Origin of the sequence: Embleya sp. NPDC020630 (assembly GCF_044334985.1) — a bacterium.
Lineage (GTDB): Bacteria > Actinomycetota > Actinomycetes > Streptomycetales > Streptomycetaceae > Embleya.
Genome location: NZ_JBIRUB010000002.1, coordinates 727,283 through 784,953 on the forward strand (window position 1 = coordinate 727,283; position 57,671 = coordinate 784,953).

At 71.4% G+C, this 57,671-nt stretch carries 48 protein-coding genes, 3 tRNA genes and 2 pseudogenes (1 of these 53 cut by a window edge); 39 read left to right on the forward strand and 14 right to left on the reverse strand.

Going from position 1 to position 57,671, the window contains the following annotated elements:
- Positions 1-586 precede the first annotated feature (586 nt).
- Both ACH4XV_RS09365 and ACH4XV_RS09370 read right to left on the reverse strand, forming a co-directional pair.
- Positions 587-2,425, reverse strand: a complete 1,839-nt coding sequence (locus ACH4XV_RS09365; RefSeq protein ID WP_395787978.1) for a hypothetical protein — start codon at positions 2,423-2,425, stop codon at positions 587-589.
- A gap of 73 nt (positions 2,426-2,498) precedes the next feature.
- Positions 2,499-3,653, reverse strand: a complete 1,155-nt coding sequence (locus ACH4XV_RS09370) for a PQQ-dependent sugar dehydrogenase (protein WP_395787980.1) — start codon at positions 3,651-3,653, stop codon at positions 2,499-2,501.
- Positions 3,654-3,746: 93 nt separating this feature from the next.
- Here ACH4XV_RS09370 and ACH4XV_RS09375 point away from each other — a divergent pair, with 93 nt between their 5' ends.
- The 17 genes and pseudogenes from ACH4XV_RS09375 (at position 3,747) to cimA (ending at position 28,399) form a co-directional block, all read left to right on the forward strand.
- A complete protein-coding gene (locus ACH4XV_RS09375; protein ID WP_395787982.1) occupies positions 3,747-4,724 on the forward strand; it encodes a 2-hydroxyacid dehydrogenase in 978 nt (325 codons plus the stop codon).
- A gap of 89 nt (positions 4,725-4,813) precedes the next feature.
- Positions 4,814-6,382, forward strand: a complete 1,569-nt coding sequence (locus tag ACH4XV_RS09380) for a DUF2079 domain-containing protein (protein WP_395787984.1) — start codon at positions 4,814-4,816, stop codon at positions 6,380-6,382.
- 584 nt (positions 6,383-6,966) lie between these two features.
- A complete protein-coding gene (locus ACH4XV_RS09385) occupies positions 6,967-9,720 on the forward strand; it encodes a putative bifunctional diguanylate cyclase/phosphodiesterase (RefSeq protein WP_395787986.1) in 2,754 nt (917 codons plus the stop codon).
- A 487-nt stretch (positions 9,721-10,207) separates the two neighbouring features.
- Positions 10,208-11,980: pseudogene (locus ACH4XV_RS09390) on the forward strand (acetolactate synthase large subunit); the annotation flags it as partial.
- 43 nt (positions 11,981-12,023) lie between these two features.
- A complete protein-coding gene (gene ilvN / locus ACH4XV_RS09395) occupies positions 12,024-12,551 on the forward strand; it encodes an acetolactate synthase small subunit (RefSeq protein ID WP_020556335.1) in 528 nt (175 codons plus the stop codon).
- A gap of 141 nt (positions 12,552-12,692) precedes the next feature.
- Entirely contained in the window at positions 12,693-13,691 is a 999-nt protein-coding gene (gene ilvC, locus ACH4XV_RS09400) for a ketol-acid reductoisomerase (protein ID WP_126642865.1), read from the forward strand.
- A gap of 149 nt (positions 13,692-13,840) precedes the next feature.
- Entirely contained in the window at positions 13,841-14,221 is a 381-nt protein-coding gene (locus tag ACH4XV_RS09405) for a WXG100 family type VII secretion target (protein ID WP_395787988.1), read from the forward strand.
- 2 nt (positions 14,222-14,223) lie between these two features.
- Positions 14,224-16,380, forward strand: a complete 2,157-nt coding sequence (locus ACH4XV_RS09410) for a hypothetical protein (RefSeq protein ID WP_395787990.1) — start codon at positions 14,224-14,226, stop codon at positions 16,378-16,380.
- Positions 16,381-16,863: 483 nt separating this feature from the next.
- Complete coding sequence (locus tag ACH4XV_RS09415) at positions 16,864-17,379, forward strand: SigE family RNA polymerase sigma factor (RefSeq protein ID WP_395787992.1); 516 nt, start codon at positions 16,864-16,866, stop codon at positions 17,377-17,379.
- A gap of 261 nt (positions 17,380-17,640) precedes the next feature.
- On the forward strand, positions 17,641-19,356 hold the full coding sequence (locus ACH4XV_RS09420; protein WP_395787994.1) for a protein phosphatase 2C domain-containing protein: 1,716 nt from the start codon (positions 17,641-17,643) through the stop codon (positions 19,354-19,356).
- A gap of 55 nt (positions 19,357-19,411) precedes the next feature.
- Entirely contained in the window at positions 19,412-20,242 is an 831-nt protein-coding gene (locus ACH4XV_RS09425; protein ID WP_078975295.1) for a hypothetical protein, read from the forward strand.
- Positions 20,243-20,273: 31 nt separating this feature from the next.
- Complete coding sequence (locus ACH4XV_RS09430; RefSeq protein WP_395787996.1) at positions 20,274-21,098, forward strand: hypothetical protein; 825 nt, start codon at positions 20,274-20,276, stop codon at positions 21,096-21,098.
- An 80-nt stretch (positions 21,099-21,178) separates the two neighbouring features.
- Positions 21,179-21,571: a hypothetical protein gene (locus ACH4XV_RS09435; RefSeq protein ID WP_078979204.1), complete on the forward strand. Its 393-nt coding sequence runs from the start codon at positions 21,179-21,181 to the stop codon at positions 21,569-21,571.
- 207 nt (positions 21,572-21,778) lie between these two features.
- Positions 21,779-23,368 (forward strand): phosphoglycerate dehydrogenase, encoded by a 1,590-nt coding sequence (serA, locus tag ACH4XV_RS09440; RefSeq protein WP_379995192.1) that lies wholly within the window; start codon positions 21,779-21,781, stop codon positions 23,366-23,368.
- A gap of 495 nt (positions 23,369-23,863) precedes the next feature.
- Positions 23,864-24,907 carry a 3-isopropylmalate dehydrogenase gene (locus ACH4XV_RS09445; protein WP_395787998.1) on the forward strand — a complete coding sequence of 348 codons (1,044 nt, stop codon included), beginning with the start codon at positions 23,864-23,866 and terminating at the stop codon, positions 24,905-24,907.
- Positions 24,908-25,151: 244 nt separating this feature from the next.
- Entirely contained in the window at positions 25,152-26,279 is a 1,128-nt protein-coding gene (locus ACH4XV_RS09450) for a branched-chain amino acid aminotransferase (RefSeq protein ID WP_395788000.1), read from the forward strand.
- Positions 26,280-26,770: 491 nt separating this feature from the next.
- Positions 26,771-28,399 carry a citramalate synthase gene (gene cimA / locus ACH4XV_RS09455; protein ID WP_395788002.1) on the forward strand — a complete coding sequence of 543 codons (1,629 nt, stop codon included), beginning with the start codon at positions 26,771-26,773 and terminating at the stop codon, positions 28,397-28,399.
- Between the two features lie 19 nt (positions 28,400-28,418).
- On the opposite strand, the gene ACH4XV_RS09460 is transcribed toward cimA, so the two are convergent.
- The 5 genes and pseudogenes from ACH4XV_RS09460 to ACH4XV_RS09480 form a co-directional block, all read right to left on the reverse strand.
- Entirely contained in the window at positions 28,419-28,907 is a 489-nt protein-coding gene (locus ACH4XV_RS09460; protein ID WP_395788004.1) for a hypothetical protein, read from the reverse strand.
- Positions 28,908-29,196: 289 nt separating this feature from the next.
- A complete protein-coding gene (locus ACH4XV_RS09465; RefSeq protein WP_078975288.1) occupies positions 29,197-29,787 on the reverse strand; it encodes an ATP/GTP-binding protein in 591 nt (196 codons plus the stop codon).
- Positions 29,768-30,100, reverse strand: a pseudogene (locus ACH4XV_RS09470) (DUF742 domain-containing protein); the annotation flags it as partial. The gene ACH4XV_RS09465 and the pseudogene ACH4XV_RS09470, both read right to left, overlap by 20 nt.
- Positions 30,101-30,138: 38 nt before the next feature.
- Positions 30,139-30,567, reverse strand: coding sequence for a roadblock/LC7 domain-containing protein (locus tag ACH4XV_RS09475; RefSeq protein WP_020553297.1), 429 nt, complete (start codon positions 30,565-30,567; stop codon positions 30,139-30,141).
- On the reverse strand, positions 30,564-34,625 hold the full coding sequence (locus ACH4XV_RS09480; RefSeq protein ID WP_395788006.1) for a nitrate- and nitrite sensing domain-containing protein: 4,062 nt from the start codon (positions 34,623-34,625) through the stop codon (positions 30,564-30,566). The genes ACH4XV_RS09475 and ACH4XV_RS09480 overlap by 4 nt, the downstream gene beginning before the upstream one ends.
- Before the next feature lie 528 nt (positions 34,626-35,153).
- Here ACH4XV_RS09480 and ACH4XV_RS09485 point away from each other — a divergent pair.
- The 5 genes from ACH4XV_RS09485 (at position 35,154) to ACH4XV_RS09505 (ending at position 36,813) form a co-directional block, all read left to right on the forward strand.
- Positions 35,154-35,336 carry a hypothetical protein gene (locus tag ACH4XV_RS09485; RefSeq protein ID WP_395788008.1) on the forward strand — a complete coding sequence of 61 codons (183 nt, stop codon included), beginning with the start codon at positions 35,154-35,156 and terminating at the stop codon, positions 35,334-35,336.
- Positions 35,337-35,506: 170 nt separating this feature from the next.
- Positions 35,507-36,307, forward strand: a complete 801-nt coding sequence (locus ACH4XV_RS09490; protein WP_395788010.1) for a fumarylacetoacetate hydrolase family protein — start codon at positions 35,507-35,509, stop codon at positions 36,305-36,307.
- Between the two features lie 183 nt (positions 36,308-36,490).
- Positions 36,491-36,562: transfer RNA gene (locus tag ACH4XV_RS09495), tRNA-Gln, on the forward strand.
- A 50-nt stretch (positions 36,563-36,612) separates the two neighbouring features.
- Positions 36,613-36,688 (forward strand) — tRNA-Glu (locus ACH4XV_RS09500).
- A gap of 52 nt (positions 36,689-36,740) precedes the next feature.
- A tRNA-Glu gene (locus tag ACH4XV_RS09505) sits at positions 36,741-36,813 on the forward strand.
- Between the two features lie 161 nt (positions 36,814-36,974).
- Here the strand turns inward: ACH4XV_RS09505 and ACH4XV_RS09510 are convergent.
- Positions 36,975-37,700, reverse strand: coding sequence for an IclR family transcriptional regulator (locus ACH4XV_RS09510; protein ID WP_026218813.1), 726 nt, complete (start codon positions 37,698-37,700; stop codon positions 36,975-36,977).
- 219 nt (positions 37,701-37,919) lie between these two features.
- Between ACH4XV_RS09510 and leuC the strand changes: the two genes are divergently transcribed.
- The 4 genes from leuC to ACH4XV_RS09530 all read left to right on the forward strand — a co-directional run bounded on the left by leuC (position 37,920) and on the right by ACH4XV_RS09530 (position 41,237).
- Positions 37,920-39,332 carry a 3-isopropylmalate dehydratase large subunit gene (gene leuC, locus ACH4XV_RS09515; protein WP_395788012.1) on the forward strand — a complete coding sequence of 471 codons (1,413 nt, stop codon included), beginning with the start codon at positions 37,920-37,922 and terminating at the stop codon, positions 39,330-39,332.
- 3 nt (positions 39,333-39,335) lie between these two features.
- Entirely contained in the window at positions 39,336-39,932 is a 597-nt protein-coding gene (gene leuD, locus ACH4XV_RS09520) for a 3-isopropylmalate dehydratase small subunit (RefSeq protein ID WP_379995210.1), read from the forward strand.
- 142 nt (positions 39,933-40,074) lie between these two features.
- On the forward strand, positions 40,075-40,335 hold the full coding sequence (locus ACH4XV_RS09525) for a hypothetical protein (RefSeq protein ID WP_371863149.1): 261 nt from the start codon (positions 40,075-40,077) through the stop codon (positions 40,333-40,335).
- A gap of 116 nt (positions 40,336-40,451) precedes the next feature.
- Complete coding sequence (locus ACH4XV_RS09530) at positions 40,452-41,237, forward strand: HU family DNA-binding protein (RefSeq protein WP_395788014.1); 786 nt, start codon at positions 40,452-40,454, stop codon at positions 41,235-41,237.
- Between the two features lie 140 nt (positions 41,238-41,377).
- Here the strand turns inward: ACH4XV_RS09530 and ACH4XV_RS09535 are convergent, their stop codons facing one another.
- Both ACH4XV_RS09535 and cofC read right to left on the reverse strand, forming a co-directional pair.
- Positions 41,378-41,590, reverse strand: a complete 213-nt coding sequence (locus ACH4XV_RS09535) for a hypothetical protein (protein WP_395788016.1) — start codon at positions 41,588-41,590, stop codon at positions 41,378-41,380.
- Between the two features lie 47 nt (positions 41,591-41,637).
- Entirely contained in the window at positions 41,638-42,357 is a 720-nt protein-coding gene (cofC, locus tag ACH4XV_RS09540; RefSeq protein WP_395788018.1) for a 2-phospho-L-lactate guanylyltransferase, read from the reverse strand.
- A gap of 254 nt (positions 42,358-42,611) precedes the next feature.
- On the opposite strand from cofC, the gene ACH4XV_RS09545 reads away from it, so the two are divergent.
- The 3 genes from ACH4XV_RS09545 (at position 42,612) to ACH4XV_RS09555 (ending at position 45,707) form a co-directional block, all read left to right on the forward strand.
- On the forward strand, positions 42,612-43,457 hold the full coding sequence (locus ACH4XV_RS09545; protein WP_395788020.1) for a lysophospholipid acyltransferase family protein: 846 nt from the start codon (positions 42,612-42,614) through the stop codon (positions 43,455-43,457).
- The gene (locus tag ACH4XV_RS09550) at positions 43,454-44,458 is read left to right on the forward strand and encodes an NAD(P)H-dependent glycerol-3-phosphate dehydrogenase (RefSeq protein WP_379995220.1); all 1,005 of its coding nucleotides are present in this window, start codon (positions 43,454-43,456) and stop codon (positions 44,456-44,458) included. Before ACH4XV_RS09545 ends, ACH4XV_RS09550 begins: the two co-directional genes overlap by 4 nt.
- A 106-nt stretch (positions 44,459-44,564) precedes the next feature.
- Positions 44,565-45,707 (forward strand): D-alanine--D-alanine ligase family protein, encoded by a 1,143-nt coding sequence (locus tag ACH4XV_RS09555; protein ID WP_395788022.1) that lies wholly within the window; start codon positions 44,565-44,567, stop codon positions 45,705-45,707.
- Between the two features lie 37 nt (positions 45,708-45,744).
- On the opposite strand, the gene ACH4XV_RS09560 is transcribed toward ACH4XV_RS09555, so the two are convergent.
- Together ACH4XV_RS09560 and ACH4XV_RS09565 are read right to left on the reverse strand one after the other, a co-directional pair.
- The gene (locus ACH4XV_RS09560) at positions 45,745-46,251 is read right to left on the reverse strand and encodes a DUF3515 domain-containing protein (RefSeq protein WP_395788024.1); all 507 of its coding nucleotides are present in this window, start codon (positions 46,249-46,251) and stop codon (positions 45,745-45,747) included.
- Positions 46,252-46,296: 45 nt separating this feature from the next.
- Complete coding sequence (locus tag ACH4XV_RS09565; protein WP_126642809.1) at positions 46,297-46,533, reverse strand: Lrp/AsnC ligand binding domain-containing protein; 237 nt, start codon at positions 46,531-46,533, stop codon at positions 46,297-46,299.
- Between the two features lie 218 nt (positions 46,534-46,751).
- Here ACH4XV_RS09565 and ACH4XV_RS09570 point away from each other — a divergent pair, with 218 nt between their 5' ends.
- Positions 46,752-47,702 (forward strand): thiamine-phosphate kinase, encoded by a 951-nt coding sequence (locus ACH4XV_RS09570; protein ID WP_395788026.1) that lies wholly within the window; start codon positions 46,752-46,754, stop codon positions 47,700-47,702.
- A 68-nt stretch (positions 47,703-47,770) separates the two neighbouring features.
- The gene (gene thiD, locus ACH4XV_RS09575) at positions 47,771-48,571 is read left to right on the forward strand and encodes a bifunctional hydroxymethylpyrimidine kinase/phosphomethylpyrimidine kinase (protein ID WP_395788028.1); all 801 of its coding nucleotides are present in this window, start codon (positions 47,771-47,773) and stop codon (positions 48,569-48,571) included.
- Between the two features lie 126 nt (positions 48,572-48,697).
- On the opposite strand, the gene rpmB is transcribed toward thiD, so the two are convergent.
- Positions 48,698-48,883, reverse strand: coding sequence for a 50S ribosomal protein L28 (gene rpmB / locus ACH4XV_RS09580; protein ID WP_078975273.1), 186 nt, complete (start codon positions 48,881-48,883; stop codon positions 48,698-48,700).
- Positions 48,884-49,126: 243 nt separating this feature from the next.
- On the opposite strand from rpmB, the gene ACH4XV_RS09585 reads away from it, so the two are divergent.
- From ACH4XV_RS09585 to ACH4XV_RS09600, 4 genes are all read left to right on the forward strand, one after another.
- Complete coding sequence (locus ACH4XV_RS09585) at positions 49,127-50,794, forward strand: DAK2 domain-containing protein (protein ID WP_395788030.1); 1,668 nt, start codon at positions 49,127-49,129, stop codon at positions 50,792-50,794.
- A 59-nt stretch (positions 50,795-50,853) separates the two neighbouring features.
- Positions 50,854-53,127, forward strand: coding sequence for an ATP-dependent DNA helicase RecG (recG, locus tag ACH4XV_RS09590; RefSeq protein WP_395788032.1), 2,274 nt, complete (start codon positions 50,854-50,856; stop codon positions 53,125-53,127).
- An 85-nt stretch (positions 53,128-53,212) separates the two neighbouring features.
- Positions 53,213-53,758 carry an RNA polymerase sigma factor gene (locus tag ACH4XV_RS09595; RefSeq protein ID WP_395788034.1) on the forward strand — a complete coding sequence of 182 codons (546 nt, stop codon included), beginning with the start codon at positions 53,213-53,215 and terminating at the stop codon, positions 53,756-53,758.
- Positions 53,755-54,333, forward strand: a complete 579-nt coding sequence (locus ACH4XV_RS09600; RefSeq protein WP_395788036.1) for a hypothetical protein — start codon at positions 53,755-53,757, stop codon at positions 54,331-54,333. The genes ACH4XV_RS09595 and ACH4XV_RS09600 overlap by 4 nt, the downstream gene beginning before the upstream one ends.
- A gap of 85 nt (positions 54,334-54,418) precedes the next feature.
- Here the strand turns inward: ACH4XV_RS09600 and ACH4XV_RS09605 are convergent, their stop codons facing one another.
- Positions 54,419-54,790, reverse strand: coding sequence for a hypothetical protein (locus ACH4XV_RS09605; RefSeq protein WP_395788038.1), 372 nt, complete (start codon positions 54,788-54,790; stop codon positions 54,419-54,421).
- A gap of 278 nt (positions 54,791-55,068) precedes the next feature.
- On the opposite strand from ACH4XV_RS09605, the gene rsmD reads away from it, so the two are divergent.
- From rsmD to ACH4XV_RS09625, 4 genes are all read left to right on the forward strand, one after another.
- Positions 55,069-55,638, forward strand: coding sequence for a 16S rRNA (guanine(966)-N(2))-methyltransferase RsmD (gene rsmD, locus ACH4XV_RS09610; protein ID WP_395788040.1), 570 nt, complete (start codon positions 55,069-55,071; stop codon positions 55,636-55,638).
- A 60-nt stretch (positions 55,639-55,698) separates the two neighbouring features.
- A complete protein-coding gene (gene coaD / locus ACH4XV_RS09615) occupies positions 55,699-56,181 on the forward strand; it encodes a pantetheine-phosphate adenylyltransferase (protein ID WP_078975266.1) in 483 nt (160 codons plus the stop codon).
- A 108-nt stretch (positions 56,182-56,289) separates the two neighbouring features.
- Entirely contained in the window at positions 56,290-57,246 is a 957-nt protein-coding gene (locus tag ACH4XV_RS09620; RefSeq protein WP_395788042.1) for a cell division initiation protein, read from the forward strand.
- Positions 57,247-57,509: 263 nt separating this feature from the next.
- On the forward strand, positions 57,510-57,671 hold the beginning of the coding sequence (locus tag ACH4XV_RS09625; protein ID WP_246127283.1) for a DUF177 domain-containing protein. It continues 354 nt past the right edge of the window; the window shows 162 of its 516 coding nt (coding positions 1-162); its start codon is at positions 57,510-57,512; the stop codon falls past the right edge of the window.

The following is a 57,671-nucleotide window of genomic DNA, read 5'->3' on the forward strand; positions in this document are numbered from 1 at the left end:
CTGACCGGCCCCGCAACGGTCACCCGCAACCCAAGGCGCAACGCCCGCCGGAAACACCCGGCCCACTCGGGAGGGCTCCTCGCCGGACTCAACCCGAACGCCCTCCTGCCCGCTGCTGCCGGCCGGTTTTCGGTGAGCAACGCGCCCGTCTCGTCGGGAGCCCCCGGTCCCGGAGCCCCGCACGCTGGCGGCGGCCCATCACCGACTCTGACCGGCCCCGCACCAGCTACCCGCAACCCAAAGCGCAACGCGCGCCGAAAACGCCCGGCCCACTCGAGAACGCACGCCCGGCGAACCCAACCCGAGCACCCTCCCCGCCCGCCGCTGCCGGCCGCTTTTTCGCCGACCAACACGCCCGTCTCGTCGGAACCCCTCCGTCTCGGAACCCCTCCGTCTCGGAACCCCTCCGTCTCGGTGCCCCGCACGCCGGCGGCGGCCGACCCACCGACTCTGACCGGCCCCGCACCGGCCACCCGCAGCCCAACGCGCAGCCCCCGCCGCAAACACTCGACCCACTCGGCAAGGCTGCGCACGCACCGGAGCCCCGTTCCCCTTCGGACACCGGGGCTTCGGCGCGCGCTGTGGCCTACCCCGCCGCCGCTGCGCAGACGTCGGCGAGTTCGGTCAGGGTGCCCTCGAAGTCGGGGGTCAGGGTCGCCAACACGACCCACGCCTCCGGGTTGGGGCCGATTCGTTTCGCGAGGCGCGCGAGTGCCGGGCGGGGGTTTGCCTTGGACCAGTGGTTGGTGTCCACGGAGACCAGGGCTTCGAGGGCGAAGCGGACCGGGCGGGCGTGCTGGACGATCTCCTCGCAGTCGACGTCGCCGTCCGAGGCCGCCGTGACGAGCCAGGAGTGCCACTGTTCGAGGGGGCTGTCCCGCAGTCGCTCGCCCGGTGGCCGGCGGTATTCCGGGACGGGCGGTTCGGTGCGTGGGCCTCGGTCCCACTTGGCGCGCAACTCCCGCAGGGGCGTGGGGTCTTCGGCGGCCAGGGCCGTCTCGGCCGTGGTTCGGATCCGGTCCGGGAAGAGGTCGCGGTGGCGGGTGAGGACATCGCGCGTGACCAGGGGGTCGGCGCGCTCCCACAGATTCAGCACCACGTCGATCCAGTCGATGCGCCGCAGCTTGCGGGCCTCGCAGCGCGGCAGCGCGAAGTCCACCACGGCCGGATCGCCGGACCGGGCCATCGCCTCGTACTCGGCGCTGTAGGCCGGGGTCTCCATGAGCCGCATGCGCAGGTCCGGGTGCATCGGGGCGACGGGCCGCCCGGGTCGCCGGCCGGTGTAGATCTCCCGGCGCAGCTCGGCGGTGACCCCCGAGTCGTTGTTCACCAGCAGCAGGTCGAGGCCGTCGTCACCGAGGTCGCGAAGGCGGCTCGCGTACTGCCGTCCCACATGCTGGTGTTCGGCCAACGCGGCCAACAGCGCGGGGTGGCCGCACCGCAGCGCCGCCTCGGCGACGTGGGCCAGCGGCGGGATGTTGCCCGGGAGCAGCGCGACGGCCGTCGCATCGTCCAAGTGCGGTATGACGGCGGTGAGTTCATCCTCATTCAGGCGGCGAAGCAGGAAGCCCACCGAGGGGCGTACGGCGGCCGGCACCCGGATCGCGGCCTCGCCGGTGTGTACCGCCGACTCGGCGAACAGCTCGGGCAGCGTGCCCGTGCACCGCCCGAGCGCCCGGGCCAGATGTGCCCACGCGGCCGAACTCGTGCCCAGGGTCTCCACGATCGCGGGCCGCAGCAAGTCGTGCACGGCCATCTCGCCGGTGACATAGGCGTGTTCGCGCGAGACCACCGCGAGCACCTGGGCCGCGACCCGGGCCGGCCGCATCCGGAGCAGGATCTCGCGCGGCGCCAACACCCCCGCCCGCAAAGCCGATCCGGCCTGGTCCAGGGCCTCGGTACGGGTCACCGGTGCGTCGGGCGAGTGCAACAGGCGTACGCTGCCGGCCTGGCGCGCGGTGTGCGCGAGGACGGGATGGGCGCGCAACAACTCGACGGCCCGCTCGGCGGATGTGCCGGGCCGCCGCAGCTCCGCCCGCGCCCGATCGAGCACGTCCGCAGAACCGTCGCCCACGGAGCCCTCGCCGCCCGAACCGACCGACGCCCCACCCCTCGACGCCCCACTCCCCGGCGACTCGACATCCGCCGACTCGACGTCCGGCGGAAAGACCCCCGCCACCACCGCCTCGCCCCCCGCCTCGATCAGCCGGCACAGCTGACTCGCCGTCAAGCGTGGGTTGGCGGCGGCCCGTACCAGCTCCGCGCCGCTGCCGATCCGGGCGACATCGGCCACCAGCGCGTCCGACAGACACACCTCGTTCGGCATCATCGCGTCGATCCCGCGCAGTCCCGCCAAGCGCGGGAAGACTCCCGCCGCGTCGGCTTCGGAAAGCTCGCGCAGCACCAACACCAGGCCCCGGTCCATGTATGTCCTCCCTCGGGCGCACACGCTAACGCCCGCCTCGGACGCCGACCCGAGGTGCCCCACGGGCCGATCCTCAGCTCAGCACCAGCCGCAGGATCCGGTCGTCGCCCTTCCGGGGCGTGCCCCGGCCGTCCGTCATATTGGTGACCAACCACAACTCGCCGCCCACGGCGACCACTGTGCGCAACCGGCCGTATTTGCCCTGGAAATACGCCTTCGGCTCGCCCACGGTGGAGCCCAGGATCGGGGCCTGCCACAACCGCTCGCCCTTGAGGCCGGCCAGGTAGACCACGTCGCCCAGGATGGCGATGCCGCTGGGCGAGGCGTCGTCGGTGGCCCACTGGGCGACCGGGTTCATGTACTCGGGCCGATCGCCCGCGCCCTCCACCTCCGGCCAGCCGTAGTTGGCCCCGGAACGGATCAGGTTGAGCTCGTCCCAGGTGTCCTGGCCGAACTCGCTCGCCCACAGCCGCCCGGTGGAGTCCCAGGCGAGGCCCTGCACGTTGCGGTGTCCCAGGCTCCACACCGGCGAGTTCGGGAACGGGTTGCCGGGCGCCGGCTTGCCGTCGGGGGTCAGCCGCAGGATCTTGCCGCCGAGCGACGACTTGTCCTGCGCCGCCTCCTTGTGCCCGGCCTCGCCCGTGCCCGCGTACAACATGCCGTCCGGGCCGAACGCGATCCGGCCGCCGTTGTGGTTCGAGCCGGCCGGGATCGCGTCGAGCAACACCTCGGGCTGCCCCAGCGGTTGCCCCGGCACGTAGGTCATCCGCACGATCCGGTTGTCCCGATCCGTGGTGAGGTACGCGTAGAGGAAATGATCGGTCGCGAACTTCGGCGACACCGCGATCCCGAGCAGACCCCCCTCCCCACGATGCACGAAGCCCGGCACGCTCCCGACCGGCACCGGCGGTACCGTGCCCGGCCCGAACCGGGTGATCGTCCCGGTGTCGCGCGAGGACACCAGCGCGTCCCGATCCGGCAGCACCGCCACACCCCACGGCGTGTTCAGGTCCCGGGCCAACTCCCCGGCGACGACCGGCTCGGGCGGCTTGGCCGCGGTCGGCCCGGCCGGCACGTTCGGCGCCCCGGTCCCGGGCGTGGCCGAACGCACAGGCGTGGCTCGGTGATCGGCCGACTCGCCGCCACCCCCACACGAGGCGAGCCCGGTCGCCAGCGCGACGACGAGCACGAGGGAGGACCAACCGGCCCTCGGACGCCTACCGCGCACCGCAAACACCACCCACCATCTCGGAACTCCTCGACCCTAATGCGCCCCGCCCCCCGGCGGATGGATCGCCGCCCCACATCTACAGTTCCTGCCATGGTCAGCGACGGCAGGATCTGGGTCCCCTACAGCCTCGAACAACTCGCCCCCATCCCCGCCGCGCTGAGCGGCGAAGGCGGCGAAGGCGGCGCGGGCGGCGCAGACGGCACCGGCTCCCGCATCGACGTCTACGACGGCGCCGACGGCCCGATCCCCGACACCGCCGCCCAGGTCGAGCTGTACGTGCTGCCCTACACCTTCGCCCCGCACACGCTGGAGCGGATCGCGGACATGCCCCGCCTCCGGATGATCCAGACGCTCACCGCCGGCTACGAGCACGTGCTGCCGTACCTGCCGCCCGGCGTAATGCTGTGCAACGGCCGAGGCATCCACGAGACCAGCACCGCCGAACTCGCCCTCGCCCTGACCCTCGCCGCGCTGCGCGACATCCCGGGCTTCGTCCGCGGCCAGGACGCGGGGGAGTGGCGCGCCGGGTTCTACCCCGCGCTGGCGGACAAGCGGGTGCTGATCCTCGGGTACGGCGCGATCGGCGAGGCCGTCGACCGCCGGCTCCAGGGTTTCGAGGTGGATGTGGTCCGGGTCGCGCGCACCCCGCGCGACGGCGTACACGGACCGGTCCGGGCGATGAGCGAACTGCCCGACCTGCTGCCGCACACCGACGTGGTCATCCTCACCGTCCCGCTCACCGAGGACACCCGCGGCCTGGTCGACGCCGAGTTCCTGGCCCGACTGCCCGACGGCGCGCTGGTGGTCAACGTCGCGCGCGGCCCCGTCGTGGACACCACGGCGCTGCTCGCCGAGGTGCGGAGCCGGCGGCTCCGGGCCGCCCTCGATGTCACGGACCCCGAGCCGCTGCCCGCCGACCACCCGCTGCGCTTCGCCCCCGGAGTCTTGATCAGCCCGCACGTCGGCGGCAGCTCGTCCGCCTTCCTGCCACGCGCCCTGCGATTGATCCGCGGGCAGCTCGAACGCTGGTCCGAAGGGGTGACTCCGGTCAACATCGTGCGTCGTTGAGCAACCAAAACCGTCCGGTCGCGCTCTGCTGGGGCGTGGGGCCGGCACCGATACGGTGTGCCCCGCGCACGCGACCGGGACGGAGAGACATGGACGACAGGGGGATGGCGCACGGCGCTGTTCACGAGCGGTTCGAGGCATCGGGACCGGCCGCGCCGGGCGATGCGCCAACCGCCCCGGCGGTCGCGGAGGGGGCGATCATCGCCCCCCGATCGAGTGAAGACGATCTCCGCCTGCGCACCGTGGTCGAGCGCGCCCGGGACCGGATCGGGCCCGGCGGCCTCCCGTATCTGCTCGCCGCGCTCTTCTTCGTGATCTACACGGCCCACTCGCTGCTGCGCCACCGCCGGATGGAGACGCACGCGTACGACCTGGGCCTGTTCGAGCAGGTGGTCCGGTCCTACGCGCACTTCGAGGCGCCGGTGTCGGATATCCGCGCGCCCGGGTTCAACGTGCTCGGCGAACACTTCCACCCGATCCTGGCGCTGCTCGGCCCGATCTACCGGATCTTCCCCGGCCCCGGCACGCTGCTGGTGGCCCAGGCGTTCCTGGTCGCGATCTCGGTGGTCCCGATCACCCGGATCGCCGCGCGCGCGTTCGGCGGCCTCGGCGCCGCCGGCGTGGGCATCGCGTACGGGCTGTCCTGGGGCATCCAGTCGGCGATCTCCTTCGACTTCCACGAGATCGCGTTCGCGGTGCCGCTGCTCGCCTTCGGCCTCGACCGGTTCCTGCTCGGCCGGCACGTCCAAGCGCTGGCCTGGTGGTTGCCGCTGGTCCTGGTCAAGGAGGACCTGGGACTGACCCTGGCCGCCGCGGCCGTACCGCTGCTCGTGCTGCGCCGCTGGAAGTTGGCCCTCGTACACGTGCTGATCGGCGTCACCGCGTTCGCGCTGGCGATCTTCGTCCTGCTGCCGGCGATCAACCCCAACGACACCTACGCGTTCTGGGGCAATCTCGACTCGTCCCAGCGCTCCGGCGCGGCCGACCCGTCCACCTCGCTGAGCCAGGTGCCGCTCACCGATCTGGTGATCGAACTGCCCAAGTCGATGGTGTTCCCCAGCGTCAAGTGGATGACCCTGTTCATGCTGCTGCTGCCCACGGGGTTCATCGCGCTGCGCTCGCCGCTGGTGGCGATGCTCGCGCCCACCCTCCTGTGGCGGTTCACCTCCAGCAACACGTTCTACTGGGGCACCTACTTCCACTACAGCGCGGTCCTGATGCCCATCGTGTTCGCCGCGTTCGTGGACGGCGTGGTGAAACTGCGCGCGTCGCACGTGGACTGGCTGCGCCGCTACGCGGTCAAGGCGGCGATCGTGCCGCTGGCGGTGTCGATGGCGTTCGCGCGCGACTTCCCGCTGATGGACCTGCTGCACAAGCGCACCTGGATGGTCCAGGACCGGGTGCACTCCGCACACAAGGTGCTCGACCGGGTCCCGGACGACGCCACGGTGTCGGCGACGATGAGCTTCTCGCCGCAGTTGACCGCACGGGCGCGGGTGACCGACTTCCCGACGATCCTGCCCGGTCCGGGCTATGCGGCGATCGAGGTGTGGGGCGACAACAAGGACTGGGCCCGGTACTGGATCGCCTACCTGATCGGACAGGGGTTCACCGAGGTGGCCCGGGAGCCGGGCGCGGTGCTGCTCAAGCGGAACTGAGGCGAGGCCGCGTCGGCTCCGGGGCCACCCGGCGAGCCTGCGCGAGCCCCGTCCCGCTCCGCCCGCGAGCCCTCCGCGCCCGTCCGCGCCGGTTCCGCGCTCGGCCGTCCGAGTTCTCCCGTCGCGCCGCCGGTCGCCGGGCCGGGCATCGATCGGTGGTCCCGATCGAGCCCCACCATGCCCTCCGGAGGGCTCCGAATGCCCTCTCGGGGCCCGTGACGGCCCTCGGGCGCTCCCTGAAACTCCCAGGTTTGCCCTGATCAGAGCCCCTCTTTACGCCCAGTGTCGGGACTTTGTCACAAATGCACGGGAAGGGACTCCCATGCTGGGCATCATTAGTTACTCTGTGTTGAGAAAGACAAGCTCACAGTGACGGGTTGGTGTATCGTCCGAGTCGTGGGGCGTTGAGAGACGCGCACGGTCGGGTGTCGCACCCCCGTCGCGCCGGCGCCGACCGCCCCGCCTCACGGCCGGGGTATGAGGGCCGGTGGTGTGCCGTGAAGCGCCGTGGCGGCGACTTCGGGCAGAGGGGAGTGCGGAATGCCGGGGGACCACTGCCGGAGTGGCCGAGCCACGACGACCCGGTGCGGCTGCTGATCTTGGCCGACACCCCTGCGCAGCGGCGGTTGAAGTACCTGATCGTGCCGTTGTGTCTCGTGTATGCGATCGGTGCGCTCCAGGGCTGGGGCAATCCGACACTGTCGCTTGCGATGGGCGACTTCGGCCTGGCCGCCGCCGCGGCCGTGGCGGCGGTCTCGTGTGCGCTCAAGGCCGTGCACGAGACCGGCCGGGCCCGGTTGTCCTGGGCGCTGTTCGCGTTCTCCGCCACGATGGTCTCGCTCGGCAACGGCATCTGGGGCTGGTACGAGGTCGTGCTCGGCGTCCCGGTGCCCACGCCGGGGCCGACCGACGTGATCTTCCTGCTGTTCGCGCCGCCCACCATCGTCGGCCTGCTGCTCGTCGCGCAACGCCCGCGCGGGATCGCCGCGTGGACCTGCATGGCCCTGGACGGCTGGCTGATCGCCGGCTCGCTGTTCACCCTCGGGTGGAGCCTGGCGCTGGCCCGCAGTACCAGCGGGGACCGCTCGGACATCATCAAGATCGTGCTCACGCTCGCCTATCCGGTGCTCGACATCCTGATGATCAGCATGGTCCTCGGATTGCGTTTTCGGGCGGGTTCCGGAGATCGCGCGGCGCTGAATCTGGCCCTGGTCGGGCTCGCGGTCACGGTGATGAGCGACGCGCTGTGGACCACCCCCGGGCTGAACAGCGGATATCGCTCCGGCGGCCTGCTCGACGCGGGCTGGTTCGCGGGCAGCCTGCTGCTCGCCATCGCGCCGTGGACGGGCCAGGGGGTCGAGGCGCACGAGCGGCCCCGGCACCGGACCATCTCGATGTTGTCCGCGCTCACCCCGTACATCGCCGCCGCGGTGTGTACCGCCGGTGTGCTCGGCGGCGCGGTGGCCGGCCACGCGCCGGACAAGGTGGTGCTCGGGGTCGGCGCGACCGTACTGGTCACGCTGGTGCTGCGGCAGGGCATCACGCTGGTCGACAACGTCTTCATGGCCCAGGAGTTGTCCGCCAAGGAGAGCCACTTCCGCTCCCTGGTCCAGGGCTCCAGCGATGTGATCATGATCGCGGCGAGCGACGGCGTGCTCCAGTACGTCAGCCACGCGGTGCGCCGGGTGTACGGGTTCGAGCCCGAGGAACTGGTCGGCACCCGGCTCGAACTGCTCATCCACCCGGAGGAGAGCGCCCGCGTGCAGCGCGAGTTGCGGGCGTTCTTGGACGGCACGCTGCCGGCCGGCGAGGCGGACCCGGCGATGGTGCGGGTGGAGTGCCGGATCCGCTCGGCGGGCGGCACCTGGCTGCACACCGAGTCGGCGGTCAACCGCTACGGCGACGGGCTGATCTTCAACAGCCGCGACGTCACCGACCGGATCAAGTTGCAGACCCAGCTCGAACACGACGCCTTCCACGACCGGCTCACCGATCTGCCCAACCGCGCCCTGTTCGAGGACCGGATCCAGCACGCGCTGGCCCAGCGGCGCGGGGTCACCCCCACCATCGCGGTGTTGTTCGTGGACCTGGACGGGTTCAAGGCGGTCAACGACAACTACGGGCACACCGCGGGCGACGAACTGCTCGTCCAGGCCGCGCGCCGGCTGGAACACGCGGTCCGGATCGGCGACACCGTGGCCCGGTTCGGCGGCGACGAGTTCGCCGCGCTCCTGGTCGGCGACCCCAGTCCGCGCGCGATCCGCGAGATCGCCGAGCGGTTGTTGTCCACGCTGTCCGCGCCGTACCGGATCGCCGACGGCGAGGTCCGGGTCGCGGCCAGCATCGGGATCGCCTTCTCCGCGCCCGGGATCGCCCCGGCCGACCTGATGCGGCACGCCGACGCCGCGATGTACCGGGCCAAGGACGGCGGCAAGGGCCGCGTCGAGGTCTACACCCCGGACATGGACGCCGACGTCGAACGCCGGGCGGCCCGAGCCGCGGGCCGCCGACGGGTGGACCGCGACGGACGGCTGGCCGTGTCGTACCAGCCGGTGGTGGACCTGGACACCGGGCGTGTCCGCGACGTCGAGGCGACGCTGTGTCGGGTGGAGGACGGCGCGGTGCCGGCCCGGGCCGACCACGTGCGGCTGACCGCGGGGGTCGACGGGCGGTTGTCACCGGTGGGCCGCCGCCTCCTCGAGGAGAGCGCGCTCGCCGCCGCGACCTGGCGCGCGGGCGGCCACGAGATCGGCGTCACGGTCGGGCTCGCCGCCCGCCAGTTGACCGGTCCGGGCTTCCTGGAGGTGCTGGAGGAGACGCTGCACGCGGCCGATCTGCCGGCCACCGCGCTCACCCTGGAGATCATCGACAACGTCCTGCCCGACGGCGACGAATTGTTGCTCGGCCGGATCGCGGTGTTGCGACGGCTGGGCGTGCGGTTGTCGCTGGACGACTTCGGCACCGGTCACTCGTCGCTGACCTACCTGCGCCGACTGCCGGTGGACGCGCTCAAGATCGACCGCTCGTTCGTGGCCGAGGTCGGCACGTGTCCGCATCTGACCGTGCTCACCTCGACGATCGTGCGGCTCGGCCTGGAATCCGGGCTCACCCTGGTGGCGGCGGGCATCGACAGCCACGCGCAGGTCGACATACTCCGCGAAATGGGCTGTCAACAGGGCCAGGGCACGTGGTTCCATCCGGCGGTCCCCGGCGACGCCATCTTCGAAGTCCTGGGCCAAACCCCGCTGGGCAACAGCGCCGTCCGAGGCCCAAGACCCGAGCCCCTCCCGGAAGCCCGAACCCCCCTACCCCTACAAGTCCCCCGCCCCCAACCCTGACCGCACCCACCGGCCACCACCCCGCGCCCTGCCTCACTGCTCGCGGCCCGGCGCCCGTACTCATCCGCCCGTCGCAGCCCGTCCCACCGCTCGCCGCGCGGCCCCCGCCCGTACTCGCTTGCCGTCCCACCCCCGCCTCCGGCCGCTCGCGTGCCGCGCCGCCACCCCCAGTCCCGTCGCCGCACGCCGCACCACGCCGCCCGTCCCGCCCCCGACCGCGTCCCATCGCCCAGGCCCCCCGTTCGCCTGCGGGCTTGATCGAATCTGGACAACGCGTCCCGAATAGTGAGACGTGCAAGGGCTCGGCTTGACACGTATACCGGCGCAGAGGGAGAGTCGCGGGCATGCAGACCCGAATCCTCGTACTTGAGAAGCGCGTGAACTGACCACCGAGTCGGTTCGCGCGCCCCCCTCGCTTGCCTAACGGCACGGGGGGTTTTTTGTTGCAGTCCGACGGGTCCGGGCCTCGCGCCCCACTCGATATGCCGACTTCAGATCGAGAAGAGACGACAGCATGACCGATCAGGTGACAGGAGCCCAAGCGCTGATCCGCTCCCTGGAAGCCGCAGGGGTGGACACGGTCTTCGGCATCCCCGGGGGCGCGATTCTTCCCGCCTACGATCCGATGATGGACTCGACGAAGGTGCGCCACGTCCTGGTCCGGCACGAGCAGGGTGCCGGCCACGCCGCCGAGGGATACGCCCAGGCCACCGGCAAGGTCGGGGTGTGCATGGCCACTTCGGGCCCCGGCGCGACCAACCTGGTGACCCCGATCGCCGACGCGCACATGGACTCGGTCCCGATCGTCGCCATCACCGGCCAGGTGGCCAGCGCCGCGATCGGTACGGACGCCTTCCAGGAGGCGGACATCTGCGGCATCACGATGCCGATCACCAAGCACAACTTCCTGGTCACCGACCCGGCCGAGATCGCGCCCACGATCGCCGCGGCGTTCCACATCGCCTCCACCGGCCGGCCCGGCCCGGTCCTGGTCGACATCTCCAAGGACGCCCTCCAGGCGACCACGGAATTCGTCTGGAACGGCACCCCCGAACTGCCCGGCTACCGCCCGGTCACCCGGCCGCACGCCAAGCAGATCCGCGAGGCCGCCCGGCTGCTCAGCGAGGCCAAGCGCCCGGTCCTGTACGTCGGCGGCGGCGTGCTCAAGGCCCACGCGTCGGCCGAGCTGAAGATCCTCGCCGAGCTGACCGGCGCGCCCGTGGTCACCACGCTGATGGCGCTCGGCGCGTTCCCGGACAGCCACCCGCAACACCTGGGCATGCCCGGGATGCACGGCACCGTCGCCGCCGTCACCGCGCTGCAGAAGTCGGACCTGATCTTCGCCCTGGGCGCCCGCTTCGACGACCGGGTCACCGGCCGGCTGGACACCTTCGCGCCGCACGCCACCATCGTGCACGCCGACATCGACCCCGCCGAGATCTCCAAGAACCGCACCGCCGACGTGCCGATCGTCGGCGACGCCCGCGAGGTGATCGCCGACCTGGTGGTCGCGGTCCAGGCCGAGCACGAGGCCGGCCGGTTCGGCGATTATCAGGAGTGGTGGACCGCGCTGAACCGCTGGCGCGACACCTACCCGCTGGGCTACGACCTGCCGGCCGACGGCTCGTTGTCGCCGCAGCTGGTGATCGAGCGCCTCGGCGCGATCTCCGGTCCGGACACGATCTTTGCCTCCGGTGTCGGGCAACACCAGATGTGGGCCTCGCAGTTCATCCGCTACGAGAAGCCGTACACCTGGCTCAACTCCGGCGGCGCCGGGACCATGGGCTACTCGGTGCCCGCCGCGATGGGCGCCAAGGCCGGCATGCCGGACACCACGGTGTGGGCGATCGACGGCGACGGCTGCTTCCAGATGACCAACCAGGAACTGGTCACCTGCGCGGTCAACAACATCCCGATCAAGGTCGCCATCATCAACAACGGCACCCTGGGCATGGTCCGCCAGTGGCAGACGCTCTTCTACAACGAGCGCTACTCCAACACCGACCTGCAGAGCCGGCGGCTGCCCGACTTCGTCAAGCTCGCCGAGGCGATGGGCTGCGTCGGACTGCGTTGCGAGAGCCCGGACCAGCTGGACGAGACCATCCACAAGGCGATGTCGATCAACGACGCGCCCGTGGTCATCGACTTCGTCGTCCACCAGGACGCGATGGTGTGGCCGATGGTCGCGGCCGGTTCCTCCAACGACGAGGTCATGGCGGCGCGCGACGTGCGCCCCGACTTCGGCGACTCGGACGACTGAACAGGCCGACAGGGCATCAGGAAGGCATAGGAGTCCAGCGATCATGTCCAAGCACACCCTTTCGGTCCTCGTCGAGAACAAGCCCGGTGTCCTCGCCCGGATCACCGCCCTGTTCTCGCGTCGGGGCTTCAACATCGACTCGCTCGCGGTCGGCACCACCGAGCATCCGGACATCTCCCGGATCACCATCGTGGTCAGCGTGGTCGAGGAACTGCCGCTGGAGCAGGTGACCAAGCAGCTGAACAAGCTGGTCAACGTGCTCAAGATCGTCGAGCTGGACCCGCCCGCGTCGGTGCAGCGCCAACTGCTGCTGGTCAAGGTGCGCGCCGATCACGAGACCCGCTCGCAGGTGGTGGAGATCGTCCAGCTCTTCCGCGCCAAGACGGTCGACGTCTCGCCGGAGGCGGTCACCGTCGAGGCCACCGGCGGCCCCGACAAGCTCGCCGCGATGTTGCGCATGCTGGAGCCGTTCGGCATCAAGGAACTCGTCCAGTCCGGCGTCGTGGCCATCGGCCGCGGCGGCCGCTCGATCACCGACCGCTCGCTGCGGTCGGTGGAGCGCTCGGCCTGACACCGGCTCGGCCGGACCCCCCAACCCCGGTCCGGCACGGTCCACATTGCAGACCGCGGACCCGCGGCCCGCTCGTGATTTGGGAAGATGACGAGCGGGGCGTGGCCCCCGGAAACACCCGTCTTGAAGGAGAACCCCGAAGTGGCCGAGCTGTTCTACGACGACGACGCCGACCTGTCCATCATTCAGAACCGCAAGGTCGCGGTGCTCGGCTACGGCAGCCAGGGCCACGCCCACGCGTTGTCCCTGCGGGACTCCGGCGTCGACGTGCGGGTCGGTCTGCTGGAGGGCTCGAAGAGCCGGACCAAGGCCGAGGAGGCCGGTCTGCGCGTGGTCACCCCCGCCGAGGCCGCCGCCGAGGCGAGCGTCATCATGATCCTCACCCCGGACCCGGTCCAGGCCAAGGTCTACGCCGAGGCCGTGGAGCCCAACCTCCAGGACGGCGACGCGCTGTTCTTCGGGCACGGCTTCAACATCCGGTTCGGCTTCATCAAGCCGCCGGCCAACATCGACGTGTGCATGGTCGCCCCCAAGGGCCCGGGCCACCTCGTGCGCCGGCAGTACGAAGAGGGTCGCGGCGTGCCGTGCATCGTCGCGGTCGAGCAGGACGCGTCGGGCGAGGCCCTCGCGCTCGCGCTCTCCTACGCGAAGGGCATCGGCGGCACCCGCGCCGGCGTGATCAAGACCACCTTCACCGAGGAGACCGAGACCGACCTGTTCGGCGAGCAGGCGGTGCTCTGCGGCGGCGCCTCGGCGCTGGTCAAGGCGGGCTTCGAGACTCTGGTCGAGGCCGGCTACCAGCCGGAGATCGCCTACTTCGAGTGCATGCACGAGCTGAAGCTGATCGTCGACCTGATGTACGAGGGCGGCCTGGAGAAGATGCGCTGGTCGGTCTCCGAGACCGCCGAGTGGGGCGACTACATCACCGGCCCCCGGATCATCACCGCCGACACCAAGGCGGAGATGAAGAAGGTCCTCGCCGAGATCCAGGACGGCTCGTTCGCGACCGCGTGGATGGCGGAGTACGAGGCGGGCCTGCCCAAGTACAAGGAGTACGTGAAGGCGGACGCCGAGCACAAGCTGGAGACCACCGGCAAGGAGCTCCGCAAGATGATGAGCTGGGTGACCAACGAGGCCTGATCCTCGACGAGTTGCCCGCCACACGGCGGCGTGGGTGCCCCGGACCGGATCGGTCCGGGGCACTTTCCGGATCGGGCCCCCGTCGTTCACGCGGGCTTCACCACGCGTCGGTTTCGAGCGCCATCCCATGATCGCTTGACTCGGCGATCATGAGTGATCCCTCGAAGATCCGAACCGTACTGAACCCCGGTATGCCGCAGAGCGTGATCCCGCCCGGCAACGGCGGCAGCACCGGTCCGAACGACAAGACCAAGGTCGAGGCGGGACAACTGCGCGCCTCCGCCAAGACGTTGCACGTGACCGCCGGCGAGGTGAACACCGTACGGTCGGTGCCGGACGCGCTGAGCGCCAAGACCGCGTTTGCCGGTTGGCAGTTGGCCGCCCCGCTGGTTACCGCGCGGTGGAAGGACCAGATCGCGCGGCTGACCGCCGATCTGGGCGAGATCTCCGACGGGCTGTACTCGATTGCCGACAACTACGACCGCAACGAGCACGCCGTCACCATCTCCCTTGCCGGGAAGGTGAGTTGACCGTGGTCGGCTTTGCCCAGCTGCGCGACCTGCGGATCGAGGCGCTGCGCGAATCGGCCCAGGAGTTCTACGACTTCGCGTCCTGGCTGGACCACAACCAGCAGCTGATCCGGGTCGACGCAAGGGCGTTGACGGTCACCGGTGAGTGGGACGGCCCTTCCGCCAAGGCCACGCTGGCCCGATACCGGGGCCTGGACGAGGTGTTCGAGGGCGGCAAGACCGAACTCCGGGCGATCTGCGCGATCCTGCGCGACGCGGCGGACGACATCGGCGGGGCGAAGAAGCGGCTGACCGACGCGATCGCCGACGCCCGGGCACACGAGTTGACGGTGGCGAACGACGGTTCGCTCACGTGGGGACCGCTCAAGGCGCAGGGACACCAGCCGGATCCGCAGGACATCGAGGCGCACACGAACAGGATGCGGGGACTGGCGGAGGAGTTCCGGCACAAGTTCGAGAGCGCGCTCGACGACGCGACCGACGCCGACGCGCGGGCCGCCTCGGCGCTCAAGGGCGACATCGGCACCAGCGGCACCTCGTTCAACGCGAACGCGATCGGCGGCGGCGAACTGCCCGACTCGATCCGTGCCGCGGAGTTGGCCAAGCGGGTCGACTCGCTGACGCCGGAGGAGGTCGAGGAGTTGCGCAACCTCCTGCACGGCAACGAGAAGTCGTCGATCTTCGCCACCAACCTGCTGAACACCCTGGGTCCGGACGGGCTGTTGCAGCTCGAAACCGATGTGGTCAACAAGGGCCGCAACGGGACCGGCGTCAACATCCCCGAATCCACCATCGACAAGCTGCGCGCGATCCAGGATTCGCTGGGCGCCAACCTGGCCACCGCCACGCAGTCCACGGGTCGGCCGCACGTGACGCAGACCTGGATCGACGGGCTGAAGGCGGCCGGTCGCAAGTCGTACGAACTCCAGGACATCCCCAAGCACCACCTCGCCGGGTATCAGCTGATCGGCAACTGGCTGCACCAGGGGGACTGGGACACGCGGTTCCTCGCCGACGTGGGCAAGGACATGGTCGCCTTCGACCGGGACGGCTACCACCCGCACGAGCCCATCCCGCCGACGTCCGACCGTTTCCCGGTACTGGCGGCGGCGATGGGACCCGACGGCCACGACCTCGATCAGCTGTCCGGTCTGATGCACGCGCTCGGGCGCGACCCGAGCGCGGCCGAGCAGGTCTTCGATCCGAGGTCGGGCGACAACCTGCACTACCTGATGAAGCAGCGGGACTGGGGCAACGAGACCGGACCCGGCTCGCCGGCCGACCTGTTCGGCCAGGCGTTCGAGGCCGCCGCCACCGGGCATCCCGCGGGCGCGACCACGGGCGGCGCGCACACCGAGGCGGGCGCGCGGATCTTCGCCGACGCGATGCACACCATCGGACAGGAGGGCCCCGGCGGGCACTTCGCCGACTACCGGGACAGCGTCACCAACGCGGTGGCCTCGTACATGCCCGACATCCACAACGAGTTGCGCAACGACCGCGCGGGCGGATCCTCGGGCCCGGACCCGCTGTTCCCGAACTCGGGGGAGGCCCGGGCCGCCTTCTTCGGCGGCACCCCCGACCACGACCTGATGCGCACGATGGCGGTACTCGCCGAGGACCCCAAAGCGTTCCGGCAGATCGCCGACGCCGAACACGCCTTCATCGCGGTCGGCCTGGAACGCATCTCGACCGGCAATCCGCCCGCCGGCATCTCCGCCGACCAGCATCTGGCCGACTCGGCCCAGGTGGTCGGCATGCTGGACGAGGTGCGCACCGAGGCGATGCGGCACCAGCAGGTGGTCAGCGACAAGGAGTACAACGACCAGACCACCTGGACCGGCAAGGGCGCCGCCAACGTGGTCGCGGGCGCGGTCAAGATGAGCCCGCTGCCGACCATGGTCGCCGAGCCGCTGTCCCGGGTGGTCACGCTGACCGCCGACTACGCCGCGCAGAACAGCCAGGTGGACACCTCGGCACAGACCGACCGCGAGATCGCCGACCAACACGCTTGGGGGCGCGGCTACATGCAGCAGATCGCCGCCGACTGGGCGCACACACACGGTCGGGACCACGAACTGCCCGGCTACGACACCACCTCGAACGTCAACTTCACCGTCGGCAAGGACCGGGCCAGGGAGGCGATGGGCCGGCCGTGAGGCCGATCCGCCCGTCCGAACACGCGACCGCGCGCCCGGGCGCAACCCCCGCGCGCCGGCGCGCGTGTGCACCGTACCGGACGTGTCACACGGCCCGGCAGGGTGAGTGACGGGGGATGCGCGACCATGACCGAGGAGGAGGCGATCGCCGGTGTGTTCGGCGCGCTCGAACGTGATGTGGGTCGCCTCCTCGCCGCCGCTCCGGGCGCCGGGCGCCCCCCGATCCGAGCGCTGTGCGCCCGGCGCAGGCACGTGCGCCGGGCGCTGTTCGGCGCCGGTCTGACGGTGGCGCTGGCATGCCTCGCCGGCACTCGGTTGGTCGGTACACGGAACCGATCACCGCTTCGCGTGCGTGGGTGGGGGAGAGAAACCCGGGCCGGGGATTCGGCGACCCGAACCGGGATCGGATGCACGCCCGGGGCCGGATAAAGTACCGGGTCACGGCAGGACGAAACACGCCGCGACGGGACGCGGGGGAACACAATGGGACGGGACAAGGGCGATCGCCCCGATTTCGATGTGTTCTACGCGGAGAGCCACGGCGCCCTGGTCGCCCACCTGTACGCGCTGACCGGGGACCTCGGCGAGGCCCAGGAGGCCGCGCAGGAGGCCTACATCCGGGCCTGGAAGGACTGGGACCGGATCAGCTCGTACGAGAACCCGGTCGCCTGGATCCGGCTGGTCGGCCAGCGCATCGCGGTCAGTCGCTGGCGGCGCACCCGGACCGCGCTCAAGAGCTGGATCCGACACGGCCCGGAGCGCGACCTGCCCGCGCCGGGCCCCGAATCGGTCGCGCTGGTCACCGCGTTGCGGCAGATCCCCGAGGCGCAGCGGCGCGCGGTGGTGATGCACCACATGGGCGGCCTGTCGGTGGCCGAGATCGCCGCGCACGAGGGGGCGCCGGAGGGGACCATCAAGGCCCGCCTCTCGCGCGGGCGGGCCGCGCTCGCGGGGCTGCTCGCGGACGGCTCGGAAGCGGTCCGGACCGGGCGTTCCTGAACCCGTGTGCGAACCCCGCGTCGAACCCGTGTGCGCGTCGGGTGTCGATGCGCGCCGGCCGGGCGCCGTGCCGGGGCGCGCGCGGGGGACCGTCGCCCGCGCGATCCGGATGCGTCGAAGCCGACGGATCCGGGAAACCCGAAGGAATTGGCCTCCGGTTCACATGCCACCGGCGCATTCGAGGCAGCATGCTTGAACGAGGCAGTGCTATCGCCGCACCGGACTTGCCGTTCCGGTCCGACATCGTGGAGCGTGAGACACATGAGGGGCAGAGGGGACTCGGGTCGGGAGACGACCGTGCCGGCCCGCGGTGGCTTCCCGGAACGGACGCTACGGCAGGACGAGTTGCGCGCGGAGCGGCCGGCCGTGGTCGACGACGACATCTTCGGCGACCTCTACCTCGACTTCGAGGACGCGCCGACCCGGGCGCCGGTCGAGCCGCCGGCCGCACCGGAGCCCGCGGCCGAACCGGCCGTCGAGGCACGGGCGCCACGGGGGTTCGACGACACCTTCGCGGACGGGACGGATGATCCGGCGCCGCCGGCGGACCGGCCGGAATTCGACCACGACGCCGACCCGGCGCAGCGGCCGGATCCCGACCACGCGCCGGCCGGGGCCGGCGCGCCCGACGGCGCGGCGCGAGCGGCGTCCCCGTGGGATCGGGCACCCCGACCGGCCGAGACCTTCGGGGCCGAGGGGGAGGACGCCGAGCCCGCGCCCGACCCGGTGCCGCACACGGTGACCCCGCCCGCGGTGGGCGCGCAGTCCCGGGCCGCGGCGGTGCCCCCGCCGCCCACGATCGCCGGCGCCGGCTCCACCGACGCCACGGTCCCCGCCGCGCACGCGGTGCCGCCCCCGCCCTCGGTGCCGCCGATGCCCACGGAGCCGCCGCGCGTGCCGGAGCCGCCGCACACGCCCGAGGCGGTCCGGGTGCCGCAGACGCCCTACGCGCCCGACGCGGCGCGCGTACCCGAAACGCCCCACGCCCCCGAGGCGGCCCCGACACCCGACTCGCAGACCGAACTGCTGCCCGTCGCCGTGCCCGCCGCGGACACCGTCGAGGAGCCCGACGAACTCGACGTGCCCACCACCTCGCGCAGCGACAGCCTGCGCCGCGCCGAGGCGACCGAGGAGGAGATCCGCGCCCGCAGCGGCCCGCCGCTCGGCGTGCAGGCGTCCGCCTGGTCCACCTCCTCGCACCCCGGCCGCCGCCGGGCCGCCCGCCGCGAACGGCGCGGCCTGGGCCCGGAGCTGAGCGCCCGGGACAACGACGACCGCTACGCCGCGACGGGCGAGGTGTTCATCGTCGCCGACGGCCTCGGCGGCCACCCCGCCGGTTGGTACGCGGCCGACGTCGCGGTCCGCACCCTGGTGTCCGAACTCGCCGCCGCCGACCTGTCCGCGGGCTGGAGCGACCGGCTCGGCGCGGCGATCGCGGTGGCCGACCTGGCGGTGCGCCGGCACGGGGTCGCGCAGTACGAGGGCATGCGCACCACCGTGGTGGCCGCCGTCCTGCAACACGGCCGCCTGCACCTGGCCGGCTGCGGCGACAGCGTGTGCTGGCTGGTCCGCGGCGGCCGGGCGTTCCGGCTCACCGAACAGGGCAACGCCGCCGAGTTCGGCCGCCCCTGGCTGCTCACCTCCACCCCCCTCGGCGGCTCCCAGGCGCCCGAACCCGAACTGCAACGCATCGAACTGCACCCCGGGGACCGTGTGGTCCTCGCCACGGACGGCGTCGGCCACCTGCCCGACGAAACGGTCGCCGACCTGGTGCACGGCGACCCCTTCCACGCCGCAACGACCTTGACCAGGACGGCCGTCGAGAGCGGTGACGACGACGCCACGGCGGTCGTGGTCGAATGCGACGCACTGCCCGTTCCGGAAGGTCATCGCTCCGGCGCCGACCCCAGGGAACAATCGGAGGATGCGTCGGGTACCCCCGGGGCCCTACGGTCGGACGGCGGAACGGCCTGGTGACGGTTCACCGGGCGAAGATGGGCGATGCCCCAGGGCGGGGCACGAGACCGGACGGATGGCGATGCTCGAACTGATCCTCACCGTGGCGACGTCGGACGACGCCGACCAGCAGGAGTCGGACCTGGCCCGGCCGCGCACGGTGAAGGTGCAAAGCGAGCCCGGCAAGAAGATCGCGATCGGCCGGGACCCGTCGCGGTGCGGCCTGGTCACGCCGAAGGACTGGCGTTTCGTATCGCGCGTGCACCTGGAGTTCGTCTACTCCCTGGAACGCGGCTGGAGCGTGGAATGGCTCCAGGGTTCGCATCCGCGCCCGGTGGCGCTGGTCCAGATCGACCGCGAGGGCGTGTCCGAACCGGTGCCCTACGGCGCGACGCTGCCGCTGGGTTCGCTGCGCCCGGGCCGGGTGGTGGTCACCGACCTCGCCCGGCGACGCCGGGTCCTGGTGGAGTGGCGGGTGTCCCTGCCGCAACGCCCCGGCGAGGAGCCGACCGAGCCGGACGTCGGCGTGCCCGAGACCCAGGACGTCGCGCCGTTCGTGCTGCAGAACCGCCTCTCCGAGACGGAGATGGAGGTGCTGGCCGCGCTGTCCTGCGACTGGGTGCACGGCCGTCCGGTCAAACGCGCCAAGTCGACCAAGGAACTGTGCGACCTGCTGCACCTGTCCGCCGCCACGGTCGAGCGGTACAAGACCAAGTTGCGTCGCGAGTTCTACAGCTCCGGCCTGTGCCCGGAGTTGAACTCCCTGCTCGGTCCGAACTACCTCGACACCGTGCGGCACGTGCACGGCGGCTGGGACCTGATAGCGCAGACGGCGGTCACCCACGGAATAACGGGACGCGGTCCGTGTCCATGTGGTGCCGACGCCCCGCACGCGGGTACCAGGTGAGCGGTGGGACCCGGGAGGGGGCGAGGGGAAGATGCTCGAACTGAACATGTCGTTCACGGCGTTGCGGGACGGCCGCGAGGCGGAACGTGATCCGCTGCCGGGCCCCAAGAGCGTGCGCACGCCCGCCGTGGCGGGCACGCGGGTGTTCGTGGGCCGCGATCCCAGCACGTGCCGACCGCTGCTGACCCCGCACGACTGGCTGTTCGTCTCTCGCAAGCACCTCGTGTTCGAGTACAGCGAGGACCGCGGCTGGACGGTGGAATGGCCGCGCGGAACGCGGGACACACCGGTGGCGATCGTGCGGATCAAGCGCGGCGAGACCTCGCAGGACATGCCGTACGGCGCGATCCTGCCGCTGCCGGCGCGGACCAGCGGCAGCATCCTGGTCAGCGATCTGGCCCGCCGACGCAGCGTGGTGCTCGCATGGCGCGCGATGCAGCCGATCCGGCCGTCGGACTCGGGCGGTATCGCGTTCGGCGGCGTCCAGGACACGATCGACGTGGGCCCGGACCAGTTGCGCGCCAAGCTGCAGGGGGTGCGTCTGGAGGTGCTGGCGGCGATGTCGTGCGACTGGATCCACGGCCGGGCCACCAAGCGCCCGCGCACCACCGACGAGTTGTGCGAGATGTTGTACATGGCCAAGGCCACGGTCGAGCGCTGCAAGACCGAATTGCGCAGGGATTTCTACAGTTCGGAGCTTTGCCCCGAACTGAACCATCTGTTGGGGCCCGACTACCTGGACACCACGCCGCACGTCCACGGCGGGTGGGACCTGATCGCGCAGACCGCGGTCGTCTGCGGCATTGTGGGTGGCGAACCGTGCCCGTGCGCCCGGCGCGGCGGTTCGATCGACTGAACGGCGGGCCGGCCCGAGGGGTGGGACGGCACGGGGGACGGACCGAGGATCTGACGACCAGGAGCGTGGGGGAGGAACCGGTGCTCGATCTCAACATGGCGTCGACGTCGGGGGCGGACGACGCGGCGACGGTTGCCATGCTGATGGCAAGCGCGCCCAGCCGGCCGGGGGCGACGTTGGCGGTCGGTCGCGACGCGACCCGCTGCCACCTCGTGACACCGGCCGACTGGCTGTTCGTGTCCAGGGTGCATCTCGAATTCCAGTGCGGCGACGACGGCATCTGGTGGGTCACCTGGCGGCGCGGCTCGCAGGACGCGCCGGTTGCCGAGGTACAGGTCGACGACGGCGAAGCGCGCCTGCTGCCCTACGGCGGCACCGCGCCGCTGCCCCGGCCCGGCTCCGGCGAGGTGGTCATCCTCGACCTCAACGGGCAGCGCCGGGTCACCATCGGCTGGTTCCTGGCGGCCGACTGAGCACCGCCCCGGGCCGCCCGGCGCGGCCCGCCGATCGCACCTCGACCTGACTGCTCGTCAGAAATCCGTGCCTCGCGCGCCTGCGTCCACACATCGGACATCTGTGAAGTCCTTCACAAGGCGGCGGTAGGATCGGCCACGCGTCAGGCCACCCGTCGTGCGGCTTCGCGCGCGACCATCCGTCATCGCAGCAGGCGAAGGAAAACCGTGAGCAAGCCCGTCGTTCTGATCGCCGAGGAACTGTCGCCGGCCACCGTCGACGCCCTCGGACCCGACTTCGAGATCCGCCACTGCGACGGTGCCGACCGCGGTGAGCTGCTGTCCGCGATCGCCGACGTCGACGCCATCCTGATCCGCAGCGCCACCAAGGTGGACGCCGAGGCGATCGCCGCGGCCCGGCGGCTCAAGGTCGTCGCGCGCGCCGGTGTGGGCCTGGACAACGTCGACGTCCCCGCCGCCACCAAGGCCGGCGTGATGGTCGTCAACGCGCCGACCTCGAACATCGTCACCGCCGCCGAACTGGCCTGCGGCCTGATCATCTCGGTCGCGCGCAACATCCCGCAGGGCAGCGCCGCGCTCAAGAACGGCGAGTGGAAGCGCAGCAAGTACACCGGCGTCGAGTTGTCCGAGAAGACCCTCGGCGTGGTCGGCCTGGGCCGGATCGGCGTCCTGGTCGCGCAGCGCATGTCCGCGTTCGGGATGAACATCGTGGCCTACGACCCCTACGTGCAGCCCGCCCGCGCCGCGCAGATGGGCGTGCGACTGCTCACCCTGGACGAGGTCCTGGAGCAGTCCGACTTCATCACCGTGCACCTGCCGAAGACCCCGGAGACGCTGGGCCTGATCGGCGAGGACGCGCTGCGCCGGGTCAAGCCGACGGTGCGGATCGTCAACGCCGCGCGCGGCGGGATCGTCGACGAGGTCGCGCTGGCGTCCGCGCTCAAGGAGGGCCGGGTCGCCGGCGCCGGGCTCGACGTGTTCGCCAAGGAGCCGTGCACGGACAGCCCGCTGTTCGAGTTCGACAACGTGGTGGCCACGCCGCACCTGGGCGCGAGCACCGACGAGGCGCAGGAGAAGGCCGGCGTCGCGGTGGCCAAGTCGGTCCGGCTGGCGCTCGCCGGCGAACTGGTGCCGGACGCGGTCAACGTGCAGGGCGGCGTGATCGCCGAGGACGTGCGCCCGGGCCTGCCGCTCGCCGAGAAGCTGGGCCGGATCTTCACCGCCCTGGCCGGCGGCGTCGCGGTCCGCCTCGACGTCGAGGTGCGCGGCGAGATCACCCAGCACGACGTGAAGGTGCTGGAGCTGGCGGCGCTCAAGGGCGTGTTCGCCGACGTGGTGGAGGAATCGGTCTCCTACGTCAACGCCCCGCTGCTCGCCCAGGAGCGCGGCGTGGAGATCCGGCTGACCACCGGCTCGGAGAGCCCCGACCACCGCAACCTGGTCACCGTGCGCGGCACGCTCGCCGACGGCGAGGAGATCTCGGTCTCCGGCACCCTCGCGGGCCCCAAGAACATCGAGAAGATCGTCGAGGTGCACGGCTTCGACGTCGACCTGGTGCTCACCGCGCACATGGTCTTCCTGCGCTACGCCGACAAGCCCGGCGTGGTCGGCGTGATCGGCCGCCACCTCGGCGAGGCGGGCGTCAACATCGCCGGCATGCAGGTCGCCCGCGCGGCCAAGGGCGGCGAGGCGCTGGTCGCACTGACCGTCGACACCACTGTCGAGCCGCAGATCCTGAACGCCATCGCCGAGGAGATCGGCGCCGCGTTCGTGCGCTCGGTGAACCTGGAGGACTGAGTTTCGTCCGGTCGACCGGACGAAACCGGCCGAGCGACACGGCGGACACGACGAGGAAGGGCCCGGACACCCCGATGGGGTCTCCGGGCCCTTCCTCGTGGTCGACGCGCCTCGGCCCGCCGACGCCGTGCCGCTACGCCGGGTGGGGGGTTGTCGGTCTCAGATAGTAGGAACTCCGAGTAAATTGCAGACATCGATGTCGTTCGTCGCCTACCGTGAAGGAAGACGGCTCCTTCCGTTTCCGGAAATCCCCGTACGGCAGGAAATTTCGGCACGCCCACAAGGCCCTCGCACGTGTCCGTCGCACACCGTGTAGTCGCCAGCCTTGTGAAGGAAGTGCAGTCATGGACGAAACCACGCGCCGCAACGCCGCCCGAGCGCTCCAGCGCGCCCTCGACCGGCGCGACAACGGAGGCCCGGCCGACGAGGAGCGCTGAGCGTCCCATCATCCGGACGCCGCATGTCGGCCCATGGGACGAAAGGTAGGGTCCCCGCATGTCTCGCAGCATTCGTCTCGCAGTGGTTCCCGGTGACGGCATCGGCCAGGAAGTGGTCGCGGAGGGTCTGAAGGTCCTCGGCGCCGTACTCCCCGCCGACGTCAAGGTGGAGACCACCGAGTACGACCTCGGTGCCCGCCTGTACCACCGCACGGGAGAGACGCTGCCCGACAGCGTGCTCGCCGAGTTGCGCGACCGGGACGCGATCCTGCTCGGCGCCATCGGCGACCCGAGCGTGCCCTCGGGGGTCCTGGAGCGGGGCCTGCTGCTCAAGCTCCGCTTCGCCTTCGACCACCACGTCAACCTGCGCCCGGCCCGCCTGGCACCGGGCGTCGTCTCACCCCTCGGACCCGACGCGAAGATCGACTTCGTGGTGGTCCGCGAGGGCACCGAGGGCCCGTACACCGGCAACGGCGGCTCGCTGCGCACCGGCACCGAGTACGAGGTGGCCACCGAGGTCAGCGTCAACACCGCGTTCGGCATCGAGCGGGTCGTGCGCGACGCGTTCGCCCGCGCCCAGGCCCGGCCGCGCAAGAAGCTGACCCTGGTGCACAAGAACAACGTGCTGGTCCACGCCGGACACCTGTGGACGCGGATCTTCCAGGCCGTGGCCGCCGACTTCCCCGACGTCACCACCGACTACCTGCACGTGGACGCGGCGACCATCTTCATGGTCACCCAGCCCGAGCGCTTCGACGTGATCGTCACCGACAACCTCTTCGGGGACATCATCACCGACCTCGCCGCCGCCATCGCGGGCGGCATCGGCCTCGCGGCCAGCGGGAACATCAACCCGTCGGGCGAGTTCCCGTCCATGTTCGAGCCGGTGCACGGCTCCGCGCCGGACATCGCCGGCCAGGGCAAGGCCGACCCCACCGCCGCGGTGTTGTCGGTGGCCATGCTGCTCGAACACCTCGGTCGGACCGAGGAGGCCCGCCGGGTCGAGGCCGCCGTGTACGCCGACCTCGCCGAGCGGGCGGCCCTCGGCGCGCGCACCACGTCGCAGATCGGCGACGCGCTCGCCGCCCGAGTAGCCGGCTGATTCGCCGGCACCACCACGTCCGTCGACCGGGACCGTCGACGCGTGCCCCCTGCCGGACCGGCGAATCGGTCGTTCGGCGGGACGGGGGCCGCGCCTGTCGGGATCCCGGTCGACTGCGTTAACGTCTCACCGGGTGGAACGCGGGCGCGGTTCCCGGGACACTTCCAGTACGTCCATGTGCGGGAAGCCGGGTATCCGCAGCCCCGGCCCCGCCATACTCCACGGTGAAGGACGAGAACCAGCCATGACGACTGCCGCCCCGCAGGAGCCCTCCCTCCAGGCACCCCTGTCGATCGACCTCAAGCCCACCTCGCATCCGCTGAGCGACGCCGAACGCGCCACGCGTCTGGAGAACCCGGGCTTCGGCCGCGTGTTCACCGAGCACATGGTGACGATCAAGTGGAGCGCCGGACGCGGCTGGTACGACGCGCAGCTCACCCCCTACGCGTCCTTGGACATCGACCCCGCGAACATGACGCTGCACTACGCGCAGTCCATCTTCGAAGGGCTCAAGGCATACCGCCGCCCCGACGGCGGTGTGGCCACCTTCCGGCCCTACGCCAACGCCGAGCGCTTCCAGCACTCCGCGCGCCGCCTGGCCATGCCGGAACTGCCCCAGGACCTGTTCGTGGCCGCGGTGGACGCGTTGATCCGCCAGGACATCGCCTGGGTGCCCGGCGCGGCCGAGGAGAGCCTGTACATCCGGCCCTTCATGTTCGCCACCGAGGTCGGACTCGGGGTGCGTCCCTCGAACGAGTTCCTGTTCGTGGTGATCGCCTCGCCCGCGGGCCCGTACTTCGCGGGCGGCGTCAAGCCGGTCTCGGTCTGGCTCTCCCAGGAGTACGTGCGCGCGGTGCCCGGCGGCACCGGCGCGGCCAAGTGCGCCGGCAACTACGCGGCGTCCCTGGTCGCCCAGGCCCAGGCCATCGAGCAGGGCTGTGACCAGGTGGTCTGGCTGGACGCGGTGGAGCGTCGCTGGATCGAGGAGATGGGCGGGATGAACCTGTACTTCGTGTACGGGGAGGGCAAGGACGCGCGGATCGTCACCCCGCGCCTGACCGGCTCGCTGCTGCCCGGCATCACCCGCGACTCGCTGCTGCGGCTGGCCGCCGACCGCGGCTACGCGGCCGAGGAGGCGCAGATCTCGGTCGACGACTGGCGCGAGGGCAACGCGGACGGCACCCTCACCGAGGTCTTCGCCTGCGGCACCGCCGCGGTGATCACCCCGGTCGGCTCGGTCAAGTCCACCACCGCGAGCTGGACCGTCGGCACAGGCGAGGCGGGCCCGATCACCATGGAACTCCGCAAGGCTCTGGTCGACATCCAAACCGGCCGCGCGGACGACGTGCACGGCTGGACCCATAACATCTAGGCGGCGTCCGGCCGCTCAGGAAAGCCGCGCTTCGCGCGGTGCGGCTACGCCGCGGCGGCGTCCGGCCGCTCTCCTCGCACGCTCGTCGATCACCGGTCGACGATCACATCATGGGCGCTGACGCGCCGGGGAGCGGCCGGATCCGCAGCGGCCTCCGGGGTCCGCGCGCCCGCGCCTCGCGGTAATCCGCAGCTCGTCCACCTGACGTAACGGGTGGAGCGGGTGGGCGAACAAAAAATCCGCACCGACCACATGGTGAGACCGCCCGACCACGCGCCGCCGAGTATGCCAAAATCAGAACCATGCAGCAGTGGCTCATTATTAGCCGCAGCGTGCCGGCAACGGGCCGATCCCCCCACAAGGGGTGAGCGAACCGCCCACCGCCCGCACGCAGACCTCTCGCGACCGCGAGGGGTCTTTTTGTTTGCCGCACCACCCATGCGGCAAGCACCCGCGCGCGGGCCCGCCATTTCTGACCGATGGGAGAACCCATGCACCCCACGACGACCGACCCGAGCGCCTTCCACGTCTTCGACACCACGCTCCGGGACGGTTCACAACGCGAGGGCATCAACCTCACGGTGTCCGACAAGCTCACCGTGGCCCGCCATCTGGACGACTTCGGCGTCGGCTTCATCGAGGGCGGCTGGCCCGGCGCGGTGCCGCGCGATACCGAGTTCTTCCGCCGGGCCAAGGACGAACTGCAGTTGGTCAACGCCGTCCTGGTCGCCTTTGGCTCGACCCGCAAGGCCGGTACCACCGCCGCCGCGGATCCCCAGGTGCAGGCCCTGCTGGACTCCGACGCGCCGGTCGTGTGCCTGGTGGCCAAGTCGCACGACAAGCACGTCTCGCTCGCGTTGCGCACCACGCTCGACGAGAACCTGGAGATGGTCCGGGACACCGTCGCGCACCTGTGCGCACAGGGCCGCCGGGTGTTCGTCGACTGCGAGCACTTCTTCGACGGCTACCGGGCCAACCCGGGGTACGCGCTGAGCGTGGTCGCCGCCGCGCACGACGCGGGTGCCGAGGTGGTCGTGCTGTGCGACACCAACGGCGGCATGTTGCCCACCGGGGTCCGCGAGATCGTCACCGAGGTGCACGCCGCCACCGGGGCCCGGCTCGGCATCCACGCGCAGGACGACACGGGCTGCGCGGTGGCCAACACCCTCGCGGCCGTCGAGGGCGGCGCCACGCACGTCCAGTGCACCGCCAACGGCTACGGCGAACGCGTCGGCAACGCCAACCTGTTCCAGGTGGTCGGCAACCTCGAACTCAAGCAGGGCATGCGCGTACTGCCCGAGGGCAAGCTGCGCGAGATGACCCGGATCTCGCACGCGATCGCCGAGGTGGTCAACCTCGCCCCGTCCACCCACCTGCCCTACGTGGGCGTGTCCGCGTTCGCGCACAAGGCCGGCCTGCACGCGTCCGCGATCAAGGTCGACCCCGACCTGTACCAGCACATCGACCCGGCCCGGGTCGGCAACGACATGCGCATGCTGATCTCGGACATGGCCGGCCGGGCCTCGATCGAACTCAAGGGCCGCGAGCTGGGCTACGACCTCTCCGACGACAAGGACCTGGTCGGCCGGGTGGTCAACCAGGTCAAGGAGCGCGAGGCGGCGGGCTATACCTACGAGGCCGCCGACGCGTCGTTCGAACTGCTGCTGCGGGACGAAAGCCTGGGCCGGGCACGGTTCTTCACCCTGGAGTCGTGGCGCGCCATCAGCGAACAGCGCGGCGATGGGGCCCCGGTCAACGAGGCGACGGTGAAGCTGTACGCCAAGGGCGAGCGGATCGTGGCGACCGGCGAGGGCAACGGCCCGGTCAACGCGCTCGACCGCGCGCTGCGGCTGGCTCTGGAGCGCATCTACCCGCAGCTCGCGACATTCGAACTGATGGACTACAAGGTCCGGTTGCTGGAGGGCCGCCACGGTACCGACGCGATCACGCGCGTCCTGGTGGAGACCACCGACGGCAAGCAGGAGTGGAGCACCGTCGGTGTCGCGGAGAACGTGATCGCGGCGTCCTGGCAGGCCCTGGAGGACGCCTACACCTACGGACTGCTCAAGGCGGGCCTGACCCCCGGTGTACGGCACACCGAGGGTCCGGACGGCGCGTAGCGGCCGATGTGATGAACCGTCAGGGGCGGCCGGGGCGGAACGAACGCCACCCGTCGCCCCACGGTTCGTCCCAACCCGCCGGCAGTGGCGACAGGGATCCCGGCGGCGGGGCCGGCAGCACGGACGGAGCGGGTGGGGCGGGCGGAGCGGTGGGCGGTACGGGAGTTGCCGGCGTCACCGTCCGGGGCTGAGGCGGAGCCGGCGGCGCGGGCGGACGCACGGGGGAGGAGGCCAGCGGACTCGCCGCGGTCATCGGGTTCGGCGGCAGCAGCGGTTCGCTCTCCTCGAGACGTGCCAACTCGCGTCCGACGGCGAAACGTTCCAGGCGCCCCCGGACCTCTTCCGGCTCCCGGGAGAGCGACAGCTCCCGATCGAGGCCGAACTCCTCGGCCGCCGCGCCCGGCAGCAGGTTCGCCTGCGGGGGCCTTCGCGGCAGCCCCGATTCGGTCGTTCCGTCGACCATCGGAAGGCGGGCCGCTTGTGCCGCGCGCCTGCTGTTGTCGTCCACCGAACCCCACCTCGGTTCGTTGTTGGGCCTGCGCCTCAAAACGTTCTGATATCAATTGGGCAACAGATGGCTATGGAAGGACCCTAGCAATGTGTGGGCCGAGGCGGAGACTCGGCCGGGCATGTCGCCGCGTCCTGTCACACGTTTGTCGAATTCCCCGTACAACCCTCGGGAATCCTCCCCGGGCCGTTCGCACGGCGACAACACCTCAGGCGAACCCCGCAATGGGATTCGCCTGAGGTGTGCTGGTGCAAAATACGAAAAAAACAGGTGGAACGTGTACCGAAGGTCAGCGCAGGCGAGCCATCAGAGCATGCTCGACCAGCGTGATCAGGGTCGACTTGGCCGATTCGCGGCGCCGTGCGTCACAGCTCACGATCGGGGTGTCGGGCCCTATTTGCAATGCCTCGCGGACATCCTCCGCGTGGTGGGTCTGCAATCCGTCGAAGCAGTTCAACGCGACGATGAACGGCAGACCGCTGTTCTCGAAGTAGTCGATCGCGGGGAAACAGTCGGCGAGTCGGCGGGTGTCCACCAGAACCACGGCGCCGATCGCGCCGCGGACCAGGTCGTCCCACATGAACCAGAATCGGTGCTGACCCGGAGTACCGAACAGGTACAGGATCAGATCCTCGTCCAGCGTGATGCGACCGAAGTCCATCGCGACCGTGGTGGTCTGCTTGTCCGGCGTCGCCGACAGGTCGTCGACCCCGGCGCTGGCGGACGTCATGACCGCTTCGGTACGCAGCGGAGCGATCTCCGAGACGGCACCGACGAGCGTGGTCTTGCCCACGCCGAATCCGCCGGCGACGACGATCTTCGCCGACGTGGTGGAGGACCTGGCGGGGACCGGGCCCGGGCTAGAGCTTGCGAAGTCCACTGAGCACCCTTTCGAGCAGCGTGACGTCCGGCTGCCCCTGGTCGTTCCCGGGCTGGTGGATGACCACCAGGCCGGCTTCGGCGAGATCCGCGACGAGGACGCGGGCGACACCGAGCGGGATGGTGAGCAGAGCCGAGATCTCGGCTACCGACTTGACCTCCCGACACAGCGCGCAGATGCGCTGGTGCTCGGGCAACAGGCCGGGTGGATTGGCCACCTGAGGAGTCGTGGTGACCAGGGCCTCCAGCGCGAGCTGGTAGCGAGGCCGGGTACGACCACCGGTCATGGCATATGGGCGGACCAGGGTCTCGTGAAACTCCTGGTCCCCGTGATCGGACATATCCGAAGGTGTCATCGCGGCAGTGCACCTTGGAGTTCGGCGCGCAACGCCGGCGTGAGCACGGCGCCCGCGCGATCGACGAGCAGGGCCATCTCGTAGCCGATCAGGCCGATGTCGCACTCCGGCGACGCCAGCACGGCCAACGAGGAGCCGTCCGAAATCGACATGATAAAGAGGAAACCCCGTTCCATTTCCACGACCGTCTGGGTGACGTGCCCGCCCTCGAAGATACGGGACGCACCCTGGGTCAGGCTGGTCAAACCCGATGCGACGGCGGCGAGCTGGTCGGCCCGGTCGCGAGGGAAGCCCTCGGACAGGGCGAGCAGCAGGCCGTCCGCGGAGACCACGACCGTGTGCGACACCCCGGGGGTGTTGTCCACGAAGTTCGTGATCAGCCAGTTCAGGTTCTGCGCGGCCTGGCTCAACGACTTCTCAGTCATGCCTGCTCCTGGTTGTTCTCGTCACGAGGTCGAGGGGCGGATCCCCCGGCCCCGGCGGTGCGACCCTGCTGGATGCCCCGGCGGAAGTTGGTCAGCCGTCCACGGACCTCGTCGGGCGACCGGGACAGGCCCGGCCCGCTCGGCGCGGTCGGTCGACCCGGCTCCCGACGGGACCCGGCCGCGGCAGAGCCCGCACCCGTGTGACCCGGGGCCTGAGCCCCGCCGGACTGCTCGACGCCGCCCGGCACCAGGTTGGCGCGAGGCACACGTCGGGGCAGGCCCGCTCCGGTGGTGCCACCCGAGGACGGCTCACGAGCGGCCTCGGCCGCGCGCCAACCGTCGTCACCCGCGGAGTACCAACCCGACTGCGGCCCCTGCGGGCCACCGACGGGGGAGACCGCGGCGGACTGCTCGACGACCTCGTCCGGCTCCGTCGGCGTCCCGAACATGTCGGTGGCGGGCTGCTGACGCCCACCGCCGAACGCCGGTGCCGGCTCGGCCGGTGCCTGCGGCGGATTGGTCGCCATCGGCACCCGACGATCGAGATCGCCCAACGGACCCGGATCCGGGAGCGCCTGCTCGCCTGCCGGTACGGCTCGCTCCCCGCCTCGCGGCGTGGAACGGACCTGCGCGGCACGCATCCGACCGCCACGGTTGCCCTGGCGGTGGAACCAGTCCGACTCGAGTGTGTCGAAGATGGGAAGCCTACCGTCGTCCCCGGTGCTCGGGGGCGCACTCATGTCCAACTCGGACGGAGCAGGCACCTGTTCGGCGATTTCCTGCGCACCGACGGGCGCGAACGGACCGGTTTCCGAACGACCCGGACCGGCCGGCTCGAACGGCGAGACCGCCGGACGCACATCGCCCTGCGGGCCGCGCACCTGTTCGGCCCGGCTGTGCTCGTCCTGCTCCGACCGCACCGGCAGGGGACGCGTCTGCGCCGGACCGCGCAGCACGGGCAGCGCGTCGCCGGTGTCCGTCCCGAGTTCGTCCCCGGACTCGGGCGCCCGCTGCGGCAGTTCGTCGCGACGGGTCAACTCCTCCCGGCGCGGCGCGTCGTAGCCGGACGGCACCTCGACCGGCGGCGCGACGGGCTCGATCGGCGGCAGCGGCGCCACCGGGGTGAGTTCGTCGTACTCGGTGCCCCAAGTCGGGCGCTGCGGCTCGTCCCGGCGCGGTGCGAGCTCCGCACCCGGGCCGCCGAACTGCCCGGACTGCTCGTATCCGAGCGGGTCGAGCGGGTCGATGTCGGCCTCGGGACGCGGCTCGTCCGCGTATCCGAACGGCGACGCGAACTGCGAGGTGTCACCCCCGCGTACGGTGCCGTCGCCGAACTGCGGCGCGGCCGGGAAGGACCCGGTGTCCGTGCCGAACTGCGCCTGCTGTGCCTCGGCTCCGAGGTGGTCCTCGGCGGTGCCGAACATCGGCGCCGGCGGCGCGGCCGGGAAGGCGCCCGTGTCCTGGGCCGGCGACCCGACCGGAGCGAACGGGTTGTCGCGACCGGGCGTGGCCGGCGGCGGCGAACTCGGCGCGCGGTGCGCACCTGTGCTGTGCACGCCCGGCTCGCTCGCGAACGGGTTCACCGTGCCCGGGTACGGGGTGTCCTGCCCGGTCGAGGCGTCCTGGAAGGAGGGTGCCTCGAAGGACTGGGTGCTGCCGTAGGACGGCTCCTGCTGCACCGGCGCCTGGGCGGGCCGGTTGTCCGCGGCCGGCGTCGGCTGGGGCGGCTGGTTGACCGGCTGTACCGACGTCTCGGCGCTGCGCTGCGGCAGTTCGCGCCGCCGGTTGCGCTCCTGGGCCCGGCTGCCCACCCGGGGACCGGGCAGGGCCGGCGCGGCGGGCGTGGCCGAGGGCAGTTCCTCGCTCCAGCCGGACACCGCGGCCGCGGTCTTGTCGCCGCCCTTGCTCCACCCGTCGCCGCCGCTGGGCCGGTCGCCCTGGATGAGCTCGATCGGGAGCATGACCAGCGCGGTGGTACCGCCACCCTCGCCCGGCCGGAGCTGGACGCGGATGCCGTGCCGGGTGGCCAGTCGGCCGACCACGAACAGACCCATGCGACGCGAGATGGACACGTCCACCACCGGCGGACGGGCCAGTCGCTGGTTGGCGTCGGCGAGGTCGTCGCCGGTGAGCCCGATGCCGTTGTCGTGGATCTCGATCAGCGCCCGGCCGTCGGGAAGGATGTGGCCGGTGACGCGGACCTTGGTGTGCGGGCTGGAGAACGTGGTGGAGTTCTCCAGCAACTCGGCGAGCAGGTGCACGAGGTCGTTGACCGCGCGGCCGGCGATGTCGGTGGTGGGCAGCGCGCCCAACTCGACCCGCTCGTACTGCTCCACCTCGGAGGCCGCGGCGCGCAGCACGTCGACCAGCGGAACCGGTCGGGTCCAGCGCCGGCCCGGCTCCTCGCCCGCGAGCACCAGGAGGTTCTCACCGTTGCGGCGCATGCGGGTGGCGAGGTGGTCGAGCTTGAACAGGTTGGCCAGCTGGTCCGGGTCCGCCTCGCGGTTCTCCAGGTCGGAGATGAGTGCGAGCTGACGCTGGATCAGGCTCTGGCTGCGGCGCGAGAGGTTGACGAACATCGAGTTGACGTTGCCACGCAGCAGGGCCTGTTCGGCGGCGAGTCGTACGGCCTCGGCGTGCACCGCGTCGAACGCGCGCGCCACCTGGCCGATCTCGTCCCGGGACAACACGCCGATCGGCTCGATGGCCAGGTCCACGTCGCCGGGGTCCGACTCGGAGAGACGGCGCACCGTCTCGGGCAGCCGCTCCTCGGCGACCTCCAGCGCGGACCGACGCAGCGTGTTGAGCGAGCGCACCAGCGAACGGGCCACGATCACACCGAGCAGGATGGTGATCAACAGCGCGCCGACGACGAGGATCGTGTTGACCAGGGCGTCGGTACGGGCCTGGTCGCGCAGGTCCTTCGCGGTGGCGGTCAGCTTCTTGCCCAGCTGGGCCTCGACCTGACCGAGCGCGCCGATCTTGTCCGTGGACAGCGTCCACCAGGTCTGCTGGTTGAACTCGGCGATGTTGTCCAGCTTGGCGTTGCCGCCGGGCTTGGGAGCGGACACCGCCGCGCCGACCATGCCCTTGAACTGCTGGAAGGCTTCCTCGACCAGGGTGATCTTGTCCCGGCTGACGCCCGACTTGTACAGCGCGCTCCAGTCGGCGGGGGCGACGCTGATGAACGCGCGGATCGCGTTCTGCTCGCCCTCGTTCAGTCGCGCGAGCGTCTCGCCCGCCTCCAGCGGGAGGTCGTTCGGCTTGAGCGCGTACGCGACGACCGCGGCCCGCTGCGAGGACGCGTACGCCTTCGCCTCGCCGAACGAACCCAGCGCGCGGGCGCCCTGGATCAGGTCGGCGTCACGGGTGACCTCGGGCGCCTCCTGGTTGATCTGCAGCAGCTGCAGGATCATCTTGTTGTAGGCGTCGATGGTGCTGCGGGTGCTGGTCTTGAAGGCGTCCTGACGGGTGCGGTTCAACTCCGTCAGCGAGTGGCCGATGTCCTTGAGCGTGGCACCGAGCACCGGCATCGAGTCGGTGTTCAGCTTCGCGGCGGTCGCGTTGTAGACGGTGACCTGGTCGTCGGTGGTCTTCTTGGCCTTGTTCACCTCGCCCGTCAGATCCGCCGGCGGAGCCACGCTCGCCTGCGCGAGCAGGTCGCGTTCCTGCTCCAGCCACGCGGCCAGCGTCGACGCCTGGTCGATGATGGCCGATGCCTTTTGCACCGTGTCCATCTCTTGCGTTTTGTCGATCGACGACTGGATACGCAGGCCGCCGAGCAACGCGGCGACCACGACCGGTAGCAGGAGCAGCGCGGTGATCCGGGTACGGATGCGCCAGTTCCCGATCGAGAACAGCAACTTGAGCCGGGACGGTGCCGTCCCGGCGGGCCGGGCCGCCCCGGCGCCGGCTATGGAGTCCCCGACGGAGTCGGGGGTCTCGTTGGCATCCTGGGGTCCGCTGGCTTGCTGCGGGGCTCGCACCTCCGGCGTGGCGGGGCCGGCCGTGGCCGGGGCCCCTGCGGAGTCGTGCTGCTTCTTCCGACGTCCCTGCACTAGCGTCGCAACCTCTTGTGACCAGTCGTTAGACCCGCCGGTAAGGCGAGGCTCGTGTGCGCGTAAATCCCTGGATTCGCGTTCTTCCCAGGGCACCTCCGTCGCGCTCGCGCGACAAGGTGAAGGAACTCCGCTTGTTGGGAACCACCCCCGTGGTCGCAGGCATTTCAGCACAGCCACGGAGCCGCAACAAGATAGCGGGGTCCGGACAAACCGTGATTCAACCCGATCTCGGCGGTTAAGCCGTTTCGGGCGGCAATCAACCGGTATTAACGGACGATCAGGGGCAAAATGCCATACGTTTGTCGAGGTTCCGGGGAGGTGAAAATCACATATTGATGTCCCGGCTCGAACACCTGGTGTAAACCGTGATGTGCGGTCGGTGAGCAGCAGCCGTGGGTGACCCGTGACCACCCCTGACGTAACCACGGGTAATCTTGGCGGGCAAGACCGCAACAGGGTGCACACCATCGCACCCCGCGCGCACGTGCGGACGAGAACGAGCGAGAACAGCGAGAACCGGGAACCGTGGACACCATCAGCACGCACCGCCCCAGCACGGCCAACCCCAGGCGTACGCAGGTCGACGCGGTGTTGCCGCGTCAGCGCACGACAGAGGCCGCGCGGTCGGTCATCGCCGAGGTGCGCACCGCGAACCCGCGGCGGACGAACCTGATGGACGTTTCGACCGGCACCGACGCCTCGGCCTGACCCGCCGACGTCCCGGATCCACCGCCGGCCGCACTCGGCACCCCCTCGCACCCTGCCCCCGGCCACGCCCGTCACCTGCGCATCCGCCGCGGCCCGACGCCGGCCTGGGTCGCGCCCGCGTAGCCTTGGGCACGTCTCGTTCGTGACTCTCCGGCAAGGGTGACCCCATCGTGCGCATCGCCAGGTTCTCCACCGACGATTCCGTCTCCTTCGGGGTGGTGACCGGCGACGCCGACCGACCCGAGTCACTGGTCGTACACGCCCTCGCGGGCCACCCCTTCGGCGAACTGCGGCCCACCGGAGCGCAACACGCGCTGTCCTCGGTGCGCCTGCTCGCGCCGGTGCTGCCCAGCAAGGTGGTGGCGATCGGCAAGAACTACGCCGCGCACGCCGCCGAGATGGGCGGCGCGCTCCCGGACGCGCCGATCACCTTCCTCAAGCCGTCCACCTCCGTGATCGGACACGGCGACGGCATCGCGTACCCGCAGATCTCCGACGAGGTGCACCACGAGGCCGAACTGGCCGTGGTGATCGGCCGGATGTGTCGCGACGTGCCCGCCGAGCGGGTGGCCGAGGTGATCTTCGGCTTCACCTGCGCCAACGACGTGACCGCGCGCGACCTGCAGCGCACCGAGGGCCAGTGGGGTCGGGCCAAGGGCATGGACACCTTCTGCCCGCTCGGCCCGTGGGTGGAGACCGACATCACGCTCGACCAGGTCACCGAGGGCGAGGGGTTGACCGTGGCGTGCACGGTCAATGGCGAGGTGCGCCAGGCCGGCAGCACCGGGCAGATGATCCGCACCGTCACCGAGTTGATCGTGCACGTCACCCAGGCGATGACGCTGCTGCCCGGCGACGTGCTGCTGACCGGCACGCCGGCGGGAGTCGGACCACTGCACGTGGGCGACCGGGTCTCGGTCACCGTGGGTGGCGTCGGCACCCTCACGAACACCGTGGTCAAGCGCGGCTGAACGGGACTTCCGCGCACGTCGTGGGCGGGCCGGCCGGACTTGTGGTGGTTCGAACGGGGGGCCGGTAACCCGTTTTGGTCACGCGCGCCTCATCGGGTAAAGTTCTTCTCGTGCCGCCCCGCAAGGGAGCAGCGCGGAGCGAAGTCCTCGTAAAACCCCCGGGTAACGCGAAGGACCGAGCATTGGGGTATGGGGTAATTGGCAGCCCGACGGTTTCTGGTTCCGTTAGTCTAGGTTCGAGTCCTGGTACCCCAGCTGCATCGTCTTCGGGCGATGTCGCTGGTAAGAGTTGATGATTGCGATCTGGCCCCGTTGTGTAGTGGCCTAGCACGCCGCCCTCTCAAGGCGGTAGCGCGGGTTCGAATCCCGTCGGGGCTACCAGATCGTCACCGTGTCGCCTCGCAGGCGGCTCGGAGCAACACCGGTAATACGAGGCCCCGTTGTGTAGTGGCCTAGCACGCCGCCCTCTCAAGGCGGTAGCGCGGGTTCGAATCCCGTCGGGGCTACCTCGAAGAAGAAGACCTCCCGCGACTGCGGGAGGTCTTCTTCGTTTCCCGGACTCGGGCGCCGACGCGGGTGGTCGGGGGCACACCCCGCGCGGGCCGCGTCGGCGATCGCCCCGGCGGTGCCGGCCCGGACGCTCGGCGGCGTCCGGGGTCGACGGGCGTCAGACCTCCACCTGGGCCCGGCGCAGTGCGTCGGACAGCTTGGCGGCGGCCTCCATCACGGCCTGCGCGTGCAATCGTCCCGGGTGCCGGGTCAGCCGCTCGATCGGGCCGGAGACGGACACGGCGGCCACCACGCGGTTGCTGGGGCCGCGCACGGCGGCGGAGACGGACGCGACGCCGGGCTCACGTTCGCCGATGCTCTGCGCCCAGCCGCGCCGCCGCACGCCGGAGAGCGTGGTGGCGGTGAACCGCGCGCCCTGCAGACCCCGGTGCAGCCGCTCCGGCTCCTCCCAGGCGAGCAGGCACTGCGCGGCCGAACCGGCCTTCATCGGCAGTGTGCTGCCGACGGGGACGGTGTCGCGCAGCCCGGAGAGCCGCTCGGCCGCGGCCACGCACACGCGCATGTCGCCCTGGCGCCGGTAGAGCTGTGCGCTCTCGCCGGTGATGTCGCGCATGTGCGCGAGCACCGGGTGTGCGGCGGCGAGCAGCCGATCCTCGCCGGCCGCGGCGGCCAGCTCGGCCAGTCGCGGGCCCAGCACGAAGCGACCCTGCATGTCGCGGGCGACCAGACGGTGGTGCTCCAGGGCGACCGCGAGTCGATGCGCCGTGGGCCGGGCAAGACCGGTTATGGCGACGAGTCCCGCGAGCGTGGCGGGACCGGCTTCGAGCGCGGCCAGCACGACAGCGGCCTTGTCGAGAACGCCGACTCCGCTAGAATTGTCCATGCCTTGATATTGCCGTCTCGGATTACGAGACGCAAGTCCACCCTCGGCCCCGGTGCCGGCACAGTGGCGCAACGCGCCGAGCCGACCACCGGAGAACAGCCGGGAGGCGTCGGGACGTGGGCACGCGTCAGGGCGTCGATCGCGGATACGGAATCAGCCGCACCCGCGCGACACGAGGGACACACAGCGCCGGCAATGGCGCCGGCCGGAGGGACAGCGATGGGACGGACACTCGCGGAGAAGGTCTGGGACGCACACGTGGTGCGTCGCGCGGAGGGCGAGCCGGACCTGCTCTACATCGACCTGCACCTGCTGCACGAGGTGACCAGTCCGCAGGCGTTCGACGGTCTGCGTCAGGCCGGCCGCCCGGTCCGGCGCACCGATCTCACGATCGCGACCGAGGACCACAACACGCCGACGCTCGACGTCGACAAACCCATCGCGGACCCGGTCTCGCGCGCCCAGATCGAGACGCTGCGCAAGAACGCCGCCGAGTTCGGGGTCCGGATCCACTCGCTGGGCGACGTGGAACAGGGCATCGTGCACGTGGTCGGCCCGCAGCTCGGCCTGACCCAGCCGGGCACGACCGTGGTCTGCGGCGACAGCCACACCGCGACCCACGGCGCGTTCGGCGCACTGGCGTTCGGCATCGGCACCAGCCAGGTCGAGCACGTGCTGGCCACCCAGACGCTGCCTATGGCGCCGTTCAAGACGATGGCGGTGACCGTCGAGGGCGCGCTGCCCGAGGGGGTCGGCGCCAAGGACCTGATCCTCGCGGTGATCGCGCGGATCGGCACCGGCGGCGGTCAGGGCTACGTCATCGAGTATCGCGGCCAGGCGATCCGCGACCTCTCGATGGAGGGCCGGATGACCGTGTGCAACATGTCGATCGAGGCCGGCGCCCGGGCGGGCATGATCGCACCGGACGAGACCACGTTCGCGTACCTGGACGGCCGCCCGCATGCGCCGCAGGGCGCCGACTGGGACACCGCCGTGGCGTACTGGCGGAGCCTGGTCACCGACGAGGACGCGGTGTTCGACAAGGAAGTGGTGATCGACGCGAGCGAACTCTCGCCGTTCGTCACCTGGGGGACCAACCCCGGCCAGGGCGCGCCGCTGGCCGAGTCGGTGCCCGACCCGGTCGCGATCGCGGACCCGGTCGAGCGCGCGGCGGCCGAGAAGGCCATCGCGTACATGGGTCTGACGGCGGGCCAGAAACTGCGCGACATCGCGGTGGACACGGTCTTCGTCGGCTCGTGCACCAACGGCCGGATCGAGGACCTGCGCGAGGTGGCCGACATCGTCAAGGGCCGCAAGGTCGCCGACGGTGTACGGATGCTGGTCGTTCCGGGTTCGGTGCGGGTCTCGCTCCAGGCCGTTTCCGAGGGCCTGGACAAGGTGTTCACCGAGTTCGGCGCCGAGTGGCGCTACGCGGGCTGCTCGATGTGCCTGGGCATGAACCCCGACCAACTCGCCCCCGGCGAGCGCAGCGCGTCCACGTCCAACCGCAACTTCGAGGGACGGCAGGGCAAGGGCGGCCGTACCCACCTGGTCTCGCCGCAGGTCGCGGCCGCGACCGCCGTGCTGGGCCACCTGGCCGCCCCCGCCGACCTGAGCACCGCAGGAGTCTGAGCCATGGAAGCCTTCACCACCCACACCGGAACGGCCGTCCCGCTGCGCGAGAGCAACGTGGACACCGACCAGATCATCCCCGCGCACTGGCTCAAGAAGGTCACCCGCGACGGTTTCGAGGACGGCCTGTTCGAAGCCTGGCGCAAGAACCCGGAGTTCGTGCTGAACCGGCCCGAGCGCGCCGGCGCCACGGTCCTGGTGGCCGGTCCCGACTTCGGCACCGGGTCCTCCCGGGAGCACGCCGTATGGGCGCTGCAGAACTACGGGTTCAAGGCGGTCATCTCGGCGCGCTTCGCGGACATCTTCCGCGGCAACTCGCAAAAGGGCGGGCTGCTGACCGTGGTGCTGCCGCAGGAGACCGTCGAACGCCTGTGGGCGCTGACCGAGGCGGACCCGACCGCCGAGATCACCGTCGATCTGGTGGGTCGTCAGGTGCGCGCGGGCGAGATCGTCGCCGACTTCGAGATCGACGACTACACCCGCTGGCGCCTCCTGGAGGGGCTGGACGACATCGGTCTGACCCTGCGTCACGAAGAGGACATCACCTCGTTCGAGGCGAACCGGCCGAGTTGGCTGCCGCGCACCCAGCCGGTGGGCTGATCACGAACTCCCTTGCAACATAGGCCGATCGGCCGAAAATGAACGGCGGGACGCGATCGCGTCCCGCCGTTCGCGTGTTCGGGATTCGCCCCAATGGCCGCCCCGTTGTGCCCATAGCCGGATGAGCTGTCACAATTGCGGTGTGGAGCACCAAGGCCGACACGTGAACGAGTTCGAAGAAGTGGAACTCTTCGCCGAACTGGCCACCCGGTTGAAGGTCGCCCACGCCCGGGTGCGTAGGCTCCGACTACCGAACGAGGCGAAAGTGGCGCTAATCCGCCGCTTGTTGGTCATCACCGACGCGGCAAAGCATGATTTGGCGGACGCCGACCGGCGACTGACCAAGTTGATGGACGAGTTGGACGCGGGGCCCGCGAGTTCGCGGGACACCGCCGAAGCCTGAATCCGTTGCGACACAAGGGTGATTCGCCCGTTCGGTAATTGCTTCGGCACTTTTGGATGCTTAGCGTGCCCAATGCCGGCTGAACTGTCCCGGCATCGGTTTCCGAAGGGGAAGACGTGAACAAGGCGCAGCTCGTCGAGGCGGTCGCTGACCGACTGGGTGGCCGCAAGGCCGCCGCAGAGGCAGTCGATGCCGTCCTCGACACCATCGTTCGTGCGGTGACGGCGGGAGACCGGGTGTCCATCACGGGCTTCGGCTCGTTCGAGAAGGTGGACCGTCCGGCTCGATACGCCCGCAACCCGCAGACCGGTGAGCGGGTGCGCGTCAAGAAGACCTCGGTGCCGCGCTTCCGCGCGGGCCAGGGCTTCAAGGACTACACCAGCGGGACGAAGAAGCTTCCGAAGCCCAACGTGAAGAGCGCGGCCGCCAAGAGCAGCCCGACTCCGCGCGTGGTCGCGACGGACGCCGCGGCGCCCGCCGCGAAGGCGACCACCCGCAAGACCACCGCGACGACCAAGGCGTCGGCGAAGCCGGCGACCTCGCGCGCCGCCGCGGTCAAGACCCCGGCCGCCACCACGCGCAAGACCGCGGCCGCGGCCAAGACCCCGGCGACCGCGAAGCCCGCCGCCAAGAAGGCGACCAAGGCGCCCGCCACCAAGGCGGCGACCAAGCCGGCCGCGGCGAAGAAGGTCACCGCCAAGGCCGCGACCACCACCAAGGCCACCACCACCAAAGCCGTCAAGAGCACCCCGGCCGCGGCCAAGGCTCCGACGACCAAGGCGAAGGCGACCAAGGCCGCGCCGAAGGCCGCGACCGCCAAGCCGGCCGCGGCCAAGCCCGCCGCCGCCAAGGCGCCCGCGGCCAAGAAGACCGCGACCAAGCGCGCGGCCAAGAAGGCCTGACGCGACGGACTTCGTGAACCGGCGGTAGATGTACGAAGGCGACGGGCCGGAACCCCCACCCCGGGGTTCCGGCCCGTCGCCGTAGGTCCGATCGAGGCCCGGCCCGTCGGCGCGGGGCCCGGACGGTGCGGCCGGCGAGGTCAGCGCGGCGGATCCGCCAGTGTGTACAGCGTCACCAGTACCACCCGGCCGCCGGCCGGGTCCAGGGTCATCCGAACCCGCTGGCCGGGGCGCAGGAAGCGCATCCCGCCGGCGTCGAACGCCGCCGCGTCGAAGGGCACGGGAGAGCCGTCGTCGAGCAGCACGACGCCCTCACGCGAGTGGGTCTCGAAGGTGTACACGGTGCCCTGCATGCCCCCATTGTCACCGCCGTTCGCGCCGCCGCGGAACCGACGCGGCGTCAGGAGGCGGCGGCACGCGGCGAAAACGGCACGGACGGGAGTACCGCGGCGGTGGCCGCGCCGACCCCGAGCCCGATCGCGGCCCGCAGATCCTCGCCGGTGTCCACGTCCCGGCGCACCGAATCCACGTCGTAGGGCGTGAGTTCGACCGCGCCCGAGGCCAGGTGACGGGCCCGCGAGGGGCCGCCGAAGCCCGGTGCCAACGCCACCCCGGGCGCGGCCGCGAGCAACGTGGTGCCCACCCCCGCCGCGTCCGCCAGGAACGCCCGCCGCACACCCGTCGCGGCGGCCAGCACCCGATCCAACTCCTCGGCCCGCAACGCCGGGAGGTCGGCGGACAGTGCAGCGACGCCGGTGTGCGGCCGGGCCGCGCCGGCGATCCGGGCCCCGTGTGCGAGCGCTGCGTTCAGCCCGCCGCCGACATCGGCCACGACGTCGGCGCCCAGTCCCCGGATCGCCGCGGCGACCCGGTCGTCGTCGGTGACCACGAGCACCCCGTGCACCCGGTCGCAGGTCAGCGCGGTGCGGACGGTGTCGAGCGCGAAGGCGAGGGCGAGTTCGGGGCGATGACCGGGGCCGATCGCGCCGGCGAGGCGGCTCTTGGCGATCGACAGCGGCTTCACCGGCACCACGAGCCGCCATCGGGGCGGGGCGGAGCGGACGTGGCCGCCGGGACCCGCGGCGCGGCGCGGGGCGGTGGAACCCATGGCGGGGGACATCGGCAAGATCCTCGCATCCGTACCGTAAGCCCATATCCTCATCGGTCGACGAGGACGTTTCTCGACAATGCGGAAGGCCCAGGGGAAACTATGGGGTCCGCCCGTACAGCATCGATGTTCCGCCAGCATCGATGTTCCACGCCGTACGCGGGGAACGTCGATGGTGTGAGGAGCGACACGGCCGCGGAACATCGCGGTGTGCGTCCGCGCCGACACACTTACGAATTTGAACCACATGAACGGGAGGAACGCCGGTGGCCCGCCGAAGGATCGGTTTCTGGTACCGCCTGGCGGTCGTGGTGGTCAAACCCCTGCTGTTGCTGTTCACCAAACGCGACTGGCGGGGTACCGAGAACATCCCGACGTCGGGCGGGTTCGTCACGGCGGTGAACCACATCTCCTATGTCGACCCGCTGACCTACGCGCATTTCCAGTACGACACCGGCCGAGTGCCGCGCTTCCTGGCCAAATCCGGCCTTTTCAAGATCCCGTTCGTCGGGCGGGTGCTGGCCGGCGCCGGGCAGATCCCGGTGTACCGGGACTCCGCCGACGCCGCGCTCGCGTTCCGCGCGGCCGTGGAAGCGGTCGAGAAGGGCGAGTGCGTCGCGGTCTACCCGGAGGGCACGATCACCCGGGACAAGACGTTGTGGCCGATGCTCGGCAAGACCGGTGCGGCCCGGATCGCGCTGACCACCGGGGCGCCGGTGATCCCGGTCGCGCAGTGGGGCGCGCACGAATTGTTGCCGCCGTACACGAAACGACCCCGGTTGTTGCCGCGCAAGACGATGCGCGTACTGGCCGGCCCGCCGGTCGACCTGGACGAGTTCCGGGGACGCGAGTTGACCGCCGACGTACTGCGCGGGGCGACCGACCGGATCATGGAGTCGATCACCGAGCTGCTGGTCAAGCTGCGGGACGAACCGGCCCCGCCGAACGCCGGCGTGCGCCGGGGATCGGGCCGCAAGGGTGCGGTCGAGGGTGCCGAGGGCGTCGAGATCGAGCCGACGGACGCCGAGCCGACCGACACCAAGCCGACCGACACCAAGCCGACCGACACCGAGACCAACGGCACCGCCGGCACCGCGGGCGGTCGCGCATGACGCGCTGCGCGGTATTCGGCATGGGGTCCTGGGGGACCGCCTTCTCGATCGTGCTCGCCGAGGCGGGGTGCGACGTGGTGATGTGGGGACGGCGCCCGGAGCAGGCCGACGCGATCAACACGCGGCACGAGAACGAGGAATACCTCCCCGGCATCGCGCTGCCGGTCGGGATCGAGGCCACCACCGATCCCGCCAAGGCCGCCGAGGGCGCGGAGTTCGTGGTGTTGGCGGTGCCGTCGCAGACCCTGCGCGGCAACCTCACCGCGTGGGCGCCGTTGTTGTCCGACGACGCGATCCTGGTCAGCCTGATGAAGGGCGTCGAACTGGGCACCGCGAACCGGATGAGCGAGGTGATCCGCGAGGTCGCGGGTGTGCCCGAGGGGCGGATCGCGGTGGTCAGCGGTCCCAACCTGGCGATGGAGATCGCCCAGCGCCAGCCCGCCGCGAGTGTGGTCGCGTGCACCGACGAAGACGTCGCCCGGCGACTCCAGGAGGCGTGCCACACGTCCTACTTCCGCCCGTACACCAACACCGACGTGGTCGGTTGCGAACTCGGCGGCGCGGTCAAGAACGTGATCGCGCTCGCCGTCGGGATGGCCGACGGCATGGGCATGGGCGACAACACGAAGGCGACGCTGATCACCCGCGGTCTGGCCGAGACCGCCCGCCTGGGCGCGGCGATGGGCGCGGACGCGCACACCTTCGCGGGCCTGGCCGGTCTCGGCGACCTCGTGGCGACCTGTACCTCGCCGCTGTCGCGCAACCGCACCTTCGGCGAGAAGATCGGCCGCGGCACGCCGATCGAGGAGGCCGTCCGGGACAGCCGCCAGATCGCCGAGGGCTTCAAGTCCTGTGAATCGGTACAGATGTTGGCCCGTCGGTACGGCGTCGAGATGCCGATCACCGACGTGGTTGTGTCGATCATGCACGGCGGCAAGCCCCCGACCGTCGGGATGGCCCTGCTCTCCCGCTCCGCCAAGCCGGAGCGCTACGAATCGTGACCGGAGTCGTCGACCGGGTCGGGGCACCTTCGTCGCGGTCCGGTCGGCGTCGTCGCGGCGGGCCGTTCCTGCACTCGAACGCGCTCCGGGATAGGGTTGTTCGACCATGAACGACCTTTCGGGCACCCCCCACTTCTCCTCGCGCCCCCGCGTCGCGGTCGTCTTCGGCGGCCGCAGCTCCGAGCACGCGATCTCCTGCGTCACCGCAGGGAGTGTGCTGGCCGCGATCGACCGCTCCAAGTACGACGTGTTGCCGATCGGGATCGGTACCGACGGGCGCTGGATGCTCGTCGGGGACGACCCGACCCGGCTGGCGATCCAGGGCGACCGCTTGCCCGAGGTCACCGACGTCGCGGAGTCCACCGCGACGCTGGTCCTGGCGGCCGACCCCACGGCGCGCGAGATCACCATGCTCGAACCCGGCATGCTGCCCAAGCTGCTGGGCGAGATCGACGTGGTCTTCCCGCTCCTGCACGGCCCCTACGGCGAGGACGGCACGTTCCAGGGCTTCCTGGAACTGGCCCAGGTGCCCTACGTCGGGTCGGGTGTGCTGCCCAGCGCGGCGAGCATGGACAAGGAATACATGAAGGCCCTGTTCACCGGCTTCGGCCTCCCCTCGGGCCCGTATGCCACAGTCCGCCCCCGGGAATGGGAGCGTGACCCGGCCGCCGTGCGCGAGGCGGTGTCCTCGCTGGGCTTCCCGGTGTTCGTCAAGCCCGCCCGGGCCGGCTCCAGCATGGGCATCACCAAGGTGCACCGGATCGAGGACCTGGACGCGGCGATCGAACAAGCTCGTCGGCACGACCCCAAGGTGGTCGTCGAGGGCATGCTGACGGGCCGCGAGATCGAGTGCGGCGTACTGGAGTTCGAGGACGGGCCGCGAGCGAGCCTGCCCGCCGAGATCCGGGTCGGCGGCGACCACGAGTTCTACGACTTCGCCGCCAAGTATCTGCCCGACAACGGCACCGAACTGGACGTGCCGGCGGCGCTGACCAAGGAACAGACCGCCGAGGTGCAGCGACTCGCGATCGCCGCCTTCGAGGCGCTGTCCTGCGAGGGCCTGGCCCGGGTGGACTTCTTCCTGCTGGAGAACGGGCAGTTCGTGATCAACGAGGTGAACACGATGCCGGGCTTCACACCGGTGTCGATGTACCCGAGCATGTGGCAGGCCACCGGCGTGGACTACCCCGAGCTGGTCGACCGGCTGATCACGGCGGCACTGCGCCGCCCGAACGCGCTGCTGCGCTAGGAAGCGGTGAGCGGCGGCCGACGGTTTCGGTCGCCGCTCACCGCTCCGACAAATCCAGCGTGGCCGGCACCGCGCGGCTGACCGCGTCCGCGACGTCGACCAGCGGCGCGGCCGGCTCGGCGAACTTCTTCGGCACCGACACCTCGACGTTGGCCCGACGGTAGACGGTGGTGAAGCGCACTCCGTCGGCGTACTTCGAGAACGTCCAGGTCACCCCGTTCACCTCGACCGAGTCGGCGGGCTCCGAGTTCACCTTGGTCGGGTCGATCACCCGCATCGACGCGGGCAACCCCACCCCGCAGCGCAGCACGATCGCCGGATCGCCCCACGCGGCGATCAGCGGGGACTTCGGCGAGACCTCGCGCGGCCCCGCGTTCATCACCTTGCTCGGCAGCGCGTCGTGCAGGGCCCGGCACGCCTCGGTCGCCGCCCCCGGCGCCGGCGTCGGCGCGGTCACCTCGATCCGCCCCGACCCGTCGCCGCACCCCGTCGCGGTCAGCACGAGGACCGGAAACAGGCACGCCAGAACACGGGGAGAGAACACGCCCTCGATCCTAGGCGCGTCGAGGGCGGCACTCCTTCGCCGGGGTCAGCCCAGGTTGACCACCGGACACGTCAGGGTGCGGGTGATGCCGTCGATGCGCTGCACCTCGGCGACCACCAGGCGGCCCAACTGGTCCACGTCGGTGGCCTCGGCCCGCACGATCACGTCGTAGGGGCCCGTGACGTCGTCGGCCCGGGTCACCCCCGGCAGTGCGGCGACGGCTCTGGCCACCGACGCCGAACGGCCGACCTCGGTCTGGATCAGGATGTATGCCTGTACCACCACGGCCTCCCGGCGCGCAGGATGATGGGATCTTGACGGGATCCCCGCTGCTGCGACCATTGTCGGCCCGGCGGGGCTCGGCGACCACAGCGGTAGCCGATGCATCACAGGTGCCGGATCCCGAACCGGCATCTCGAACAGGCATCCCGAAGACACACCCGGAACAAACATGGTCGACGAGGCGGATCAGGGCTGATGGGCATGGCAGGAGAGCGGCGATGAGCGGGACGCTGGGCGATCTCGGCGAGTTCGGCCTGATCGGGGCGCTGGTCGCGCGCGTGCCGACGGGGCCGCACGTGTCCCTGGGGCCGGGCGACGACGCCGCCGTGGTCGCCGCCGCCGACGGTCGGGTGGTGGCCACCATGGACCTGCTCGTCGAGGGTCGGCATTTTCGGCGCGACTGGTCGACCGCGTACGACGTGGGCCGCAAGGCCGCCGCGCAGAATCTGGCGGACGTCGCGGCGATGGGCGCGGTGCCGACCGCGCTGCTGATCGGGCTGTGCGGACCGCCGGACCTGCCCACCGGCTGGGCGCTGGAGCTGTACGACGGCCTGCGCGACGAGTGCGCGGTGGTCGGCGCGGGGGTGGCGGGGGGCGACGTGGTCGGCAGCGACACTGTCACGGTCGCGGTGACCGCGCTCGGCGACCTCCAGGGGCGCGCCCCGGTCGTGCGCTCGGGGGCCCGGCCGGGCGACGTGGTCGCGGTCGCCGGCTGGCTGGGCTGGTCGGCGGCGGGGCTGGCGATCCTGGGTCACGGGCACCGCGCGCCGCGCGCGTTCGTGGAGGCGCACCGCCGGCCGGAGCCGCCCTACGACGCCGGGCCCGGCGCGGCGGTCCTGGGCGCGACGTCGATGATCGACGTCAGCGACGGTCTGCTCGCCGACCTGGGACACGTCTCGCGTGCGTCCGGGGTGCGGATCGACGTGTTGTCCGACCGGCTGGACGTACCGGCGCAGATGCGCGACGTGGCGCGTGCGCTCGGCGCCGATCCGCTCAACTGGGTACTCACCGGCGGTGAGGACCACGCACTCGCGGCGACCTTCCCGGCGGGCACCGCGCTGCCGGCGCGCTGGCGGGTGATCGGACGGGTGCACACGGGCACGGGGGTCACCGTGGACGGGCGCGACCCCGACGTCGCCGGCGGGTGGGATCACTTCGACCGCGGCTGAGACTCGTGGGTCGGGGCCGTCGGGGGCGGGAAAGTGGGCCCGAAACGGGCGCGGATAGGCTGCACGGCATGGTGCAGACTCCTCCGCGTGTGCTGACGGTGGCCGGCTCCGACTCCGGCGGCGGCGCCGGGATCCAGGCCGACCTGAAGACGATGCTGGCCCACGGTGTGCACGGGATGAGCGTGATCGCCGCGGTGACCGCGCAGAACTCGCTCGGCGTCCAGGGCTACTGGGAGCTGCCGGCCGAGGCGGTGCGGGCCCAGTTCCGCAGCGTGGTGGACGACATCGGCGTGCAGGCGATCAAGACCGGGATGCTCGCGTCGCCGAACCTGGTCGCGGTGGTCGCCGAATTGCTGGGCGACGTACGGGTGCCGGTGGTGGTCGACCCCGTGGCGTCGTCCAAGCACGGCGACACGCTGCTCGCCAACGACGCGCTGGAGACCCTGCGCACCCGGCTGCTGCCGGTGTCCACGCTGGTCACCCCCAACTTGTACGAGGTCGAGCTGCTGACCGGCCACAAGGTGCGCGAGCGTGCCGACATGCGCGGCGCGGCCGAGGCGATGCTCGGCTTCGGCCCGAGCTGGGTGCTGGTCAAGGGCGGCCACCTGGAGGGCGAGGCCGCGGACCTGCTCTTCGACGGCACCGACGAGCGGTGGTTCACCAGCCCGCGCTACGACAACCGGCACACCCACGGCACCGGCTGCACGCTGGCGAGCGCGATCGCCTCGCGGCTCGCGCTCGGCGACACCGTGCCGGACGCGGTGGCGGCGGCGAAGGAGTACGTCACCGGCGCGATCCGGGCCGGCTTCCCGCTCGGCGAGGGCATCGGTCCGGTGGACCACGCCTGGCGGTGGCGCGACGGGTTTTGAGCGACGCACGGGCCCGGGGACACGGCCGATCCCCGGGCCCGTACCGAATCACCCGCCCCGGACATGCCGAAGGGCCGGCCCACCCAGGGGTGAACCGGCCCTTCGAGAAGTCGAGCAGTCGCGCGACTAGCGGGAAACCTTGCCCGCCTTGATGCACGAGGTGCAGACGTTGAGGCGCTTCGGCGTGGCACCGACCTTCGCACGCACCGTCTGGATGTTGGGGTTCCAGCGACGGGGCGTCCGGCGGTGAGAGTGCGAAATGCTGTTGCCGAAGCCCGGCCCCTTGCCGCAGACGTCGCAGTTGGCAGCCACGGGAACACTCCAAAGACGAATGGGAATTGCGTACGAACGCGTGCCGGCGAATGCCGGACAACCGCAGAAGAGTAACCGACGGACCAGGCGATGCGCGAACCCGGGATGATCCGGGCATGGGCAATCGGTCGATCTCGCCATGCTTCCCGCCAAGCCTAACCCATCCGGGTAGGCCGCTTCACCGCTCCCCGTCTCGATAACCTGCCGGCGAACGGGACGCGCACAATCGGATTCGTACAGGAGGTGGGCGTGCAGGGCCTGCTGGGAGAGCTGGACGGTCCGGCGGTACGCCGCTGGGGTCGCGTCGCGCTGGAGTTGCTGGGACGGGCGCGCGAGGAGATCGACGCGCTCAACGTGTACCCCGTGCCCGACGGCGACACCGGCACGAACCTGTTCCTGACCCTGGAATCGGGAACCGCCGAGGTCGACGCGCTGTTCGGCGCCGACCTGCCCGAACCCGATCTGCCGACCGCCTTCCGGGCGCTCGCGCATGGTGCGCTGATGGGCGCGCGCGGCAACTCCGGGGTGATCCTCAGCCAACTCCTGCGCGGCATGGCCGAACGCTTCGAGGCCGAGCAGGTCGCGGCGCGCGCGAGCGGCCGGGAGGTGCCCGCCGGGCTCGCCCTCGCGCACGCGCTGCGCACCGCCGCCGACGCCGCGTACGCCGCGGTGGCCCGGCCGGTCGAGGGGACCATGCTCACCGTGGCCCGGGCCGCGGCCGATGCCGCCGCCGGGGCGGGCGAGGAGATCCGACCGGTGGTGCGGGCCGCCGCGACCGCCGCCCGCGGCGCGCTGGCGCGTACCCCCGAGCAGCTGGACGTGCTGCGCCGGGCGGGTGTGGTGGACGCCGGCGGGCGCGGGCTGACCGTGCTGCTCGACGCGCTGCTCGCGGTGGTCACCGGCGAGCGCTCGGCGTACCGGATCCACCCGCACCAAGTGCACACGCCCGTCCCGGTTCCGTACGCCGACCCCGTCGGGTCCGAGGAGGACGCCGGCGGCGGGCCCGGGTTCGAGGTGATCTACCTGCTCGACGCGCCCGACGACGCGCTGCCGGCGCTGCGCGAGCGGCTGGGCGCGCTCGGCGACTCGCTCGTGGTGGTCGGCGGCGAGGGGTTGTGGAACGTGCACGTGCACGTGGACGACGCGGGCGCCGCCGTCGAGGCGGGCATCGCCGCGGGCCGCCCGCACCGCATCCGGATCACCCACCTGGAGCGGGTGCTCGTCGGCACCGCGGCCCCCGAACCCGCGCCGACACGCGGGATCGTCGCGGTCGCCCACGGCGACGGCCTGGCCACGCTGTTCGCGGAGAACGGCGCGCACGTCGTGCAGGCCGGGCCCGGCCGGGGGCCGTCCACGAGCGTGCTGGTGGACGCGATCCGGCGGACCGAGGCGCGCGAGGTGGTGCTGCTGCCCAACGACGCCGACTGTCACGCGGTGGCCGGGGTGGCCGCCCAGCAGGCCCAGGCGGCGGGGGTGCGGGTCCAGGTGATCCCGACCAAGGCGGCCGTCCAGGGCTTGGCCGCGCTCGCCGTGCACGAGCCGGGCCGGCGCTTCGACCAGGACATCGTCGGGATGACCTCGGCCGCCGGCGCGACCCGCTACGGCGCGCTCACCGTCGCCGTCCGCGAGTCGTGGACCATGGCCGGCGTCTGCCAGGCGGGCGACGTGCTCGGCGTGATCGAGGGCGACATCGCGGTGATCGGCCAGGACCAGCGCGAGACCGGCACCGTGGTGGTGGACCGGATGCTCGCCGGCGGCGGCGAACTGGTCACCCTGGTCACCGGCAGCGCCTGCCCGCCGGGCCTGGCCGCCGCGATCGAGCGCCATCTGCGGGCCACCCGGCTCGGTGTGGACGTGATGGTCTACGAGGGCGGCCAGGAGGTGTACCCGCTGCTGATCGGGGTCGAGTAGGCGCCGACCCGGCGGTTGGACCACGTCGATGACACCACCGCCCAGTACCGTTGGGCGGCATGTCGCGCCTTGACGAACCGCTGAAGAAACTCGTCGGCGACCGCACGGCGACGGTGCTGGCCAAATCCCTCAAGCTGGACACCGTCGGAGATCTGCTGCGCCACTACCCCCGGCGCTACGCGGAGCGCGGGCGCCTGACCGACCTCTCGCGCCTGGAGCCCGAGGAGCACGTCACCGTGATGGCGGAGATCGCCAAGGTGACCAAGCGCCAGTTCCGCAACCGGCGCGGCAACCTGCTCGAGGTCGAGGTCACCGACGGGCGCGGCAAGCTCACCCTGGTCTTCTTCAACCAGGCCTGGCGCGAGGAGGAACTGCGGCCCGGCCGACGCGGGTTGTTCGCGGGCAAGGTGGGCCGGTTCAACAACGTGATCCAACTCAGCCAGCCCGACTACCAGCTGGTCGGCGAGGACGACGAGGACGGCGTGGCGAACCTGTTCGCCGGTGCGCTGATCCCGGTCTACCCGGCGGCGGCGAGCATGCCGTCCTGGAAGATCGCCCAGTGCGTCGGCATGGCGCTGGACACGCTCGGCGAGATCGGCGACCCGCTGCCCGCCGAGATGCGCACCCGGCGCGGCATGCCGGGGCTGGCCGAGGCCCTGGTCCAGGTGCACCGCCCCACCTCCTGGGAGGACGTCGCCGCGGCCAAGGACCGGCTCAAGTGGGACGAGGCGTTCGTCCTGCAGATCGCCCTGGCCCGCCGCCGCCGCGACGCCCGCGCCCAGTCCGCGGTGGCCCGCCCCCGTCGCCCCGACGGCATCCTGGACGCCTTCGACGCCCGCCTGCCGTTCGAACTCACCGACGGCCAAAAGGACGTCTGCGCCGAGATCGAGACCGACCTGGCCCGCGAACACCCCATGCACCGCCTCCTCCAGGGCGAGGTGGGTGCAGGCAAGACGTTGGTGGCGTTGCGGGGGATGCTCACCGTGGTGGATGCCGGAGGGCAGACGGCATTGTTGGCGCCCACCGAGGTGTTGGCCCAGCAGCACTACCGGTCGATCGTGGAGATGCTCGGGCCGCTGGCCGAGGGGGCCGGGATGTTGGGCGGATCCGAGGTCGGGACCAAGGTGACCCTGCTCACCGGGTCGATGGGGGTGGCCGCGCGCCGGGCCGCGCTGCTCGATCTGGTCACCGGCGAGGCCGGGATCGCGATCGGCACGCACGCGCTGATCGAGGACAAGGTCGAGTTCCACGACCTGGGCCTGGTGGTGGTCGACGAGCAGCACCGGTTCGGCGTCGAGCAGCGCGACGCGCTGCGCGGCAAGGGCAAACGGCCGCCGCACCTGCTGGTGATGACCGCGACGCCGATCCCGCGCACCGTGGCGATGACCGTGTTCGGCGACCTGGAGACCTCGATCCTGGCCCAACTCCCCTCCGGACGCTCGCCGATCGCCACCCACGTGGTCCCGGCGAAGGAGAAGCCGCACTTCCTCGACCGCGCCTGGGAGCGGGTGCGCGAGGAGGTGGGCAAGGGCCATCAGGCGTACGTGGTCTGCCCGCGGATCGGCGACGAGGAGGACGACCCGAAGGCGAAGAAGAAGGCCGGGACGAAGGCCGGGCGGAAGGGCGCCCGCACGCGGGACGAGGAGCTGCCCGCCGAGGCGTACCTGGACGACCCCGAGGACATCGGCGCCGACGCCGACGGCGGGGCCGAGGAACGCCGGCCGCCGCTGGCCGTACTCGACATCGCGGCCGCGCTCGGCGAGGGCCCGTTGGCCGGCCTGCGGATCGCCGTGCTGCACGGCCGGATGGCGCCCGAGGACAAGGACGACGTGATGCGCCGGTTCACCGCCGGCGAGGTGGACGTGCTGGTCGCGACCACGGTCATCGAGGTCGGCGTCAACGTGCCCAACGCGACCGCGATGGTGATCATGGACGCCGACCGGTTCGGCGTCTCCCAACTGCACCAGCTGCGCGGCCGGGTCGGCCGGGGCAGCGCCCCCGGGCTCACCCTCCTGGTCAGCGAGATGCCCGGCGGCACCTCGGCACGCGAGCGCCTGGACGCGGTGGCGGCGACCCTGGACGGCTTCGAGCTGTCCCGGATCGACCTCGAACAACGCCGCGAGGGTGACGTGCTCGGCGACGCGCAGTCCGGCTCCCGCTCCTCGCTGCGCATGCTGGAGGTGGTCAGGGACGAGGAGCTGATCGTGGCCGCCCGCGAGGAGGCGAGCTCGATCGTGACCACCGACCCCGACCTGACCGAGCACCCCGACCTGCGCAGCGCGCTGGCCAGCATCCTGGACGACGAGCGCGCGGAGTACCTCGACAAGGGCTGACCGCCCTCGCTCCGCTCCGACGCGCCCCCCGCGATCACCCGTTCGGAGCACGCGCGACACCCGGCCGGTTGGTTACCAATGGGCCATGGACGCACGTACGGGGGACGAGGGCTTCGACGCGCTCTTCTGCGGGTTGCTCCCTCGGTTGTACCGGCGGGCCGTGTTGCTCGCCGGCGAGGGCAGCGCCGAGGACGCGGTGCACGAGACCTACCTGAAACTGGCCCGCAGACCCGACCGGCTCCTGGGCCACCCGGAGCCGTACGCGTACGCCTTCCGTGCGCTGGTCAGCGTCACCCGCGACATGTGGCGGGTGCGCAGCCGACAGGTGCTGTTGGCCGAACCGCCCGAACCGGAGCACGCGCACGCGGGCGCCGCCGACCCGATCGCCCGGCGCGAAGCCGAGTGGGAGGCGGTGCGGATGCTCGGCTCGCTGCCCGCCAAACAGGCCGCGGCGGTGCTGCTGGTCGACCTGGACGGCTACACGATCGATCAGGCCGCCGAGATCCTGGGCGTGCACCGCGGGACGGTGTCCCGCTCGCGCGAGCGCGCCCTGACCCGGCTGCGCGCCGGCCTGGGCGGCCCCACCGGCCGGTTCCGCCGCCGGGACCGGCACGAAGGAGTGACCCGGTGAATCCGTCGCCCCCCGACCTCGACGACCCCGACGACGCGGTCCGCGAACTGCGCGTCCGGCTGCGCGACGCGGACGCGCACTGTGCCGAGCCGCCCGGCCTCGCCGCGCGGGTGACGCGCAGGCCGGCCCCGCGCCCGAGGTGGCGCGGGGCGTTCGCGACGGCGCTCACGGCCGTCGTGGTGGTCGCCGTGGTCGGCCTGAGCGCGTTCCTGGCGGGCCGGCACAACCCCGCCGAGCGGCCGACGCCCAAGCCGCCCGCCGCGCGTGCGGCCAGCGTGCAGAGCGAGGTGTACAACTCGGAGGAGCCGTGCCGGGCGCTGCGCACGATCGAGTGCTCGCTCGGCGTCTTCCACAAACCGGCCCTGTCGTCGCGGACGGCCGACCTGGCCGAACGGGTCTGGCACGGCGACCGGGTGCTCCTGGTCTGCCTGCTCGCCGACGGCCCGCGCGTCACCGACGAGACCGGCGTCGCGTCCCGGCACTGGTACCGGGTGGTGGTCCTGGGCACCGGCGCCGAGGGCTGGCTGCCCGGCGTGCGCACCCGCAACGAGACCGAGGTCCCGGACTGCACGTGAGCCGGGGCCGACCCGGCAGATGAGCACGGGCCGGACGGCCGGACGCGGCCGGGGGAGGGGACGAACCCGCCCCCGGCCGCGCCGGTCAGCAGTGGTACATGCCCGGCATCGGGTCCTGCGGGGTGAACACCCGCTGTGCGGGCAGGAAGCCGTGTCCGCCGTCGTCACCGTCGGTGTAGTACCAGATGTTGTTGCCGCCCGAGTGCGGGTCGCCCTCGGTCCAGCAGCTGAAGTAGCTGTAGGTGGTGGTCAGTCGGCTGACCACGGGGGCCCAGAAGTAGGGCTGGGAGCGCAGGTCGCTCACGCCGTTGCCGCAGTGCAGGGTGCCGTTGCTGTCCACGTAGCAGTTCGCCGTCGCGGTCTGCGGGGCGGCCGAGGCGGCGACCGCCGGGGCCGCGCCGGACGCGGCCAGCGCGACGCCCGCCACGGCCATGGCGAGGAGGGTGCGGAGCTTCATCGGGATCTCCCGGTGCGTGGTGTGAATGTCGCCGAGCGGGTCGATCGCACGGATCGACGCGACGGATCGACGCGGTCGTCGCACGGCGGTGGCGCCCCCGCCGTGCACACCCTCCAAACGATCGGGAAGCCCCGCGTGTATGACGCGTCACGCACGGTATTCGGGCCCGGATGCCGCCGGCCGCGACCAGTCGATAGCGTGGACGCCATGCCGGACACGTACGCCGAACCCGCCCCCGTCGCCGCCCACGCGGCCGTCCCCCGTCCGCGAGCACGCGGATGACCCGGGTGATCGCCGGCGCGGCACGCGGTCGCCGGCTCGGTACCCCGCCGGGGGAGAACACCCGGCCGACCTCGGACCGGGCCCGCGAGGGGCTGTTCTCCACCCTCCAGTCGCTGCGCGGCACCATGCACGGCGCGCGGGTGCTCGACCTGTTCGCCGGCTCCGGCGCGGTCGGCCTGGAGGCGCTGTCGCGCGGCGCCGCGCACGCCCTCCTGGTCGAGTCCGACGCCAAGGCGGCCGGCGTGGTGCGGGAGAACATCCGCCTGGTCGGCCTGCCCGGCGCCGAACTGCGGCCGGCCCGGGCGGAGAAGACGGCCGGCACGCCGTGCTCCGGCGAGCCGTACGACGTGGTTTTCCTCGATCCGCCGTACGCGGTCACCGACGGTGAGGTGGGCGCGCTGCTCGACACGCTCGCCGAACACGGCTGGTTGGCGGCCGACGCGCTGATCGCGGTCGAACGGGCCACGCGCGGTGGGCCATTCGCGTGGCCCGCCGACTTCGTCGAGATCAGATCCCGTCGCTACGGCGAGGGAACGCTCTGGTACGGTCGCGCCGCGCAAGCCTGATCAGGCGGCCGGACCGTCGGGTCCGCACCCGCCGGCACCCGATTTCGAGGGGAACCTCCGTTGCGTCGAGTCGTCTGCCCCGGTTCGTTCGACCCGGTCACCAACGGTCATCTGGACATCATCGGCCGGGCCTCCAGCCTCTACGACGAGGTCTACGTGGCGATCGGCTTCAACCGCGCCAAACGCTCCGGTCTGTTCACCATCGAGGAGCGCATCGACATGCTCCACGAGGTGGTCGAGCAGTACGGCAACGTCAGGGTCGAGGCGTTCGAGGGGTTGCTGGTCAACTTCTGCAAGGAGCGCGAGATCCCGGCCATCATCAAGGGGCTGCGCGCGGTCACCGACTTCGACTACGAGTTGCAGATGGCCCAGATGAACTACGGTCTTACCGAAGTGGAGACCCTGTTCGTCGCGACGAACCCCCTCTACAGCTTTCTGTCGTCGAGTCTCATCAAAGAGGTCGCGACGTACGGAGGCGACGTGTCCGGCCTGGTGCCGGAGACGGTGCTACGTCGGCTCACCGAGCGGCTTGCGCAGGGCTGACGCGGCACGTGCCTCGTCACCGGGCCGACCGCCCGGGGCGAGTCGGTCCGTCACGCGATGCCGGCGAACACGACGGCTACCGTCGGTTTGAGGAGAGAGAGCAAGCCCGTGGACGTGCAGCCCAAGCTCGATGAACTGATCGCCCTGGTGGAGAACGCCCGCTCGATGCCGATGTCGGCGTCCTGCGTGGTCAATCGCGCGGACGTGGTGGCCCGGCTCGAGGAACTCAAGAACCTGCTGCCCGAGGAGTTCCAGCACGCCCGCCGGGTGCTCGGCGACCGTGAGTCGGTGATCGAGGAGGGGCGCCGCGAGGCCGAACGGGTGCTGGCCAAGGCGCGCGAGGAACGCGGTTCGCTGGTCGCCGACACCGAGGTGGCGCGCGAGGCGTACGGCGAGGCGGAGCGGATCCTGACCGAGGCCCGCAACGAGGCCCAGCGCATCCGCGAGGAGGCCGACGACTACGTCGACCAGAAGCTGGCCAACTTCGAGGTGGTGCTCACCAAGACGCTCGGCGCGATCGGCCGGGGCCGCGACAAGATGCGCGGCCGGCGCCCCTCCGACGAGCTGGGCGAGTACATGCAGGCGCAGGAGCTGGCCGACGCGCAGGCCAAGGCCCGCCCCGGCAGCCTCCAGGCCCAGCTCGACGGCCACGAGGAGACCTTCGCCGCTCCGCAGCAGCAACAGCCGCAGCAGCCCGGCCGACCGGAGTACCCGAGCGCGCCGCCCGCCGCACCGACCGTGCCCGCGCAGGCCGGCCCCTACGGCCAGGACACCTACGCGCAGCCCGGCTACGGACAGCCCGCCTACGCGCAGGGCACGGGCGTCGACAACGGCTACGCGGGCGGCTACGAGGGCCAGTACGACATGGGCCAGTACGATCAGCACGGGCAGCCGCAGTACCCGGGCCCGCACGACCAGGCCCAGCACCACGCCGGGCCGAACACCGGACAGCAGCCCGCCTACGACCCGCAGGGCGGCTACGGCCAGTCGCTGGACGAGACCAGCTTCTTCGACACGAGCCTGATCGACGTGCGCCAGTTCCAGCAGGACGGCGGCCGGCAGTAGCCGGCTCGCCCGACCCGGTCCGGCGCTTCGCGCGGCCCGCTCGAATGGCCCCGTTTGGGGCCTGGCGCGCGGGCTGCGATACTCTTACGGACCGACCCTGCCCGAGGCGTGTTTTTCGCGTGCCCCGAGGGTCGGCACCCTGACCATTCGAGCCTCCCGGCGACGGGAGGTGGCATTGCATGAGGTAGGACACCCTGGACCGCTTGGATCACCGCAAACCGCTCGTCGTCGACACACGCGAGCTGGGGCGCCGGCCTGGATCCATGCTGAAGGTGTCCCGCACCGTGCCGGCCCCGGTGGACATGGGTGTGGCGGATGTGATCGGCGCTCCCGAAGGTGTCCCGATCCGGCTGGGTGTCCGGCTGGAAGCGGTCATGGAGGGTGTGCTGGTCACCGGCGTCGCGCAGGTGCCGCTGACCGGTGAG

Coding starts and splice junctions, on each gene's coding strand:
- ACH4XV_RS09365 (WP_395787978.1), bottom strand. CDS start 2,425: ATGGACCGGGGCCTGGTGTTGGTGCTGCGCGAGCTTTCCGAAGCCGAC.
- ACH4XV_RS09375 (WP_395787982.1), top strand. CDS start 3,747: ATGGTCAGCGACGGCAGGATCTGGGTCCCCTACAGCCTCGAACAACTC.
- ACH4XV_RS09380 (WP_395787984.1), top strand. CDS start 4,814: ATGGACGACAGGGGGATGGCGCACGGCGCTGTTCACGAGCGGTTCGAG.
- ilvN (WP_020556335.1), top strand. CDS start 12,024: ATGTCCAAGCACACCCTTTCGGTCCTCGTCGAGAACAAGCCCGGTGTC.
- ACH4XV_RS09405 (WP_395787988.1), top strand. CDS start 13,841: ATGAGTGATCCCTCGAAGATCCGAACCGTACTGAACCCCGGTATGCCG.
- ACH4XV_RS09415 (WP_395787992.1), top strand. CDS start 16,864: ATGGGACGGGACAAGGGCGATCGCCCCGATTTCGATGTGTTCTACGCG.
- ACH4XV_RS09420 (WP_395787994.1), top strand. CDS start 17,641: ATGAGGGGCAGAGGGGACTCGGGTCGGGAGACGACCGTGCCGGCCCGC.
- ACH4XV_RS09425 (WP_078975295.1), top strand. CDS start 19,412: ATGGCGATGCTCGAACTGATCCTCACCGTGGCGACGTCGGACGACGCC.
- ACH4XV_RS09430 (WP_395787996.1), top strand. CDS start 20,274: ATGCTCGAACTGAACATGTCGTTCACGGCGTTGCGGGACGGCCGCGAG.
- ACH4XV_RS09445 (WP_395787998.1), top strand. CDS start 23,864: ATGTCTCGCAGCATTCGTCTCGCAGTGGTTCCCGGTGACGGCATCGGC.
- ACH4XV_RS09450 (WP_395788000.1), top strand. CDS start 25,152: ATGACGACTGCCGCCCCGCAGGAGCCCTCCCTCCAGGCACCCCTGTCG.
- cimA (WP_395788002.1), top strand. CDS start 26,771: ATGCACCCCACGACGACCGACCCGAGCGCCTTCCACGTCTTCGACACC.
- ACH4XV_RS09475 (WP_020553297.1), bottom strand. CDS start 30,567: ATGACTGAGAAGTCGTTGAGCCAGGCCGCGCAGAACCTGAACTGGCTG.
- ACH4XV_RS09510 (WP_026218813.1), bottom strand. CDS start 37,700: ATGGACAATTCTAGCGGAGTCGGCGTTCTCGACAAGGCCGCTGTCGTG.
- leuC (WP_395788012.1), top strand. CDS start 37,920: ATGGGACGGACACTCGCGGAGAAGGTCTGGGACGCACACGTGGTGCGT.
- leuD (WP_379995210.1), top strand. CDS start 39,336: ATGGAAGCCTTCACCACCCACACCGGAACGGCCGTCCCGCTGCGCGAG.
- ACH4XV_RS09535 (WP_395788016.1), bottom strand. CDS start 41,590: ATGCAGGGCACCGTGTACACCTTCGAGACCCACTCGCGTGAGGGCGTC.
- cofC (WP_395788018.1), bottom strand. CDS start 42,357: ATGTCCCCCGCCATGGGTTCCACCGCCCCGCGCCGCGCCGCGGGTCCC.
- ACH4XV_RS09550 (WP_379995220.1), top strand. CDS start 43,454: ATGACGCGCTGCGCGGTATTCGGCATGGGGTCCTGGGGGACCGCCTTC.
- ACH4XV_RS09555 (WP_395788022.1), top strand. CDS start 44,565: ATGAACGACCTTTCGGGCACCCCCCACTTCTCCTCGCGCCCCCGCGTC.
- ACH4XV_RS09570 (WP_395788026.1), top strand. CDS start 46,752: ATGAGCGGGACGCTGGGCGATCTCGGCGAGTTCGGCCTGATCGGGGCG.
- thiD (WP_395788028.1), top strand. CDS start 47,771: ATGGTGCAGACTCCTCCGCGTGTGCTGACGGTGGCCGGCTCCGACTCC.
- recG (WP_395788032.1), top strand. CDS start 50,854: ATGTCGCGCCTTGACGAACCGCTGAAGAAACTCGTCGGCGACCGCACG.
- ACH4XV_RS09595 (WP_395788034.1), top strand. CDS start 53,213: ATGGACGCACGTACGGGGGACGAGGGCTTCGACGCGCTCTTCTGCGGG.
- ACH4XV_RS09605 (WP_395788038.1), bottom strand. CDS start 54,790: ATGAAGCTCCGCACCCTCCTCGCCATGGCCGTGGCGGGCGTCGCGCTG.
- rsmD (WP_395788040.1), top strand. CDS start 55,069: ATGACCCGGGTGATCGCCGGCGCGGCACGCGGTCGCCGGCTCGGTACC.